Origin of the sequence: Anaerobacillus arseniciselenatis (assembly GCF_001865995.1) — a bacterium.
GTDB classification, from domain to species: domain Bacteria; phylum Bacillota; class Bacilli; order Bacillales; family Anaerobacillaceae; genus Anaerobacillus; species Anaerobacillus arseniciselenatis.
Window position 1 is genome coordinate 173,015 of record NZ_MLQQ01000040.1, and the last position, 57,671, is coordinate 230,685.

Genomic DNA, 57,671 nt, shown 5'->3' on the forward strand with positions numbered 1-57,671 from the left:
CAACTACATATAGTTACTTAATGGCGAAAATATTGAATTATGAAATTCATTAAGTAAAACTATTTTATTTTCCTGTTTCTTTAAATGTCTTAATGCGAGCAGCTATTTCATCGCGAACACGTTGGAAAAATGCCCATTTTTCTTCGTCAGTTCCTTCTGCTTTGGCTGGATCATCAAAGCCCCAATGAACTCGTTCTTTATTTTTCGGTGTCGCAGGACAAACATCGTTTGCATGCCCACAAAGTGTGACTACTAAATCTGCTTTGTTTAAAATTTCTGGATCAATTGTATCAGAAGTTTGGTTAGTTATATCAATATCTACTTCTTTCATTGCCTTGACTGCATTTGGATTTACACCATGAGCTTCAATCCCAGCAGAATACACATCCCATTCATCCCCTAAATAATAATGACCAAAACCTTCCGCCATTTGACTGCGACAAGAATTACCTGTGCATAAAAAATAAATTGTTTTTTTAGACATATAAAATATTCTCCTTTTTCTTTAAATTGCGTTTATATAAAACCTAACTTGCTTTTTGAACAAGTCAATGAATTTCATAATTGGTTATCTTCGCCACTACGATCAATATATAGTTGCGTCAAAACCATTCGCAAACTATATATTGTTTAATGTGGCTCATTTTTGGTAATTATGAAATTCTCAAGTAAGCTTAATCAAAAATTTGGGTAGGAAATTTTATTAACCTTTTTTTACTTAGCTACTTTCGGCTCTGGGAACCAATGTCTTGTGTTGTTAGCAATTTTAACTAAATAGAGCATTAGCGGTACTTCAACAAGGACACCTACGACAGTTACTAATGTTGCACCTGAGTTTAAACCGAATAACGCAATAGAAACAGCAACTGCTAATTCAAAAAAGTTACTCGTACCAATCATCGATGCTGGTGCGGCAATTTTATGTTCAAGTCGCCATTTTTTGGCCCAATAGTAAGCAATAATGAAGATAACAAACGTTTGAATAATTAATGGAATAGCAATTAGTCCAATATGGAATGGATTATTTAAAATTACCTCTCCTTGGAATGAGAAAATAATCACAAGCGTCAGCAAAAGACCAACGATTGTAAACTTACCTGCCTTTTTTAAATAAACTTGCTCAAACCACTCGATACCTTTTTTCTTTATTAATACAACCCTCGAAACGTATCCAGCAACTAATGGTACAATAATAAATAAAACGACTGATAATAAAACTGTCTCATAAGGGACGACGACATTGTTAATACGAAGTAATAACATGACAATTGGTCCGTAAGCGAAAATCAAAATGATATTATTGACCGACACTTGAATGAGCGTATAACTTGCATCTCCCCTAGTTAAATAGCTCCAAACAAATACCATTGCTGTACAAGGAGCCGCTCCTAAAAGTACAGCACCTGCTATATATTCTGTTGCTAAGTTCCCCGAAATAAATGGTGCAAAAATAACTTTAAAAAATAACCATGCAAAGAAAAACATCGTAAATGGCTTAATTAGCCAGTTTACTACTAACGTAACCACTAAACCTTTTGGCTTTTTCCCTGCATTGACAATACTCGTAAAATCAATTTGTGCCATCATTGGATAGATCATTAACCAAATAAGTATCGCAACAGGAATCGATACGTTATAATATTCAAACTGACTTAATGTTTCAGGAACAGCTGGTATCCATTGTCCTACTGCCACACCGACAATTATACAGAGCGCGACCCAAACTGTTAAATATCGTTCAAAAAAACCTATCCCTTTTCCATCTGTACTTTCATTTGTCATTTCTCCCACTCCTTTTGTTTTAATCACAAATGATCGTTTTCCCTAATTTCTCTAATTGGATTAATTTCTCTTCTTGATGCGGAACATGTTGAAGAACGGAGATGATCACAGGATAAAATTCATTGTCTTTATTTAACGAATAAAAAATCCACTGTCCTTTTCTCGACTCTTTAATAATATTGGCATCTTTTAATTTGCGGACATGTTGACTAATTGAAGGTTGACTCATATCGAGAAGCTCAACGAACTCACAAACACAACACTCTCTTTCGTTTAACAAACTTACAATCGTCAATCTTGTCTTATCTCCTAACAACTTTAATACCGTAGCTAATTTCTCTATTGGGATCTTCTCCATTCGCAGCACTCCCTATATTTTTTAATTTCTCTTATAATTATATAAGTATATGCTTATATGTCAATAAAAAATATGTTACACTAATACTAAGTTAAATCTTGACCGAGATTCAACTGTAAGGTTCCATTTCACTTAGCATCGGTCAAGAGTAAAGTTAATATAAAAAATTTTTTATGAAAAACTAAACTAAAAAGGGGTTTATGTAAATGTCGAAAAAAATTGAAATTTTTGATCCAGCTTTATGCTGTCCAACGGGAGTTTGTGGACCTGGTGTAGATCCAGAACTTACTCGTATCGCTAGAGATGTCGCAACTCTAAAAAATAAAGGCTATGACGTCGTTAGACATAATTTAGGCCAAAATGCTGAACCGTATGTATTAAACAATGAAATTAGTTTGCTAATGGAAGCTGAAGGAGTCGATGCACTGCCTGCGACTGTCGTTGACGGAAAAGTCATTAAAACACATAACTATCCAACAAAGACAGAATTAGCCTCTTGGTTAAATATTGATGTAAGTGAACTAGAAGTAAAAAAGCCTGCGAAGACGATTGATTTTAAAACGGAGTAGTTTGAGTGTTGAGTTTTGAGTTTTGAGTTATTGTGAGTTTTGTTTCGAAGGAACCTATTCATCTAGGCGTCGGGGGAAAATCGGTATGTGCTTTTCGAGCAGTATTTCCTAATTTCAAGACTCTTTTCACCATTATTTTAATGCAATTAAGAAAGGTTGTTATTACATGGAAATTTTTCACCCAAGCAAACTGTCTAACACAAAACATTTCTTTTTCACCGGTAAAGGTGGGGTTGGTAAAACATCAACTGCTTGCGCCACGGCAGTTGCTTTAGCTGATGCTGGAAAGAAAGTACTTATCGTTAGTACCGATCCTGCCTCAAATCTTGAAGATGTGTTTGAAGAGTCATTAACAAATGAACCAAAAGCCATAAAAAATGTCAACAATTTATTTGCATCTAACTTAGATCCTGAACAAGCGGCGAAAGACTATCGGGAAAGTGTCATTGGTCCCTACCGCGGAAAGCTTCCAAAAACGGCGATCGATAATATGGAGGAACAGTTATCAGGAGCTTGTACTGTAGAAATTGCTGCTTTTGATGAATTTACTAACTTACTATCTAACGAAGATTTAACAAAATCATTTGACCATATTATTTTTGATACCGCGCCTACCGGACATACGTTACGACTTTTGCAATTACCTACTGCTTGGAGTTCTTTTTTAGAAGATAACACAACAGGTGCTTCTTGCTTAGGGCCACTAAGCGGTCTTGCTGAAAAGAAAGAACTTTACGCTAAAACTGTATCAGCACTAGCAGATAGCAATGAAACAACCCTTATCTTAGTCTCTAGACCAGAGGTTTCTGCCTTAAATGAAGCTGAGCGTGCTTCCAATGAACTGCGTGAGTTAGGGATTCAAAACCAGGCACTGATTATTAACGGTGTTTTTACGGCCGCTAACAAGAGCGATCTCATTGCTAAGCAATTACAATCTCGCCAACAACAAGCATTAACTACGTTGAGCGAATCATTAAAAACTATAAAAACGTTTCATCTGCCACTCGTGCCATTTAATTTGACTGGCTTAGAAGCACTCAAAAAATTTTTTGAACCTATAGATTTGAGCAATCGACTTGAAACAAAAGATCTTGCCGCTGAAAGTATCCCAGAGTTAAAAACAATGATTGATTCTTTCTCTAAGAAAACTTCTGGCGTGATTATGACGATGGGAAAAGGTGGCGTTGGAAAAACGACGGTGGCAGCTGCCATTGCTCTAGGACTTGCTGAAAAAGGTCATAAAGTCCACTTAACAACGACGGACCCAGCCGCTCATCTATCCACGGTTTTAAAAGATACTAACCTAGATGGAAATATTTCTGTAAGTAGAATTGACCCTAAACATGAGGTTGAAGCGTACCGTGATGAAGTGTTAAATAAAGTTAGTGATACGCTTGATGAAGAAAGCTTGGAATATATTAAAGAAGATTTACGTTCACCTTGTACAGAGGAAATTGCGGTTTTTCGAGCTTTTGCGAACATCGTCGATAAAGCTGAAGATGCGTTTGTCGTCATTGATACCGCTCCTACTGGGCATACATTACTTCTTCTGGATGCGGCAGAATCTTACCATAAAGAAGTGACGCGCTCTAACGGTGACATGCCTGAATCAGTCAAAAAACTATTGCCTAGGCTTCGTGACGAAGCAGTTACTCAAGTCGTATTAGTGACATTACCAGAAGCAACACCTGTGTTTGAGGCAAGCAGACTCCAAGAAGATTTAAGAAGAGCTGAGATTTATCCGAAATGGTGGATTATTAACCAAAGCTTTCAAAGGGCAAATTCAAAAGATCCGATTCTTCAAGGAAGGGCGATTGCTGAAGAACAATGGATTAGCAAAGTGAAAAATGAACTTTCTACTAAATGCGTCATCGTCCCTTGGCAAGCTGAAGAAACGATTGGCATCGACAGCTTAAAAAAATTAATTTGAAAAGAAAGTATAAAAATCCCTTTCTAAGTTGAAAAAGGCGGACAATTTCCTTCACGAAATCATTCGCCTTTTTTTCATACAAAATCCCAACCCGGCATTACGTCACCATTTAAGATGTAAAATCAAGGGCTTTCCTTTCCAACTAACAACAAACCAACTGTCCAAGACGATTAATCGTCATGATCTATAATGTTAGACCCTCTGTTTAATATCTAATCTTTTATACAAATAAACTTTATTTCCTATATCATTATAGGTGACGTAATCAAACGAAGCTTTTGTAAATATAATTCCTCTACCACGCTCTTCAAAATTCATAAGGTCAAGCTGATTCTTTAAGCGGTTGCGCCAATCGAACCCTGCGCCTTCATCTTCAATCGTAATTAACAAATGTGTTTTTAACATTTCAAAATCGATTACAACATTTTTCGTTTGATCAAACTTATTTCCATGTTCAATGGCATTGTAAAGCATTTCTGTAAATCCAATTAGAAGGCTATTAACATCGACAGTATACGTTTGAAGCCAATCTGTCACAACGCTTACAATACACTCAACATCATTACAATCACTTTTAGAAATAAACTGTTTTTTATCAATTACTTCAAAATTCTGTTGAATAATGACATAAGTAATATCATCGTTCGGATATTGTGCATCGATAATCGGCTGAATATCTGAATTAATCACGTTTTTTAACTGTTTCGGTGGTAAGAAGTAATAATTACGGACTATTTCTTGAAAACGCTCAATACCGTACATATTACCGTTACCATTTTCAACACTTTCAACAAGACCGTCAGTCGCTATAACAAGCGTTGCGTTTTCATCAAATAAAACGGTCTCTTCTTCATAGCTCAATAATTCTATATCAATCATCCGACTAATGGGTAGACCACCAAGTGTTAACGAATAAAGTTCGCCATTTTTAATTAATGCAGGTGGAACTTGAATACCAGCATTGCTGTACGTTAACAGTTTCGTTTCAAGGTCTAAAACACAAACGTAAAAACATATATAATATTCTTCTGGAAAATTTTCTTTCAGAAATTCTTCTGCTAAAAAATTGAGCATTTCTTTCGGTGAGACTTTTTTACGTTCTACTCCTTCTTCAACATAAAGAAAACGGTTAATCTTTTGTCTAATAAAAATATTAATAAAAGCCCCGCTAATCCCACTGCCTGATACGTCTACAACGTATATAATCAGTTGATTATTGATCTTAACAAAGTTGTAATAATCACTACCAATTTTATCAGCAGGTTCATAAAATGCGTCAAGTTGAACTTCTTCCATTTCCGGAAAGCTTTTAGGGAAAAAGTGACGGTGCAGCCTTCTTGCCCTGTGAATATTTTCCTCAATAGATTCATAGGCACTTTCAAGCTCTTCACTTTTATTTTCAAGCTTTCTTGCATAACTTTTCAGATCAAGTTCTGCTTTTTTTTGCTGACTAATATCTTGGTGAATACCAACAAAATGAGTTGTTTCACTATTATTTATTTTAATCGGACTTATCGTCGCCGCTACACAATAAAGGCTACCGTCTTTTTTTCGGTTAACAAACTCACCTTTCCATGTCAATCCGGATAAGATTGTTTCCCATAAGTGTTTGTACTCATTAGCTGTTTTTTTACCAGACTTTAAAATACTTGGGGATTTCCCGATTACTTCTAGTAAAGAATAACCAGTTAACTTTGAGAACATGGGGTTCGCATACTCAATTTTATTTGTTTTAGCATCTGTAATGACGATAGATACTGGACTTTGTTCAATTGTTTGTGAAAGTTTTTGGTTTTCTATACGAACCTTTTTCAACTGTTTTTGCTCTTCCCGTGATTGTAAGGCACTGTAAACTGTATCAATGAGTCGACTGGCAGATAATTCGTCCCTTACTAAAAAATTTTCTCCACCGGCTTTCATAACTTCGACGGCTAAACTAGTTTCATTACGACTTGAAATTACAATAATCGGTATTAATATATCTTTTTCTTTAAACAGTTTAATCGTTTGTAAAATACTTAGTTGTTGAAAACTATCACATAAAATAATCGTGTCAACCTCGTTTTCTAGAAGATAAGGTGCAAGATTATTATTGTATAAAATATCGTCATCGAAACTAGTCATTGTTGAACAGACAATAGCTTTGTCCTCATTTAATAATTGAAGAAGGGGGCAACTCTCTCCTTCATCCTTACAAATAATTAATACTTTTATGTTTGCCTCCATACAAAAAGCTCCTCGGCTTGAAATGTGTTTACATATTTTCAATCTTAATGACTTTATTAAGATGGATCATTTTAAACATATTTTGAATATAGTCGTTCGTTACATTTATAATTCGTAATTCCCCACCACGTTCTTTTAACTTTTTTTGAAACAAAAGTAATTTTCCGAGTCCAGAACTATCAATACTAGTAATCTTTGAAAAGTCAATGATAATTTCATTCACTCCATCATTATATAAGTTTAATAATTCTTGTTTTAAATTTTGCGAATTAACGACATCGATTCTTCCTTCTGGAATTAATGTTACTTTACTGTTACCATTTTTGATTTGTTCCATTATCATCGCCCCTATTATTTTATTTGTTAACTATTTTTCAGTTTTATCTGTATCCGCTTCATTTTCAGTCATTTCTGTGATTTGATTAAGTTCTTCAAAAGATAGTAGTTTAAAAGGGTCTAACAACATTATAACACGGTCGTCGGTATCAACTAACCCTCGTAAATAGTTTGTTTTCATATCTTCAGCTAACTCATTATCAACAACTTTAATTTCTTCTTTTTCAAACGTTAAAATATCAGAAATTCGATCAACAATGATCCCCATCGTCTTTCCTTTAACTTCAACAACTATGACGACCGTATATTCATCATACTCTTTAGGCGGCAACTTAAATTTAATATTCATATCAATGATCGGGATAATATCCCCCCTGAAATTAATGACACCTTTAATGACAGGGGGGGTATTAAACACTCTCGTTGGTTTTTTATAACGAATAATTTCTTGAACGATCATAATTTCAATGCCATAAAACTCTTCGCCAACTTGAAAAGTTACAAATTGATTATCCCGAGAGGCATTCATAAGCTGGTGATTTAATATCGGATGAGATTGTTGGTTACTACTCATGAGTTTTGCCTCCTTTTTAAAACTTTTCAAAGTCATCTTCGTTAAAGTCAAAATCATCTTCTTGATTTGACTCTTGTTCAGAACGATGCTTTTTGCGTGTCGGTAAAGGTTCTTTATCCTTTTCTTTCACAGTATTTGTGCTCACTAACTTTTTTTGTGGTTGTATTATGGTACCTTTATCATTAGTTAGCTTAAATACCCCGATTAAGTTAGACAATTCAACAGATTCACTCATCATATTCTCACTAGAGCTAGCAATCTCTTCAACAAGTGAAGCATTTTGCTGCGTTACTTGGTTTAGCTCTTCAATGGCTGAGCGAATATCCCCTGCTGCCATCGACTGTTCTTTTAAAGAAGCGGCGATTTCACCAACAACATCTGTTGTTCGCTGCGTATTTTCAACAATTTCTTTTAAAACCTTCTCTGTTGAGGTCATAAGCTCGTTTCCTTTATCCACTCGAACGATGCTATCTTGTATTAACTTTGAAATTTCTTTTGCAGCTTCAGCACTTCTGCCTGCAAGATTACGAACTTCTGCAGCAACAACAGCAAATCCTCTTCCTTGATCACCTGCTCTTGCAGCTTCAACAGCAGCATTTAAAGCTAGTAAGTTCGTTTGGAAGGCGATATCATTTACGGTTGAAATAATTTCACTAATTTCATTACTTCCTTTTGTGATTTCTGACATTGCCTCACGTAAATCAACAACAACCGTTTCTCCAGATTGAACGATACCCATCGTTTGTTGTGAAATGTGATCAGCTTCATTGGCATTCGCTGCAGAGCCCTCTAATGAAGATGTCATTTCTTCAATTGTTGATGAAATTTCTTCTAACGACGATGCTTGCTCTTCGGTACGTTGTGATAAATCTTGGTTACCTGAAGCAATTTCTTCGGCACCATGCGAAACTGTATCCGAGGCATTCCTTACCCTATAGATCGTTTCTGATAAATTATCGATCGTTTGATTTAAATCTTTCGCCATTTGACCAACTTCATCGTTAGTATAAACGGTAGCTTTTTCTCTAAAGTCATTTTCACCTATTAAGCTAACAATCTCTTGTGTTTCTTTAATCGGCTTAGAAAGGCTTTGCGAAATAAACAATCCTACCACAGCAATAATTGGAATCGCGATTAACGCAATAATAAAAATCATATTTCTCATACTTACTAACCCAGCAAACGCTTCCTCTTGATAAACTTCAACGATCAACCCTGCTGGAGTATCACCTAAATTTAAGACGCCGATCATTCCAATTACAGGTGTTCCTTCGTAATCTAAATATTCGACTGCCTCTGTAAACGCATGATTTTCTGAGCGTATTTGCGGCCCAAGCATTCTTACTGCGTCAGTATTTATAGATTCATTTAATGCCGCATTCGAACGATACTCACCAAACATTGTATTCGTTAATAATGTTCCTTCTGCGTCGATTAAGTAAGCATCTGCCGTTTCTCCTAATGATGAAAGCCCTGCGTGAACAACAGCGTCTAATCTCGCTTGGTCTACGACGACACTTAATGTACCGGTAACATTACCAGTACGACCATTTTCACGAATTGGAGCACCAACCGCTAAAACGTTATCATTAACAACCCCTGAATGAAACAACGCTGACCAGTAACTTTCACCTTGAATCGCACGTTGAATGTAGTCACGATCGTACATGTTTTGGCCTATTAAATCGCGATAATCACTATAGATAACATTTCCTTCTACATCTGTAAAATACATTAACAAGTAATCCATCTTCTCTACGGCTGAATCAACTAATTCCGATAATACCGCTTCTCTTTCCAACCACTCTGAGCTTGTAGTGTCACCATTTTGTTCAACTAGAACTTGCAAACTTTGATAAACTCCTGGTGTTTCTGCTAACAATTCAGCATTTCTTTTTCTAAATTCAAAATACTCATCGAGTTCTGAGCTAACTAATTCTTGATACATATTATTTTTAGCTAAAATTTCTTCTCTAACGTTATTACTTGCAGCGTTATAATTTAAAAAACTAACAACGATTAGTGGAAGAATTCCAACTAATAAAAATAGGCCGATCATTTTTACTTTAAGACTTAAATTTAAAGAAAATTTCTTTTTCATATCTTCAACTCCCTAGAAAGGTTTTTCAATATATTTTCTTTTAGCTCTCTTTCTACAATGGATTATTTTTGTAATGCTTGTACGATTGCATTTGGCATTTCTTGCAAAGGAATAACTTCATCAACTGCCCCTAATTTGATCGCTTGTTTTGGCATTCCATAAACGATCGATGTTTTTTCATCTTGAGCAATTGTCCATGCCCCATTGTCGTGCATTTCTTTTAAACCGTTGGCACCGTCATTCCCCATCCCAGTTAGTATTACACCAATGCAGTTATTCTTTGCTTCTCTCGTAACAGATGAAAATAAAACATCTACAGAAGGACGATGACGGTTTACAGGTGGTGTTTCTTCAAGGCTGATAAAATAACCTTTTTGATGACTTTTCTTTAATAAAATATGTTTTCCACCTGGAGCTATGTAAGCAAACCCTTTTCGAAGCAACTCACCATTAACCGCTTCTTTTACTGTTAATCTACAAGAAGCATTTAAACTTTCGGCATACGAACTTGTGAAGCCTACTGGCATATGAAGAACGATTAATATTCCTGGTAAATTAGCTGGTAATTGCTCTAATATGGATCTAATCGCAACTGTTCCTCCAGTAGAAGCACCGATCGCAATTATTTTATCTGTGTTTGATTGTAGTAATTGAATTGTCGCAGGCGTTACTTCGTTTCTTGATGCTATCTTTTTCCTAGCTTGCTTCCTCAACTCCGTCATATTAACTTTAGCAGCACTTTTCACTTTAATAATGATCTCTTCTTCAATATCGAAAAATGAAGATTGTAACATTGCCGACGGCTTTAAAACGACATCTATAGCTCCTAATTCTAATGCTTTTAAAGAAATCTCACTTCCTTTTTCAGCACGTGAACTTATAATGATGACAGGCGTAGGTATAACCGCCATTAATTTTCTTAAAAAGGTTAAACCATCCATCCTTGGCATCTCTAAATCTAACGTAATGACATCAGGCTTAAATTCTTTTAATTTTTTTATCGCATAAATCGGGTCAACAGTTGAACCGACAACTTCAATTTCTTGATCTTTTGATAATATTCGTTTTAATAATTCACGGACAAGAGCAGAATCATCAATAATTAACACTTTAATCTTGTTGCCTATCAAAACCACCTCCTTACGAGTTTTGAGTTTTGAGTTTTGAGTAATCTCACTCAAATAAGGTTAAGTTGTTAGCTGATGTTGCTTTTTCAGCTCTTGATCGTTTCATTTGGTGTAAGTAGCTTTCTTCAGCACGGACCGCTTCAGCTAACCTTGCCTCTTGACCAATTTTCTTAATAAATACGTCAAAAGTTTCGGGGACGAAATATAACTTTCTACCGACTTTACCACCAACATCATATGAAAGAACTGGAATTTCCTCCATTTTCAAATAATTCATCGCAAAATGAATATTCGACTTAGAAACACTGTTGATCTTTGTTCCTAACACTTCCCCACCACCGAAAACCTTAGCTCTTAGTGAACTTCTTCTTGCTCCTAACTTCATCATATCATTGATCATTTTCTCCATTGCGTACATTCCGTAACGAGCATCATCACTTATAATGAATTCTTCTTTTTTCACAGAAGCAGGTAGCATGAAATGATTCATTCCAACAATGCCACTAACTTTGTCTTTCAAACAAACCGAAACACATGAACCTAGCAGTGTGGATAACATTATATTTTTCTCATCTGTGACAAAATAATCACCCGCAAAAATCTCATAAACTATTCGATTAAATTTTTTATTAAATGTTTTTTTCAATAAAAAAACCCCATAATTAAATTTTTTTGTAAATCGTTTTATGAATAAGACGCCACTTGTTCGGATGATTTGCGATTGACTCTGAGTGCCCTAAAATTAATATTCCACCGGGGGAAAGTTGCTCGTAAAAGCGATCTAATAGATATTTTTGTGTTTCTTTAGAAAAATAAATAAATACATTTCTACAAAAAATAATATCGAGCTTATTTTTTATAGGGTAACGCTCATTTCCAACCAAATTAATTCGTTGAAAGACAATTTTTTTCTGGACATTTTCTTTTATTTTAAAAAGTCCTTTATTTTCTCCTTGTCCTAATTTGAAAAAGGTTTTTAAATGATCGTAAGAAATTCCTTTCACTTCTTCATGACGATAAATTCCAGCCTTTGCTTTTTGAAGCATTTCAGTATTTACATCCGAAGCTAAAATTTTATAATCCATGTTTGTTTTTCCTAGTGCGCTTTCCAATGTCATTGCAATTGAATACGGCTCTTCCCCAGAAGAACAAGCCGCTGACCAAACTCTAACTACTTTTCCTTGCTTTGTCATAAGACTTGGAATAAATTCATTCGTTAAAAAGTGAAAATGATGGACTTCGCGAAAAAAGTTTGTCACATTCGTCGTAATTAAATTAAACAACTTTTCTTTTTCTTGTTCATTTTGTTCTACTATATTTATATATTGTGTAAAAGAATGAAGACCTTTTTTCCTAATATGTTTTGACAACCTTGAGATGACTAGAGCACGCTTTGCATCTGAAAGGTTAACTCCAATTGAGCGTAGTACGAAACTTCTAAGCTTTTGGAACTCTTCATTACTAAGGGACAAATTTTCATTTTCCATAGGCAACCTTCTCATTATTTTTAGTAGAAACATTAAATAACGTAGGAATATCAAGGATTAGAGCTACGTTACCATCTCCTAATATCGTAGCACCGGCAATCCCCTCAGTCTGTTCCATATTTTCTTTAATGCTCTTTATGACCACTTGTTCCTGACCTAAAATTTCATCAACGAGAACAGCCATTTTTCTTTCATTATTTTTTATAATAATTAAGATTCCGTCAGTTGGCTTTTTTATGTCAGTTTCAACATTTAAAATTTTATGAAGACCAGTATAAGGAACGTATTCATTACGTAAATGAATAATCGTTTCTTTTCCTTCTACTTTAAGCACTTGTTGTTCTTCGGCTTTTATAAATTCTAAAATGAAATTTAGGGGAACGATAAACCGTTCATCACCAATTCTTACCATCATTCCATCAATAATCGCCAAAGTTAATGGCAACTTAATGTTGATCGTCGTTCCTTTGTCTTTTTCGGAATATACATTGACAACACCACGTAAGTTTTTGATATTTGTCATTACGACGTCCAATCCTACACCGCGTCCTGATATATCTGTTACCGTATTTGCAGTTGAAAATCCTGGTTTGAATAGTAATAAGTTGATCTCTTCTGATGTTAATTGATCCTCAGGGGAAATCAGATTTTTTTGTAAAGCTTTTTCATAAACCGCTTCCTCATCAATCCCTTTCCCATCATCAATAATCTCAATCACTATGCTTCCTTCTTGGTGGAAAGCATTAAGCTCGATTGTACCCTCTCTCGGTTTACCTTTGGCCACTCTTTCTTCAGGGAGTTCAATTCCATGGTCAACAGCATTTCTTACTAAGTGCTTTAGGGGATCGGTAATTTGTTCAATTACTTTTTTATCTAAATCGGTTTCTTTACCGTTTAAGACAAGTTCAATTTCTTTTTCTTTTTCTAAAGCGAGATCCCGAACCATCCGTTGGAAACGCATAAACGTTGCTCCTATCGGGATCATACTCGTGTTCATCACTTCTTCTTGAACAATACGAATAATTTTATCTACTTCCTCAAAAGCATTCAATACCTCTCTTTGTTGCTCCTTTTTCCCATTTTGAACACCTGTCGTTACTAATGATTTAACTCTTGATTGGGCAATAAGGAGTTCTGCTAGATGGTTTAAAATATTTTCAAGTTTTTCCGTTTCTACGCGGATCGTATTACTAGAGTTCGATGATTTAATATTCGCTTTCGAACTCGTTTCTTTTTGAAGTGAACTATCTTTTTGTAACTGTAAAATACCGGCTTCCTCAAGCATCATACCTACGTTCTTTAACTTTTCGAATGCGCCTTCAATATATTGCGATGTAAGCGTTCCATTCGTAATTAATAGCTCTTTCGTGCCTCGATCCCCTTTAAACCATTCATGTGCTTTACTAGTAATATCATCAATTTGAATATCATTTTCGTCTAATACAAAAATAAAAACATTTTTAATTGCTTCAACACTTTCAGTAGATTTTAAGAAGACCGTCCAACTTAAATGAAATTGATGGGGGTCTAGTTCTCGTAACTCTGGAACCGTTTCAGTTTTCGAAAAAACTTGTAATAGCTCTCCAACTTCCTCAAGCTCATAAATAAGCATTAAAGGATCCGTTCCGGTTTCAAAAATATCAGGTTGGAAATTTAGTTCAAGCTTATAAAAATTATTTTTTTCAGAAGGGTTATCTGTACAATTAGTAGTACTTATAGTCTCCTTATTAATTTCAATAGATAAATCTGAAATGAGCTCTTTTAAATAGTTCATTTTTCCTTGTACTGTGCTTCCTTCTAAATCGCCGTCACTTACCATTTGCTTTAATAGATCATAGCCTCGAAACATTGCATTTGCAACTTCATCGCTATATGAACTGCTACCCTCACGAATTTGATCTAATACATTTTCTAAATGGTGGGCGATTTCACTAATCGCCTCAAAACCCATTAAACCTGCCCCACCTTTAATGGTGTGCATCGCTCTAAAAACAGAATCGACCCACTCTTTATCTTCGGGACTTTTTTCTAATTCAATAAACCCTTCTTCAAGAACTTCTAGGTTTTCCATCGTTTCTTCAAGAAAAGTTTCAATCATATCATCACTCATTACAGTCACCTCACATTAACGAACAAATTTCTTCACAACTCCAACTAATTGATCAGGCTGAAACGGCTTAACAAGCCAGCCTGCAGCTCCAGCTTGCTTTCCCTCCATTTTCTTCTTATCTTGTGATTCTGTCGTAAGTACTAAGACTGGAACGAATTTAAACTGTGGCTTCTTTTTTACTTCTTTAATAAATCCAATACCGTCTAAATTAGGCATATTAATATCGGAAATGATCATCGCCGGTCGTTTCCCTTGTTGTTGAAGTTGTTCTAGTTTTTGTAGACCATCTTGCCCATCCACAGCCGTTTCTACTACGTAACCATTTTTTTCAATGTATATTCTACGGAAGCTCTTACCGTTCTTGAGTCATCTACAATAAAAATAAATTTACTCATAAGTTAAATATTCTCCTTTATTAGTATTGTTTCTAAGCTCAATTTATTGAGTAGTGTTAAAATCGGTTCTTGCATATTGATGATTTCAAATGATAGATTATTGCTGTCACAATGTTTTTTTAGTGAAATTAGTAATTGTAGACCAGCTGTATCAAGGTCTGTTAAACGAGCTGCATCAATTTGACACTTCTCATTATCACCGACATATTGAAGAAGTTCTTCTTGAACTTCTATACAATTAAATACTGAAATTGATTCGCCAACAGCATACATCGCCTCTCCTCCTTAAAATAAGGTCAATTCTCCGCCCTCATCACCTACATCGTACTCTTCATCTTCTAAGACATTACTAGCTGCGACTCGGTCGTAATATGTAGTAAGTTGTTCAATAATTTCATTTAATTCTTTATCCGTCGTCGACCACTCTTGTAAGTTTGCTTTTTCCAAAGTTGCTAGTTTACTTTTTCCGACTTCTTCTGAAAGCTCGATTAAATCGTTAGTTATTAATTGTAAAGATGATGGTAACTCTTTTCCTTGATTCATCTTTAAAGTTAGGTAATCAACTTCCTCGATTAACTTTTTTCCAGTTTCTCCAGCTGGTTGTACAGCATCCAGGACTAACTGTTGTATCATATTTAAATTTTGTAACGACTGCTGTGCAGTATCGTACATTGTTTCAATCATATGTTCATTCGTTTTTAGCATCTCAAAAAATTGGTTTAGATCTCCTGATAACGTTGCTTTTAAATCGATCACAAACTGCTCGTTTTTATTAACATCATTAATAACTCTTTCAGAAATCCGTTCAATTTCATTGCCAAAAGCGCCTACTTCTCCATCTAATCTAGCAAGTTCAATTCTGCTCAAAATGTTTAGTCGCTGCAAGTAACCTACTTTATTTTTAATCACATTAAATTGTTGTTCAATTTGTGTCATTTCCGTATAAAAAAAATCACCAATTTCATTAAAGCTTACAAGGTCGCTTTTTAATGTATCTAATTCTCTTTTGAAATTTTGAATAAACCCTTTTACTTTAATAAAAATCTCTTCAATTGTATTGTTGTCATTGGGACGATCACCACTTAAAAATTCGGCCACTAAACTACTTTCTTCATACGTATCATCTAAGCTTGCTTTTATTGTCAAAATCGGTTCCTCTACTTTTCGGAGCGATTGTTCTATTTGATCTTGTATACTTAATAACAAATTAATAGATAGATCAATTACTTTTTCAACAAAAGTTAAAAAATTTAATTGATCTTCATACTGTTCTTCAGCCTGTAATGAAACACTATCTATTCCTTCAAATATACTATTTAAACAGTTAGTAACACTTTCTAAACTTTGTCTAATTAAGTCTTGGCTTTGAATCGCAATCATTAAGTCTTGAACAGGTTTTACCGCTAACTCAATATTATAGTTGGCTTCTCGTAACAATTGACTAACCGTCTTGAGTGAGTCAAAAACTTCATTAAATAAATTTTGAAACTCTTCTACTTTTATATTTGAGAGCTGATCACTATACTTAAGCATATGACTTAATTTTTCTGTAAACGCATCTTTCCAAGAACTTAACTTAGCTGAATGCTCGTATATGACTCCGTATTGACCTTCTATTTGGTTCGAAAAGTCTTTTATATTCTCTGAAATTACTCCGAACGCTTTTCCGCGATCACCAAGACGGGTCGAGTGTATAATCGCGTTCATCGAAACAATTTCGATATCTGTAATATGCTCCTTTATTTCTTCAATAATCTGCATTAATTGTTCAAGTCCATCTACTTCAGAAGAATCATTGTTTGTAAGAAACCTCTCGATTGTTCTACTCAGCTTCTTTTCATCAAACATATTCATTATCGAAACTGAAAAACTATCTCTCATATCATGAAGAAGTTGTGCTAATCGATAGGCATCATTTTTATTTCCCACAGTTTCTTCATCAGACATTTCATTGTAAACAAAGTAGTTTATTAATATTTCCATTTCTTCAGCATTTAGCGCAATTTCTGTTTCAATTTCTGGTAACCTCGCATATATACATCCATAAATGTCTTCTGTTTGATCGATAAATTGCTGAAGATGCTGATTAATTCCAGTTACTCTTTTTGTTAACCTATTAGCATCCAATATTTACACCTCCAAAAAAGGAAATAACTATAGCAGCATCTTTTACGATATCGCCACATGTAACTTTAAGCCAGATTTATATAAACAATTCCTTCAATGTGTAATGAGTGAATTTCATAATTACCTAAATCGAGCCATATCAAACTATATGTAATTGCGAGCGAATTAACGCAACTACATATAGATACGTAATGGCGATAATATGAATTATGAAATTCATTAAATACCAAAATATCTAGATTTAATTTCCTATTACTATATTACCATTAATTTTAAATTAGTAGGATATGTTTACACATTCGTCATAAATTTCATTTCGCGAAATATCGTAACGGTCGTTTGCGAAACTCGCCCGTGAGTAATAACTTCCACCAATATTATGTAATAATTACTTAGGATAAAATATCAAAGGCTTCTACCAATCAATTCGGTAGAAGCCTAAAAAAGATGCTATTCTTCTAATTGGATTGTAAACTCAAAACCTTGTTCTCGACATGTAATTCCATCTTTATACTTAGCTAAAAACTTATTATACTTTTCGGTAAGCTTTTCAAATTGGGCTTTATCACCTATTTCTAAAGTATAATCAACCTCTTTTTGAATACTTGATTTTTGATATTGGTAAACCGAAACCTCAATTACCATTTGTGCATATAAGGAATCAAAGATCTCTGCAGAAGGCCCACTATGGTTTTTCATTAAAGAGAGTTGCCTTAACATGTTTTTGTTGATCGCATACTTTTCCATATAAAACCCTCCTTTTCTCTTATTATAATCAATTTGTTTATTTTTTTCAACTTTCAGATTTTTTAGTTACTTTACAATACAATACCCTAATGTTACTTATCTCAAACTCATTTTCATACAAAACGTTCATGAAGATAATCGTCACCATCTAATATGTAAAAGAACGAGCAATATCCCTCTCTTCGCTGTAAACCTCTAACGAGTTTTGGAGGCTCGTTCAGAAAATCACCCTCCTTTTTTTCATATAAAAATAGGCATTAAGAAGATAAATCCTCTCAATGCCTATAGTTTTAATGTCTTATAAATAAACCATTATTTTGTTAAAGATTGTACGATGATCTTTAATGCGTTTAGTTGAGTTTCAAATGACATGCTTGGAGTATTCGGCTTGTCAATGACCATTTTTGGAGTAGCAGGGAAGTGAATAAATCCTGCTTTGATATTTAGTTTGTTTTGTTCGATATAATGTAAAATGCCATAAAAAGTGTTATTACATATATATGTCCCAGCACTGTTTGAAATTTGAGCTGGAACTCCACTGTTTTTAAGTTCATTAACAATCGTTCGAATTGGTAAAGTTGAAAAAATCCCATCTGGCCCTTCAGGAAAAATTTTTTCATCTATTGGCTTATCGCCTCGATTATCTCCTTTTAAGCCTTCACCGGCTGTGTCTTTTATATTAATACCGATCCTTTCGACGGTTACTGCTGCTCGACCGTATGCAAGACCACAGCAAATAATAAAGTCTGGGATTTCAGATACAACTTTTTTTATGAGTTGTTTTACACAATCTTCATAGACAACAGGTAATGTTGTAGTTACAATGTCTACCCCTTGAATACCTTCTTTTTGAAGAGTATTGGCCATTTTTTCAGTAGGGTTGACCGTCATTCCGCCAAAAGGCTCAAACCCTGTTACTAAAACTTTCATCGTTTTCTCTCCCTTTATTGTCTATTTCTTAGTTACTTTTATTATAAAGTACTTTTTCTAAAAAAGAAAATTACTATTTTATTCACAGAGTTTTCGATAGTTATATGATACCTTTAATTGAAGAGGTAAATGGTCCTGTAAATTAGGAGGGGGGGGTAGCGTGAAAAAAGAGAAAAAATTAACCTTCTTTGATGGATTGCGTGAGGAAGAACAACAATTATTGTTATCAAAAGGAACCGAAATTTCCGTCCAAAAAGGCACGTCTTTATTCTTAGAAGGAGACGAGCCTAACCACATATACTTAATACAGTCTGGAAAAATACGCTTAAGCAAAACATCAGCAGAAGGAAAAGTATTATTTTTTGAACTAAAAGAAAAAAGTGATTTAGTCGGTGAATTAAGCTTGTACAATAGCCTAAAAATTAGCTTTAATGCTGAAGTGATTAGTGACGCAATAATGATACGTTACGACCGCTCTACTATAGAAGAAATATGCACTGAAAACGGGGACATTGCTATAGCGTTTATGAAATGGTTTTCAGCACATAACAATTATATATTAGCCCAATTTCGCGACCTTATTTTTTGTGGAAAAACGGGAGCACTTTACTCAATATTAATTAGGTTAAGTAACAGTCATGGAAAAGTCAACAAGGACGGTATTTTTATTAATAAAAAACTAACTAATCAAGAATTAGCTAATTATGTAGGAGCTACAAGAGAAAGTGTGAGTCGAATGTTAAAAAGTCTAATTAGCGAAAATATTATATCGGTCGACTCGAAATATATTACCATCCATCAAATTGGTTATTTACAAGAACACTTACGTTGTGAATACTGCACTTTTAGTGAATGTAAATTATAAAAAAAGCCTTCTTGTTGTGACTGGGCCACAGGCGTTGTGAAAATAGCAAACCACAAGTCCATTCACAATCGAGATCGCAGACTTTAATATTGTATTTCTTTATCTTAGAGGGTGGGCAAAAGTGTCTGACACCACGCGCAAACTACTTTATATAGACAAAAAGGCTTTAATGTATGTCTATATGTAGGGGTGAAACGGTGTCTGACACTTGTTTTGTCTGTAGTTGCGTTAAATCGCTCGCAACTATATATAGTTTGATATGGCTCATTTTAGGTAATTATGAAATTCACTCAGATGCGATAAAAGAAAAATTCTTGACAATTTGTTCATTTCCATGTGAAATAAACTTATGAGTAGTAAAAGCTCCTAGGTAGATTGTTTAAAGGTGGGAAAAATGAATGAAATATAAACGCGAAGAAACGTTTCGTTATGAATTTACTGAAGAATTTAAATGCCTTTTCAAAATTATAAATATAGATGGAGTTAAGCATGATAGTAGTACTAGCGAAGGATTAATTCTTGACCTAAGCCCTAGTGGATTAAAGCTTTTCTCACCGTTAGATATACCTTCTGAAAAAAACATCATATTTCAGATTGAATTCACTTTAAATAAAAATACAATTAAGCTACCTGCATTAATTATTTGGAAGAAAGACGTTGGAAACGGATTTCATTATGGACTTCAGCATCAAAGTACAGATGAAGATACACGTTTATTAATTGATGAATTAAAATTGTATGCCAAAAATAATATATTGGAGAAACCATAGGCGAGCTTTCTCACTGCTAAATATTATTAAAAATTAATAAAAAAGACTATTTAAAAGCTCCAATGGGGGAACTTTTGAATAGTCTTTTTTGTGATAGTAAAATGTAGAGTAAATATTCTTTACCGATTTGTAGTTGCCTAGTTTGGCTATTTAATTAATTGATAGCCAATTACTTTAAAGCCGTGTCCTTTTAAAAAGCGGATACTTAAATTTTTTAAAACTGGATCGGAAGCCACAACGACAATTTCCCCTTTTGCAATTTGATTGTGATGTCGTTTCAAATAAGCGTAAGGAAGGTTATATGCTCCTTGAACTGGCTTATGTGATGCATCTTGATAATCTCTAACATCTACAACGACAACATTCTTTTCACTAGCATTATGGCAAAAATCCTCCAAACTAGGTACTTGCCATACAGGAAAATGTCTTTGATATAAATAAAACATGATAACTACTATAATAGTAAATATGAAAATATACATCGCTCTCACCTTATTGTTTAGCGTATTGTGTCATAAAGACTATTATAGTAAATTCTTATCCTTTCGCCAAGAGAAATGTTTAAATTGAATATACTTTTTTCTATAAATATTATTGGTCGAGTTTCTATTTTTTAGTGCTAAGTACCATTTGCTCGACGACTTCAGTTAAGCTTCTTTAACTTTTCACGGTTTCTTGTTCCGGTTTTGATCGATCAGCGTTGATGAAGTACGTTTGGACGATTCCAAACACACCCCCAACTACCCAATAAAGAGATAAAGCCGATGGAAAGTTGATCGCAAAAAATAAAATCATCAAAGGCATGATATTATTTAAAACCGCTAACTGATTATTTGCGCTAGATTGTACTGCCGAAACTTTCATTTGAATAAACGTAGTTACCGCAGCTAATACCGGTAATATATAAAATGGATCAGGTGCACCTAAGTCAAACCAAAGAAACGAATGCCGTGCTATTTCCTCCGTTCTCATAATTGCGTAATAAAATGCAAGCAATATCGGCATTTGAATTAAAACAGGAAGGCAACCACTACTTATCGGGTTAACTCCTTCTGCTTGAAACAAATTAATCATTTCTTCTTGCAACTTTTTTTGTGTTTTTTCATCTTTATCACTATACTTCTCTTTTAATTCATTTATTTTTGGTTGAAGCTGTTGCATCGCTTTCATATTTTTTGTCTGTTTTATCATTACTGGTAATAACATAACTCTTATCAAGATAGTAACTAATATGATTGAAAACCCGTAACTATCTCCAAATATAAGAGCAGTTTTCATTAATAGCCATGAAAACGGATATACGAGAAAATGGTTAAAGAAACCTGGGCTCTCAGCAGTAATTGGTGTCGTATTCATACTACAACCTGTTAAGAAAATGACAAAAATAATGAAAATAAAATTGCAAACCCTTTTTTTACGAAAAAACCGGCGGAGAGTATCCTCCATATTTCATTTCCTCCTCAAATGCATCACAAAATTAATATTACATCATTGCAAGTTAACGAAAGGTAGCTACATAAAAAAACGAGATGAAAAACACTGCACAAATCCCTAATATAAACAAGCTACCATTCACCCATTTTGTTGTTGCTTTAGACTTACCACTATAAAGAGCTACAACAATATAGATAACTACGGCGATTAACATTAAAAGAATTGCATCTGTAATTGGCCCAAAAACGTTTAACTCAATATTCGTTTTTCGATAAATATCAATATTTACTAGTAAAGCCACAATCCAAGCAATAAAAAGAAATCCAGCAATACTCATTGAGACTTTTCTCATTTTTGCACCTACCTTCTTGAATGTCATACTTAGTATTTTTTCCAACATCTTCAATTCCATACAAGAACATTGAAATTTACATAAAAATTCGATGTTTTCTTTCCATGTTTCTAACTTATACCTTTCCAACTATCAAAGTTTTTCCATAAAAAACCCTCATAACTGATCGCCTTCATTATCTGATATGGAAAAAGGCGAATGATTTCCTTCTCTTCGCTGTGAAGCTACTGACCTCAATCACATCATGTCACACTTCCTAGCATAGGCATCGTGCGGCTTTGCGACGAGTAACCGCAGGAGCATATTATCGCGAATCTCAGAGGCTCACTCAAGAAATCATCCGGACATTCTACATACAAAAAGCCAAATGACACATCTATTGGTCATTTGGCTCTTTTATAAAATTTTTTCAAAGGATTTTTTTAAAAAATATCTTTACTTTTTAAACAAGTAAAACTGTTTTCGAGAACAACCCCTATTTTATTATTTATGAAAATGTGATTTTTACTTTTGTACCTTCGTTTTCTTTAGAAGCAAAGGTTAGTTTAGCATTGTGTTTTCTTGTTTCATTCCTCGTTTTCCAACTTTCCATACAAAAAAAGCTTATAGAAACAAATTATTGCTTCCATAAGCTCATCTGAGTGAATTTCATAATTCCTAAATCAAGCCATATAGTTACTTAATGGCGATAATATTAATTATGAAATTCATTAATCTACTTTTGTGTTATTAGCTTTTGTACCGTCGGCCTGTTTTCTTTTCAGTAATTCCTATACTTAACTCATCAAGACATTCTTGAATGGCTACTGTTTTCGATTCTAAATCTTCTAATATTGAATTAATCTCAGCTAGACGCCCTTGCTTCATTAGTTCTATCGCCTCTTGTGATAACATTACGATATCATTATGCAACTTTTCAGCTGTCGAAAAGACGGATTGTGAGTGAATAAGCGGATCCTTTTTCATCGTATTAAACCACGTAACTAAACGACTCTCCTCGTGTAGAGAAATATCTCCGGAGCTTAAATCATGAAATTCTATCATCGTATTATATATCCACCATTTCCAAGTCTCGTATTCGGTTTTCATTACTCTTAATAAATTTTCTCCGTTAAGACGTGGAATCGATTTTAAAACTTCTTTTCTTAGTTCATTTACATTAAAACTTGCATCATAGATGTTACTGCCCGTTTCCACAGTTACCGTTTTTATTTCATCGACATGGTTTAATACTTCGTTAATTCTCGAGGTGATGTCTTGTGTTGCTGCACTTTGCTCTTCGGCAATAGCGGCAATATTAGAGGTTGCTCCACCGACGTCTTCAATTCTTGTAATTATTTGATCAAGAACATCGATGGCATCTCTTGTTTTATCGACTCTTTCTGAAAGCTGTCTAGACATACGATCTGAATTGTTATCCACTTCTTTCGCCTCATCCTGAATCGTTTGAATCGTTGAAGTAATCTTTTGTACAGATGTATTCGTTTGTTCGGATAATTTACGAACTTCATTTGCTACAACGGCAAACCCTTTGCCATGTTCGCCAGCTCGGGCTGCTTCAATAGAAGCATTTAATGCCAACAAGTTCGTTTGTTCAGATACATCACGAATAAACGAAACAACCGTCGTCACGTTTTGAATTTCTTTTAAAAGACTGTTAATTTTACCTTTTGTTTCAGAAAAATCTTCGGTCATCGAAAGAAAACCGTTTAATGATTCTTCGATGACTTTTTGACCATTATTAGCTTGGCGTATTGTTTCTTCGGCATTCTCTGACACATTAATCGCATTCGTTGCGACTTCTTCAACCGAAATCGCAAGTTCGTCTGCAGCAGCTGCGACAGCTTCTGCTTCATTGACAGTTAGATCAACAACAGCTAATAAATCCTTCATTTTATTAATCTTCGTAATAAGCTCAACAACAGAACTTATATTTGATACAACTTTAAAATCATTTCCTTCTTGATAAGACTCAAGGACAATTTGTGAATCTAACGTAATAAACTTTAATAAACTTAATAAAATGTCAGCTAATCTTTCTGGTTGCCCACCAAACTCTTTAACGATACTTGGCACTAGATACTCATAAACTCGGATATATGATCCAGTATAAAATTCAGGTGTTAACCGGATTTTACTATGAATATCTCCGATTTTCACACGACTAGCTATGTAATCTTCATCGATTTTAGCTTTTGGAATTGATTTTAAATACTCGACAAAAGTTTTGGATAACCTCTGTTTTGTACTGTGTTGATCAATAATGTTTTGTAAATTTGCAAACTTTTCGATCATACCGTAATGTCTTTCTGTGATATCGTGACAATATTTATCGATAATTGAATCAATTTTTTTCACATTGTCAAGATCACTACTCGTAAGTTGTAAATAAGTTAATTTATTTTCCATCCGTTCAGTTGATTTTATATCTGTTTTTTCGATTGAAGATATTTTCTTATCAACATCAATTTTTTTTGTAAAAAACAATGACGTTCCTCCCCTTGAACTAATTAAATTTAGTTATCTTTATTCCCCACTTACTTTCATTTTATCTTTCTAAATGAATCTTTCAAGTTATATATTACTTTCTCCCTAATAAAAATAAAAAAGTTCTTTATTTTATCATATTTATTTCACACTGTTTTCAATAATAGTTTGAATGATTAGTTCTAGAAATTGTAATATTTTTTTCACACCATTGTCAGATATCAATTCTTATTTCACTATTAAATTGCTTTAAACTAAAGATAAGCAAAAATTGCATGGGAGGTTTTTAATATGCAAATCAAACTACTAGTGACGACATGTATAAATTGTAAAATATTTGAAAAACGCTTACTCGAAGCGATTGAAACAAAAGGCATCTATGCAAATATTGAACGAATTGACTACCTTCCAGACGTATTGAAATTTGGAGTAGTTTATACTCCTGCACTTGTTGTAAATGGACAGGTTGTATCAAGCGGAAAGCTATTATCAACTGAGGATATTTGCCGACTCATACATTAAGTTGATTTTAAAAGATTACCTAGATTAATGAATTTCATAATTCAATATTATCGCCATTAAGTAACTATATGGCTCATTTGAGGTGATTATGAAATTCACTCAGATAAATTATGTTTTTCATTATTATAAATGGGAATGATACATATAGAACTTCCAACACGTTTTTTCATCTGCGGTCAATGTTAATTAAGCCAATTATTCGAAAAAGCCTTTAAAGAGGAGGTAACCTTATGGAAACAACAAATTTTAATTCCCGTGATATTGAATCTGCCACTTATGATGACATTACTCACCAGTTATATATTCGTTTCACGAATGGCGATTATTACGTTTATTATGATGTAATGCCGGTTGATTATGTAGGTTTTCTATCCGCTGATGACCATAGTAAGTACGTAAAAGATCGACTAACAATTAAATATGATAAACGTAAACTTCATTGATATGCTTGAGGTTAATCAAGAAAAGGTATTTTATTCGTAAACACCAGACGAATAAAATACCTTTTTGATTGCTCAGCTTCTGTTGTATTAAAATTGGTTTTTTGGAAACAACAAACATGACTTTTACATTTTAATATGGTAAAGCTACAACTTCATGCGGGTTATGTATAAAAAAGAAATGCTCGGTTGATTTTATTGAGTGAGCCTCTAAAATTCGTCAGAAGTTTACAGCGAAGCGAGAGAAATCGACCGAGATTTTGCATAGTAGATTGTGAAGGACCGTCAAGAGGGTTTTGTATGGAAAAGTTTTTTTATAACAACAGTGAAAATTGATTGATTACTGTATAGAAAACGATTTATACTAAGTTAGGAGAGAAAAATTTTAAATGAAAAAGAGGGATTTATAATGATTATTGGTGTACCTAAAGAGATAAAAAACAATGAAAATCGTGTTGCTATTACACCTGCTGGAGTTATGTCATTTATTAAGTCAGGTCATGAAGTTTTTATTGAGACAAACGCCGGTATTGGAAGCGGTTTCACTGATGAAGCGTTTGTAGAAGCTGGAGCGAAAATTTTAGATAGCGCTGCAGAGGTTTGGGATAAAGCGGAAATGGTCATGAAAGTAAAAGAACCACTCTCTTCTGAGTATGATCATTTTAGAGAAGGATTAATTTTATTTACATATTTACACTTAGCAGCTGAGCCTGAGCTTGCAAAAGCATTAACAAGCAAAGGCGTTATTGCGATCGCTTATGAAACAGTAGAAGTTAATCGCACACTGCCGTTACTTACTCCAATGAGTGAAGTAGCCGGTCGTATGGCTTCTCAAATCGGGGCACAGTTCTTACAAAAAAACAACGGCGGAAAAGGAATTTTATTAGGTGGTATCCCTGGCGTTAAACGTGGAAAAGTAACTGTAATTGGTGGCGGTGTCGTCGGCACCAATGCTGCTAAAATTGCAATGGGACTTGGCGCTGACGTAACAATTATTGACTTAAGTCCGGAACGTTTGCGTCAACTAGACGATATTTTTGGAAACGACATTCAAACATTAATGTCTAACCCATTAAATATTGCTCAAGCTGTAGCAGAATCAGATTTAGTCATTGGTGCAGTATTAATTCCTGGTGCAAAAGCTCCAAAACTCGTTACTGAAGAAATGATTAAGACGATGTCTCCTGGGTCAGTAGTTGTTGACGTTGCAATTGACCAAGGTGGTATTTTCGAAACAGTTGATCGCATTACAACACATAGTGATCCAACATATGACAAACACGGTGTTGTTCATTACGCTGTTGCCAATATGCCTGGTGCAGTTCCACGTACATCGACAATTGGGTTAACAAATGTAACGATTCCTTATGCACTACAGATTGCTAATAAAGGCGTATATAACGCTGTTATAGAAAATAAATCATTAGAGCTTGGAGTCAATGTTGCAAACGGCTCTATCACTTATGACGTGATCGCAAAAGACTTAGGGTACGATTACGTACCTGTTTCAGAAGCATTACATCATAGAATTTAGTTAGAAACGCATTTGTTTAAACAAATATAAGTTGGATTGAAAAAGGAACAGGCTCAAAATGGAGTTTGTTCCTTTTTTGTTGGTGTTTTGTGCAAGTACTTTCACCATCTTGAATAAAAATGTCTGTCACTTTTCATACAAAACACGCATGACGATTTAACCGTCACCATCTAATATATTTTAAAAGCAATCGCCTAAACTGCTGACAATTAATAAATTATCATGTTTAAATTCTGGTTTAAGGGGATCGATATAAATCGCTTTCATACCCTTTTGCAAGGCTGGCGCAATTTCATTAATAAAATTGTCCCCGACTGAAACAACTTGCTCTGGCTTTACTTCGTATTGCTCTACTAGCTTCTCAAAAATTTCATCGGTTTTCGATGGTTTTTTTGCCGAAGTGACAATGTGTTCAAAAATCCCGTCTAAGTTTAATTCCTTCAATAGCCTACCGACATCATCAATGTCGCTATTTGTTACAAGAACGATTTTTTTATTTTCTTTTAATTTGGCTAGTCCTTCACTTACCCCAGGAATTGGCTCTAATTTAAACGCTTCTGTCACCATATATTCTTTTGTTTCCACATAGCGAGGGTAACAATTTCCAACTCCGTGATGTTTAGCCGCTGCAAATGGCAACCACCAACCGTCACCTATGGCGATCATATTGTCAAAGTCAAATTTTAATTTCTCATGGTAAAGTTCCTCACGTTTTTCATCAGGCCAAACATCTCCGCCCCAATTTTGAACTTTTACGACGCTTAACGTTATTGGGTCTAATGTTAATATCGCATCTTGTTTTACATCATAAGCTTTTCCAATTTTGACAGGATGATCTCCTGCTTTCATCTTTTCGTAGTCAGCAAGAAACGCTTGTTTATTTTCTTCTGGTACATCTATTAAAAGCCGATTTGCATAATAATCAAAATGATCAGTTCCTTCATATAATGTTCCATCTAAATCAAATACAAATAATTCACCAGTTTTAAACATATGCTCCATTATGTACTGCCACTTCCTTTCTCTATGTATAAAAGAGTAGTATATCTTCTTTAAGAAAACAAGTAATTACACTATAGATAGAATTTTCCCACAACTTGTGATGATTTCTATACAAAACGTCCATGACGGTAACCGTCACCAAAGCTACTGACCTCAATTACATCATGAGATACATCTTAGAATTTACTTCTTGCAGCTTTGCGACGAGTAACCGCAGGAGTACCTTCCAACGAATCTCAGAGGCTCGTTCACGAAATCAGGTGCCGTCACATACAAAAAAAGGATCAACCATTATTGGCTAATCCTTTTTTATTTTATATTATATGCTTTACAGATATACAGCGCTGTTTATTTTCTTGTAAAATTCGCTCGTTTAATTGTGCTTTGTGAGCACGTTCAACTTCCGCAACAGAAAATTTCCGCTTTGAAATGGTTATGGTAAAAATAAATAAATGAACTACCATACCAAGACCTCCCTTCATAATTTCACATCATTAGGTTAAGCCTTTCACCTTTTTGTACCAAGATAATACTGGAAAACAAATCATCATCGTCATTATCAAAACCCCCTATTCATTTATTTATTAATAAATTACATTCTACCTAAATAGTTCCATACATGTTGATCCATTTGTTTTGATTTTAACTCATTGAATTGCGCTTCTAACTGATTAATATGATTGGCTTTGTTAATCTCAGCTTTTGAATATTGACGTTTAGAAACAGTGATTGTAAAAGCGAATAAATTGAATAGCATATGTTCTCACCTCCCTTGCAAAATTTAATTATATTAATGAACAGTCTAAATATGACTGACATTTCCTTTTTTCTTTCTACTCTTAGTTTAAGGTAAATAAATCCAATTTCATACAGACGCAGGATGGATGGGATTTTTATCGGTCTTAAGACTGAATATAACAAGAAAAGCGCAAGCGCCTTGGTCAGCAATGTATATTCGGTCGATTAACATGAAAAAACCACAAGGAAACTTCCCTGTGGCGAAAAACACATAAAAATATTGAAAAAGTATTCATACAGCACAAAATAAACTGCACATGCTATATAAAAAGCCACAGGTCGTTACGGACCTGTGGCTTTATAATTAGATTTAAAACTGTCTAATAAAATCTACGCTTCAGATACCGAACGAAATAAATATTTAGTTTTGTTATTTTGAATTGAGATTGTAAAAATCATTTCGTTCAGCTCCTTTCAGTTAATTTTATCTTTCATAGGAAATTATATCCAATAACTAGTTAATTGTAAACACAAATTTGAATTATTTTTATCTTTTCATAAATTGTTCACATTTTGCAAACAGCGATCATGGCGGTATCCGTCACCATCTGGAAAAGGCGGGTGCTTTCCCTCACTTCACCTTGATCTTCAAACGAATCTCAGACGTTCGTTCGCAAAAGCACCCGCCTTTTTACATACAAAATCGCAAAATTTCCTAAATCGCACGATAGGAAAATGTATACTGTGACCCATTTTTTTAAAACGATCCATTTTATTGAAAGTCAGATTTTGAAACTGAGTTTCGTCTCAAGAAAGTTAACTTTTTTATGGTCTCACGAACTTGAGTTTCTACCGCATCATCGAATGTAATGGTTTTTAAGCCTTCTTTGCCTGCCCTCATAAAAAACAGTGACATTTCGCTGGCTTTTTCACCGTAAACTTTTTCAAATGCTAATTTATACAAATAAAGTTGAGGGGTATAGTAGGTTACTAATTGATCATAATTGACTGCTTTATTTGTCTTTAAATCAATTAAATGATACTGTCCGTCTTTTTCAACGATTTTATCTATCTCGCCGATCACTATAGCTCCTTCAATTTCAACTGAAAACGCCCACTCATTGGCAACGGTTTTACCGATGTTTAGTTGCGTAAGCTGCTCATATTTTTCTACTAAATGATCCAACTCTCTTTCATACTTATGTTTGTTCAACTCGTCATCGATGATTGCTAATGCTTCTTCTTTCGCTTCATCTAACGGAAACCCATTATCGAGAAGTTCACAAGCTCGGTGAACGATTGTCCCGACCGTTGCTCCTGATAGAAGATGCTCTGAATTTTCAAAGCGGTCTTTCTCATCGTTTTCTTCTTGATCTTCCAACCAACCGTCTTCAACTTTTACAATATATTTATAGTAGTACTTCAACGGATCATTCATATATGCCATAATTTCTGAAACAGAAAAGGTAACTGGGATGTTATTGTGTTCGACAATGGTTGGTGGAGAATATAACTCGCCCTCTTCAATCCACTCATTTTGCTCCGGAATCGAACAATTCTCGTTAATATAATGATTTAATTGACCACTTTGCTCACTTGCTGTTAAAAGCATATCGTACCAGGAATTTTTTGAACGTTTATCGACCGTTGAAAGAACGAGATAATCTTTCGCCCTTGTTGTCGCCACATAAAATAACCTTTTTGCTTCTTCTACGGCTTGATCTTTCGCTACTTGTTTAATTCGTTCAAATGAGGGTGAAGATTTTTTGTCAGTTTTCAACGGATCGTTCTCTTTTTCTTTATTATATTGGACAGCAAGACGAACATCTTTGTCAAAACGAATACTTCCTGAATCACCTTTTTGTGCTTTCGCTAAGTCCGGTAAAAAAACTATCGGAAACTCTAAGCCTTTTGATGCGTGAACCGTCATAATATGAACCATATTTCCTTCAGCTAACTCTACTTCAGCTTCTCCTTCTTTGTCAGATAAAGCAGCTAATTGTTTTACTTGTTCAAGTAGTTCATCTAAGGATGCCGTTTGAAATTGAGCCAATACTTCAATTAGTTTCTCGACATTTTTCACTTGTTGCAAATTATTTCTTTGTAACAACAGTTGTTTTTTTAGTCCTGACTGTTCAAATAGATGCTGTAAATATTCACTTTTAGAAGCTTGTGGAACGTACGGGACCCAACGGTCGTAAAATTGTTTTAACTTAGTTAAGGCACCTCGAAGTTCGTCATCTATGTTTTCGTCATTTACAAATACACCTTCATAAATATAACTAGCTAAACTCACTTCTTCATCGAGACAATCATCAATCGCTAAAAAGCCTTCAATTGAAACTCCGAATAACGGACTTCTTAGTAACGATAAAATATAAAGAGATTCCCACGGACGGTTCACCCATTTTAAAAGATTCAACATGTCGCGAACTTCTTGTTTTTCGTAAAAGCCAATTCCACCGTAAACAACATAAGGAACCGCTTTATCTTTTAAAGCTTTTTCTAGCTTCGTTAGTTTCGACCTTGTTTGAATTAAAATCGCAAAGTCACTCCAAGTTGGGGCACGCCAAATTTCCTCATCACTATGTTTATCTGAAACAATCGGTTGTTGTTCTTTCATTAAACCAATCATACGATTCACAATCACTTCATACTCTGACTGATGCTCTTGTTCTTGTTGTTGTCCTTGCTCTTGTTCTTGTTCCTCATCTACTTCTGGCTCTGGGGGCACTGTAATCATTTCAACGCGACACTGTTGTTCATTTGGACCATTGCGATGACTATTAATGTTTGAATATGAAATTTTATAAGAAGGACCACTACTCGATTCGTCACTGCCCATAATTTCATTAAATGCAAAGTTAACAAATTGAATAATACTATCACAAGTTCGATAGTTTGTACTCATATTTATAAATTCTCCGGTTAGCTCTTGCTTAGATCGTTCAACTAGCTCCTTCATTAAGCTAACATCTGCGCCACGAAAGCGATAAATCGATTGCTTTCCATCACCAACGACAAACTGATATTGCGGTTTAATATATGTCAACATGTTCATTTGTAGTTGATTTGTATCTTGAAATTCATCGACCATCATATGTCGATATTTTTTTCGACAATCATTTTGAACTTCAGGTCGTTCTAATAAACTAATCGCTCTTTGTTGTAAATCGGAAAAATCCATCGCCGCCCGTTCTCTTTTTACCTGGTCATACTTTTCATGAAAGACAGCTAGCATATGAACAAAAAGTTTGATTATTTGTTTCAATTCTTCGATTTCTTCAGGAGATGGACCCGTTAAAGTTTTCCAAGTTTCTTTTAACGGCTTAAACAACTGTTCATAAAGCTCATAAAGTGGTGGGTTACTTTCTTGCCAGCTATTTGATATTCTTTTTGGCATCGACTCCTTTAACTCTTCGTACAAACTAGTCGGATTTTCAAAAGAGTTATCAGATATAAAAGAGAAATGATCGACAATTTTCTTTTGTGCTTTTTGACTATCATCCAATTCCATGACATATGGACGTGCCGATTGATAAAACTGGTAAAGTACTTCTTTTTGAGATTGTTCGATGGCTTTTAATTGCATTTCGATAATCGTCTCACAGTCAAAAAATTGTTCAACTGATGAAACGGAAGTAATGATTTCTTTCATTTGCCCATAAACAGTTTTGATCGATTCTTTTAATTGATCACGAGTATAATAACGATACAAAGGATGCCACTCGCGATGATATTCTGGTGAGTCAAACATCCCCTCAAAAATATCTATCTGCATTAACTTCGCTTGAACGTCATCTAGCACTTGAAAACTCGGAGGGATGTCCGCTTCAAAAGCATATTCATGTAATAATTTATGACAAAAGCTATGAAAGGTTGTAATTAAGGCTGAATCTAATGCTTCCTTTTGCTCCTGCCAAAACTTCACGGCAATTTCTTGATCTTTTTTGGCGTATAGTGTTTCAACGTTATTCCGAATTTCTTCAACACGGCCACGAATTCGATCTTTCATCTCACGAGCCGCTTTTTCAGTGAACGTAATCGCTACGATCTCTTCTACTGCTGCTCCAATCGTTGTAGTTGCTTCTTTTTGAAGATATTGTTGTAATTTTTTTTCACACAAATAAACGTAACGCTCTGTTAATACACGAGTCTTCCCTGAACCGGCACCAGCAGAGATAACAACTAATGGTTTTTCACTATATATCGCCGCTTCTTGCTCTTTATTAAAATTCATTTCCACTCCCCCTCTCCTTGTTCGATCTGTTCTTGTGTTACCCGACACACTGATTTATACACACAGTTATTCATGCATTTAAGTGGTTTTACCGAAAAGTCGTTGCTACTTCCTTCCCAAAGATCTTTTAACCGTTTTTTCAGCTCGTATTTAGCGAGCAGTGCTTCAGCTTCTAGTGTTTCTTCTTTCGTCGCGCTCGAATGTATACCAAATGCATTTTTCGATCCGAAATGTTCTTCGCGCCAAACACTGTTCCCGGCTCGTTTTGCAGGCTCACGTAATGAAATATAAGAGGCGCCGTGGGCAGTAATATCAGTAGGCATCTCAGCAAAAAGGTTTGATAAATCAATTTCGTAGTGTCCGTTTTCTAAACGGTTTTGCATCGCAACTAAATAAAGTGGTAATTGTAACTTCAAGCCTGGTCGAACTTCTTTTTGAAAGTTTAAAGAAGCAAAACCAGATTTATAGTCATAGATGACAAAACCGTGCTCGTCTATATCGATGCGATCAATTTTTCCAGACAATGTTACAGTTGTGTCTTCATCAATTTTAATGTCAAGCTCAACTTTCTCTTCTAAACGAAATAAATGCATTTCTTTGAGTTTGCGATTTTCCCAAAAATGCTTTCTCTCAGCAAACCACCACTTTTTAAGCTTTTTCAACCATTCTTCTTTTTCAATCGAAAGTTGTAGCTTCGAAAAATCTAAGTGATTGGCTTCAACTTTTGCCCATTCTTCTTCAAAAATATCGATTAATATCGATTCCGCAGTTTCTTTCAGCTCTTCTGTGAAAGTTGCAAAAGGTTTCCCGACTAAGTTTTGCTGTTTATAAAACTTTTCGATGATCGTATGGAGCATTGAACCAACATCACGAAAGTCCAAATTCGTTTGTTTTTCCGTTGGTTCTTTCACATTTAAAACTCGCTCAAGTGCATACTTAAATGGACAAGCCGCATAACTCTCCAACATCGTTACTGGGAATCTATCTTTCCTTAATTTCTCTTCCCAAGTTGTTGAAACAAATTCTTCACCTTTTTCGAGTTTTTTAATAACTTTTGCTATCCTTTTTAGATGATCAGGAAAATGTTGTACATCCTTACCAATTCCGTGATGATAGGCGATTTTTTCTTCATATTCCTGTAAAGACGCACTTGTTTTCGATGCAAAACGTTCCGTTGCGCTATACTTTCGCATTTCAATTATCGGCTTCCATTGTTCTAAGTAAACGGAAGGAAGTAATGGATTATGAGGATCGACGCCAACTACATAAGAAAAAGACAAATGACTTGCTACACTAAATAGTTGCATGAAAAATGCATCATCTTTTTCTCGGAAAAGCCGCCTTGACGGGCTAGCAAACGGAATCGGTAAATTATTCAAATCACTTTCTTGGAAATATCCACTTAACTTATGCCCTTTCGGAAACTTACCTTCATTCATTCCTAAAACATATAATGACGCTCCTTGAAATAAGGCGACATCTCGAAATGAATGAAGTGCAATACCGTTGACCGGTTCCCTCTCTATGTATAAACTTGATGACTCGAGTCCTTCATACAACCACTCAACGAAAATGTGATAGTGAACGTTCAAATCATCGAGTCCTTGGTTTTCTAACATTGTTATCTTTGTCGTCATAAAAGAATTAAATTGCTCATAAGCCTTCCATTCTAAGCGAATTTGCTGTAACTTTTCTGTATTTGTTTCTACCGCGAATCTCTCTTTCCAAATGGCTGTGAAATAGTTCGTTTCTAAAAGCTCTTGCAGTGATTTTAAATAATCGACTAAGCTTGCTTTTTTCGGAACAGACTTTCGATAAGTAATCATTTCTTCTACTTTTTCGGTACATTCATCAGGCAAGGCACCTGTTTCAATATACGCTTTTTTAAAATTCATATAGTCAACACTTTCTAAAAATTGTAACCGAAGTAAGGTATCAATTAAATCAATTCGGTCCCAACGGTTTAAAAATCTTCCGTTATGCTTCAATAATGATTGATAAATGAATTGAAAAAAGAGCGTGTCTTTTAATCGCTTTTTTTGTGGTAGCTTTAAAGGAATGTTTTTATCATTGGCCGTCTTTTTAAGTTTTTCTAAATATGACCGTTCATCAACGATTAAAATTCCTACTTCTGAAAATGGTACTTGGTGATTATTTATGACGATTTCTTCTAATACTCCGTTAATTTCCTCATCGATCGTTGTTGCAGACTTTAGTTCAATGTGAGGTTTTTCAGTGTCAGGTTCAACGGTAACGGCATCACTCATGATCGTAAAACCTAACTTCTTTAACTCATTTTCTGTTTCTGTAACGATCATTACACCTTTTATTTGTGGGAGATATATAGTAATGTCAAACCCAAGCGATACGAAGTAAGAGATGACCATATATTGCAATGTACTAAAATCTAAATATCCATCAATGACAATTCCACCAAGTTCAATATCTTCAAGGTTCGTTAAAGAAACAGCTTCATGGATACGGTTTTCCGGGTCAAGAAGACGTCGTATTTTTACCCAATTCAATTCATATTCTTTGAAAACTGCTTCCATTTGCTGAAAATGGGCTGGGAGTTCATCTACTTTTAAACCCATCCGTTTTAGCTGTCCGTATGTTTCAGCGTATGCTTTCGCCTTATGACGAAGTTCCTCCGCATTTTGTAAAAATCGATTTTGCTCATTTGACATGAGCTCTTGAAAAAACAATGTTCTCTCACTTTCAGAAGCTGGAAAATAATTGATATTTGCTTTCTTTAAAATCAAATCGGCTAAATCATCAAATGTCTTAAAAGCGATCCCCGCTTTTCGTTTCCTAGCCGCTTGTAAGTATTTATTTGAAGGTAATATGTAATAAACTGGCTTACCGATATCTTTTTGCTTTTGAAAACAGTCGTTTAATCTATCAACATTTGCTACGGCTTGCAGTGGTGATGGTTTTACAATGAGCATTCAATCACTCCTTAGTTATACTTAAGTCAATTATACTAGAATTATCCATATAACGAAATAGCAAAAGGGAATATATGTTCTATTAATTATACCATTATCTCGTTTACAATCAAGATAAGTTGTAAAAGGAGGGCAATTTCCTTCTCTTCGCTGTATAACTCTATCCAACAAAAAAAGACCTTCAAACATAGGAAGATCTTTGTAGACTTCAAACTAATTATCAAGATCAATTTTTAACCCCTTACTAGCTAATAGCACTTCTCCAGTAAAAATTGACCTCGCTTCATCTACCAATTGCTTTTGATCACCGAAATGAGGCAAATGAGTAAGCATTAATGTTTTCACATTTGCTTCTTTGGCAATGGTTGCCGCATCAATACTATTCATATGACCGTACGGTTTTCCGTCTTGACCACTATAAAAGCTTGTTTCGCAAATAAATACATCAGCATCTTTTGCAAATTGATGAAACTCTTTCATATAGCTACTATCGGCAGTATAGACAAGCACCTTTCCGCCAACTTCAAAGCGCATCGCAAAACACTTAACTTTATGATCAGTTTCCATAAATGTAATTCGAAACGGGCCAACACTTGAATAATTGTTCTCATTATAAATAAATGACAGAACATGTGGGGGTTTTGCTAATTTCTGAAATTCAGCTTGGTCATAAGGATGCCCGTAAATATGAAGTGACTGCTCTGTCTTTTTTAATTGTTGATCGATCAGGCGACTGTATTGCAAACAACCAATATCTGCAATATGATCATGGTGGTAATGCGAAATAATTACCGCATCAATTTCTGCCAAACTGCAATAATTTTGCAATTGCGATAACGCACCACTACCACAATCAACTAACAATGTAAAACCTTCGTGCTCTAATAAATAACATGAAGTTGCCTCATTCGCTTCAGGGTAGGCACCCCACTGACCAACTACCGTTAGTTTCAAAAAAATCACTCCTTTTTATAAGGGTTTAAGTTGTTGTCAGAAGGGTCACAACCTATCTACAACTACTCCTCTACCCTATTCCACGTTTTTCCGTCAGTACTATTTCTCGTTATTTTATCATCTTTATTTCTTTTGCGAAATGCTTGTTTATCTAGTTCTCCTGGGATAACACCGAATTCTGTATCTGTGACGTCTTGAATAATCGCTGGATTATCCGTTTCTTTTAAAATTGAATTAATTTGCTTTTTTAATAAATCTTTGTACGATTTTTTCATAAATATGTCCTCCTTCTTTAATTTCCTTTCATTTTTATTTTCAATAAACTTTACGCAACTTATTCATGCTAAGGAGAATATTAACGTTAAAGTAGCAAATTATAACCTATAGATAATTCGCCAAAAGGAGAATTGATGATGGAGAATAAAATTGAAGTTAAAAATTTAACGAAAATTTTCGGGTCCAACCCGAAAGAAGGCTTAAAACGCTTAAAAGAAGGGCAAAGTAAAGAAAAAATCCTTGATGAAACAGGCTTAACAGTCGGTGTAAATCAAGCGAGTTTTAAAATCGAAGAAGGCGAATTTTTTGTCATTATGGGGTTATCAGGAAGTGGTAAATCAACATTAATTCGCTTAATTAATCGCTTAATTGAACCAACTGCTGGTGAAATTTTAATCGACGGGCAAAATATAACGACGATGAATAAAACTGAACTAATGAATACTCGCCGAAAAAAGTTAGGCATGGTATTCCAAAAGTTCGCTCTTTTTCCTCATCGTACAGTTACTACTAATGTTGAATATGGTTTAGAAATTCAAGATGTTCCAAAAGAGGATCGCAACAAAAGAGCATTAAAGTCTATTGTAGATGTTGGTTTGAAAGGGTATGAAGACAGCTATCCTGATGAGTTGAGTGGTGGGATGCAACAGAGAGTTGGACTAGCTCGAGCCTTGGCTAATGATACCGATATTTTACTAATGGATGAGGCTTTTAGCGCACTAGATCCACTTATTAGAAAAGAAATGCAAGATGAATTATTAACCTTACAAAGTAAATTAGGAAAAACGATAATATTTATTACACATGACCTTGATGAGGCCCTTAAATTAGGCGATCGAATTGCGATTATGAAAAACGGACATATTGTCCAAATTGGTACTCCAGAAGAAATCTTAGAAAATCCAGCGAACCAATATGTTTCAAGCTTTGTTGAGGATGTTGATCGTTCGAAAGTATTAGTAGCATCAAACATTATGAAAAAACCTGATGTTATCACAACTTGGAAAGAAGGCGCAAGAGCTGCAATTAAAAAAATGGAAGATGCAGGCCTATCAAGTATTTTTGTTGTTGATAAACAGAAAAACCTAAAAGGATTATTAACGATCGATGATGCGATTAAAGCCTATAAAAATAATTCTTGGGTAGAAGATGTACTCATCCATGACTACCATACAACATCACCGGATACACCGTTAAATGATTTGATTCAAATTGCTACAGAAACAAAGTACCCAATCGCTGTGGTAGAAGACGAAAAACTTAAAGGAATTATCGTTCGAGTGTCAATCTTATCCGGATTAACTTTCGGTAAAGTCAAGGAAGAGGTGACTGACTAATGAATTACTTCCATCTACCTTTAGAAGAATGGACGAATCGTTTTGTTAATGAATGGTTAATCCCTGTATTAGGTGGGTTCTTTGACTCGATTAGTAATATTGTTGGAACATTTATTTCTTGGGTTACAAACTTATTACTGTTTCTCCCAGCTGAGCTTATGGCATTAATATTAATTTTTTTAGCTTGGCGCTACGCAGGAGTTGGGATTGCTGTTTTCACTTTTATTGGATCACTATTTTTAGGCTCTGTTGAACTATGGGATGCTGCAATGCAAACTTTAGCCATCGTTATTGTAGCAACACTTTTTTCCATCGTCATCGGAATTCCAATTGGGATATGGAGTGCGAAGTCCCCGATTGTAAATAGTATAGTAAGGCCTATATTAGATTTTATGCAAACATTACCAAGCTTTGTTTATTTAATTCCAGCGATTTTATTGTTTGGTTTAGGCGGTGTACCAGCTGTAATTTCAACGTTTGTATTCGCGACCCCCCCTGCAGTTAGGATGACAACATTAGGAATAAAACAAGTGCCTACGGATGTCGTGGAAGCTGCTCGAGCATTCGGATCAACGTATTGGCAAATGCTCACAAAAGTACAATTACCAATGGCAATACCAACAATTATGGCCGGTATTAACCAAACGATCATGTTAGCTCTTTCGATGGCTGTTATTGCTTCAATGATCGGTGCACCAGGTTTAGGTTCTGTCGTGTTAGCTGGTATTTCAAGGGTCAATGTCGGTTTAGGTTTAACAGGTGGTTTAGGTATTGTTGTACTAGCCATTGTTTTAGATAGAATTACACAAGGTATTGGTGAAAAAACGAAGTAGTTAGTTTAAAAAAACGCCTATTGTTGAAAAATAATTTTGTAAGATTATCGTAAATCATGAAAGACTTAAATTTAGGTATCAACATTTATTTTTAAGAAAAAACGAGGAGGATTTAATTATGAAACAGTTGAAATGTATGTTGCTCACGTTTGTTGCATTTTTATTAATCGTTGGTTGTGCACCAGCAGAAACACCAGAGGAAACACCTGGAGACGATACAGCACCTGCTGAAGATGTAGGAGATCAATCAATTACTTTTGGAGTAACACCTTGGACAAGTACAATACCACCTACAACGATTGCAATGTTAATCCTTGAAGACATGGGATATGAAGTTAACCAAATCGAAGCAGATGCTGGTGGGGTTTATACAGGGTTATCTCGTGGAGATATTGATGCTTTTATGGATGCATGGTTACCGGATATGCACGAAAGTTATATGGAACAGTTTGGAGATAACATTGATAGTACCTCGGTAAGTTACCCTGATGGTGAATTAGGTTGGGTAATTCCTACTTATGTAGAAGAGGTTAATTCTATTGAAGATCTTAAAGGAAATGAAGATCTTTTTGACGGTGAGATATACGGCATTGAAGAAGGCGCCGGCATGACGTTAACATCTAGAGAAATGATCGAAGAATTTGATTTAGATTTAGACTATGTAGCTTCAAGTGAAGGTGGTATGCTTGCACAAGCGGCTAGAAACATTGGTGGGGATAGACCAGTATTATTCCTTGGGTGGAGACCACATCCAATGTTCGTTGACTATGACTTAAAAGTGTTAGAAGGTCAGGAAGAACATTTTGCAACTTCAGAAGTTCACGTTTTAACAAATATTGAATTTCAAGAACGTGTTCCAGAAGCATATGAATTTTTAAGTAATTGGAGCATTGATGTTGGAGACATTGAGCAAATGATCGTTGAAATTGATGACGGACGCTCTGCAGAAGAAGTTGCTCGCGAATGGATTGATAACAACCAAGATAAAGTTGCTGAAATGAAAGGTGAATAGCTGATTCTGAGGTAACTGTAAATAAAGTTGTGTTTAGCGCCCGGTTATGTTGTTGCATAGCCGGGTTTTTAGTTGTAGTGTAGGGGTTGAGCGCTTCATTATGCACGTATTTTACAGTTAATTCCTTTTTCGTGCATATTGAGCGTCTCAATGTGTACGTATTTTACAGTTAGTTCCTTTTTGTGCATATTGAACGCCTCACGCGCACGTTTTTTACAGTTTTATGCATGTTGAACACCTCAATACGCACCAATTTTACAGTTAATTCCTTTTCCGTGAGCATTGAGCGCTTCATTGTGCATGAATTTTACAGTTAGTTCCTTTTTCATACGCATTGAACACTTCATTAATACACGCTTTTTATATTTACAATATCAAAAAAGCCCTAACCAATTGGTTAGGACTTTTTTTAGCTATTAAGCTTCTTGTGCTACTGGGTATACACTTACTTGCTTTCTGTCACGACCAACGCGCTCAAACTTAACAACGCCGTCTACTTTAGCGAATAAAGTGTCGTCTCCACCTTTACCTACGTTTACACCTGGGTAAATACGTGTACCACGTTGACGAACTAAGATTGATCCGCCAGTTACAGCTTGACCGTCAGCACGTTTCGTACCAAGACGCTTCGAGATTGAGTCACGACCGTTCTTTGTACTACCTACCCCTTTTTTCGATGCGAAAAATTGAAGGTTCATTTTTAACATGAGAATTCACCTCCTAGGTTTCCCTAATTTTAATATGTTTACCGTACTGTTCACTAATTGAAGTAAGTGAGACAACCATTGCTTCTAAAAGAAGCTGCACTTTCTCATAAGTTTGCACGTTCAAATCGGTTGGAACTGTGCAGCGGAGAAAGCCACCGTCGTCTTCCATATCTACTTCTAGTTGAACATTACATAATTTATCGATTGCATTGACTGCTCCGAAAGAAACGGCTGAAACACCTGCACAAACAATATCTTGTCCATGCGGACCAGCTTCGGCATGGCCTTTCATTTCAAACGACGCAATTTTGTTGTCTAACTCGCGAACAACTTTTACCGTAATCATGCCGATACCTTATGCGTTGATCTTTTCGATAACAACTTTAGTGTAAGGTTGACGATGACCTTGCTTACGACGGTAGTTTTTCTTTGCTTTGTACTTGTATACTAACATTTTCTTAGCGCGACCAACTTTTTCTACTTTCGCAGTAACAGTTGCTCCTTCTACGAATGGAGCTCCTACCTTTACAGCGTCGCCACCAACCATTAATACGTTGTCAAAGCTTACCGTTTCACCAACTTCAGCATCTAACTTTTCAATATAGATCTCTTGACCTTCTTGAACTTTAACTTGCTTACCACCAGTTTCAATAATTGCGTACATTAACGTGCACCTCCTTATAATACTCAGACTCGCCACTAAAGGTGCTTTTGCCTAGGCAAAATCTTAAAACCCATTTGTGAGCGGTTATAGCTCTTTGGAGGTTATCCAAATAACTAACAAAAAATATCATACCATAAGCAAGGATGGGGAGTCAATAATGTTTTAGTTTTGAGTGTTGAGTTTTGAATTTTGAGTTGTGCGTTGTGTTGGTTTTGCTTCGTAGCTTTGCTTTCAATTAACTCAACACTCTTCACTCTTCACTCAAAACTCTAAATCCTCGAGCACTTCGGTAGCTTCGCTCACACAATTTTTAATTTTGAATTGTAAATTTTAAATTCTAGATTTAACTTCCTCCTCGCTCCCTATAAAGCGGATCGCAAAGTCGTTTTGGTTGAGCCAGGGATTGGCTTTGACGAAAATTTGATAGTGAAGAGTCTCTTGCAAACGATTGATATGTACGTCTTTCTCCCCTTTTAAAATAGGGGCGACACTTGGAGGTACTTCAACGAGAAGTGCTTCACTATCCATTCCTTTATATTCCCACAGTGCACGTTCTATTTTATGAGCAACAGCTTCGTTTGAAAGAACTTTTCCTTTTCCAATACAGGTTGGACATGTAGTTGAAACGCTATCTTGTAAATTTTGACGGGCTTTTTTTCGAGTCATCTCTAATAAACCTAATCCTGTAAATCCTAAAACATTTGTTTTTGTACGATCGTTCCTTAATGCTTTATGAAAGGATGCTAGGACTGTTTGTTTATCTTTATCTTGCTTCATATCAATAAAGTCTATTACGATAATTCCGCCTATATCTCTCAATCGCAATTGTTTGGCGATTTCTTTCGCTGCTTCGATATTTGTTTTTACAATCGTATCATGTAAATCTTGCTTTCCAGTGAACTTCCCAGTATTAACATCAATAACCGTTAACGCTTCTGTTTGATCAATGACTAAATACGCACCGGTTTTCAACCAAACTTGACGACGGAGCGCTTTATCAAGCTCTGCTTCGATATTATAATGTGAGAAAACCCCTTCACGTTGCTGATAAAAATTTAGCTTTTTTAACAAACTCGGATACGGCTTAAATAACTCTTTTAAAAGCATGTAGTCTTTCATAGAGTCAATAATAATTTCATCAACATCTTCAAAATTAAAATCTCTAACGACTTTCTCGATGATCGAACTGTCTTCATGAATGAGGACTGGAGGTTTTAAATTTTTTCCTTCTTTCCAGACGTCTTCCCATAGCTTTCGTAAAAAATGTAATTCTTGAGCGACTTTTTCTTCGGTTAACTCTTCGGTCGCTGTACGAATGATCATTCCTTCGTCATCTTGGCATAAAGATAATCCGATTTTTCGCCACTGCTCACGTACATCTTCTGTTTGCATACGCTTTGAGACACCGACGTAACCACCGTTAGGCATGTATACCATATATTTACCTGGGAATGAAACGACTTCCGTAAGTCTCGGCCCTTTTTTACCAAATCCCTCTTTCGTTACTTGAACTAAAATTTCCTGTCCTACAGTGACAAATTCCGAAATAGAACGCTCTTTTTTCAGCTCATCTTCTTCATCTAGTTGTTGAAAGCTGACAAGTTCATCTCGATATAAAAAACCATTCTTCTCTTGTCCAATATCAACAAACGCTGCTTGCATTCCCGGCAAAACGTTAACTACTTTTCCTTTATAAACATTTCCAACAATTTTATTAACCTCAGGTCGTTCAATAAAAAATTCTACTACCTTTTTATTTTCGAGAATTGCTAGTCTTCGTTCATTTGTTAGCATATTAAAAATAAATGTTTTCAATTTTGTACCCCTTTTTTAATAAAAATGCAAGCACCCGCCTTTATACTTTATCCTTAGTAAGCAAGAAAAGCGCAAGCGCCTTGGTCAGCCCTGAAAAGCGGTGGAGAGCCAGCGACGATTTATCTCCTCTTGATTTATCATCTTCGATTAGATAAATATCGATGGATCGAAGCGCTCGAAGGGCTACCAAGCTGCTCCTGCGCCACTACGTTTGCTCGTCGCAAGGCAGCAAAGAAGTTTATTCAAGAAGTTGCCTCGCTGAAGCTAGACACCTTTCGTGTTAGGATGTTATCAACAAATCATTTGTATTTATAATTTCCTAGACGATTAAAAAGACTAACCGTTAGGCTAGCCTTTGAATATTTTAAAATTATATCATTTTTCCGCCTAAACACCAAAAGATCGTCATGGTGGTGATAGTTTAGCGATCGGTTCGGTTGCTTTTTTTTGTTCAAAAAACGCCTTCAAAACTACTTTTTCTTGAATAATTCTTTTAGGAGCCACCGATGGGTCCTTTAAAATCACTTTATGCCTTACTCCTCGTCGAAAACATTTTAACACTTGTTGAACAGTTAATTTTTCAGAAACAAACACTGGAACTGTTTCAATAAAAGGTTCAGCCTGTCGATAATACCTTTCCATTAAAAAACGCATATACGCAAAGCTACGTTTGCGCCAATCAAAATAATGAGTAAAAAATATAAAGGAAAGAACGATCCACAGATTTAAATGAAATGGAAACAAGTACATACTTGTCAATGTAAAAATACATAGTAATATGAATGAAGTCTTCAATGTAACTTCTAAACTTTTTTGAAAAGGCATTTTTATTGAATAAAATAAATATAATAACTTTCCGCCATCTAAAGGCCAGATAGGTAATAAGTTAAAAGTAAGCACCATTAAATTATGCATTATAAACATTTGATGATCAGCGACTGTCCAAAATTGATAAGGAAGTAATAAAAAGGAAAGACCTATTAACCACACGTGCTGTAATGGTCCTGCAATAATGACGATAAACTCCTCTTTTAAAGGACGATTTCCATATTCTTCAACTTCGGCAACTCCACCAAATGGCAAAAGCTCTATTTTACGTATTCGCCATTTAAAGTATTGAGCAGCCACACTATGTCCAAGTTCATGTATCAATACGATGCTAAACATCATAATTATTTCTTTAAAGTGACCAGTGATTACGCCTGCCCCGATGACAAACCAAAATAAAGGATTAATTTTTATTTTTTTCACTAATTCTAGCACGCTAATCAAAGGAGATCACTTCAAGAGGATTAATAAATGTTTCACCTTCTTTTAACGCAAAATAATAGTAACCTTTGTTTTCTTGTATCGATGCAGTTCCAATCGTACTTCCTGCTTCAACGTAATCATATAAACTCACTTCAACATTGTCTAACATTGCATACCACGCCTCTCCTCCGTCATGATGTGCAATAATTACCGTCTTACCTAAATTCTCTTCTTCGGCAACAAACCTTACCATTCCACCTTTAGCCGCTTCGACATTGGAGTTAGAAGTCGTCTCAACAATCACTCCTTTTCCATCTTGTTCAAAGCTTCTTGCAATTGTACCCGTTGCAGGAACTGCATAAGCTACATTAATATTCTCATTTTCATAATCATCCAATGCGATATTTGTATTAGTCGGTAACAGAGCTAACGGCTGTCCAAATTGGTCTTCATACCAAACAGCTACAGTATCAAATTGAAACTCTTTTTCAAATGAATTTTGAACAAATTGCCTCGCTCCTTCAAACTGTGGCGCACCTGTTTTAAACATGATTCCAACGACAAGAAATAAACAAATAGCCACTAAAGTTTGCATAATAAAAACATCTTTACGGAAAAGCTTTTCTTCTGGCTGCACACTCCCTTTTGCATCTGTAGGAAAATAATAGTCAGGCTCGTCTCTAAATTCGCTATGACTAGGATAATACTGAGGTTGAGACCGTTCCTTCTTTTCTACCGTGTGATTAAACTTCTTCCTTCTTGCTTCAATTTTGCGACGAATTTTATCTAATCTGTCCGCCATCTATTTCATCCCCTTTTTAAGTGTAGAGTTTTAGTTTTAGTTTTAGTTTTGAATTTTGAGTGTTGAGTTTTAAGTTTGTGTGGGTAGATTCGTAGAGGTTAATTTACAATTTACAATGTAAAATTTACAATTGTTTAAGCTTCTCGAGGGACCTTTTTGTAATTTATAATGTAAAATGTAAAATTTACAATTTAAAATTCGTTTAACTGGTTGAGGAAGTTTTAATTATTCACTATGTAAAATTCAAACTTTAACTGTTTTATCACCTTTGAGAAGCTAAAATAATTCTAAATTTTGAATTTTAAATTCTTAATTAAACATATGACTTGTCCTCTGTGGATATACCTTTTAATTTTCATACAAAACCATCATGGCGGCATTCCCGTCACCATCTAACATGAAAAGTCGGGCGAGGATCCAAACCAACTAACCACTAACCAACAAACCAACTAAAAAAAGAGAAAAGCCACAGGGCTAATCTCTTTTTTATAAAATATGAAATTAAACGATCTTTTTACGGATATAAGCACTTAAGTAGTCGATAATCGTTACGACGACGATGATGATAATTAACATCATCCCAACTTGTTCCCATGCACGTTGGTTTGAAGCAAGGATGATCGGTGCACCGATACCACCGGCACCAACGATTCCAAGCACTGTTGAAGCACGTACGTCAATTTCAAAACGGTAAATGGCGTAAGATGAAAACTCAGGTATAACTTGTGGAATAACGCCGAACCACATCGCTTGAAGGCGACTTGCTCCACTAGCTTTTAACGCTTCGACAACAGTCATATCAATTGATTCAATTACTTCTGAGTATAGTTTTCCTAACATACCGATCGAGTTAATCCCAATCGCTAATACCCCAGCATACGGTCCCATACCTACAGAAGCTACGAAAATAACCGCAAATAAAATCTCTGGGAAAGCGCGAATACCGTTTAAAATCCCTTTACCAATGCTCGAAAAGTGACCACTCATGTTTTTCGCTGCTAAAAACCCAATCGGTATCGCTAAAATGGCACCAATCATTGTACCGGCAAATGCTATCGCTAATGTTTCAAACATATAGCCAATATATTGAGGAATTCTTTCATGTACGACTGGATCAAAAAATGTATCGAAAAACAGCCTTTTAAACATATCAAAAGCCGATAAACTTGAACCACTGTAACTTAAATCTGTTGTTGTGAAGGCGATCGTATAGAGAGTCGCTAAAATAAATGTAATAAAGCCGAATTTCATCCAATATTTTGTACGGTCTGGTCTTTGAATGTTATATTGTTTATCTAAATTCATTATACTAATCTCTCCCTTATACGGGTACTGATCATATCAATAATCGTGACGGCAATGAACGTCATAATAATAATTGTTGCTACATTATCAAACCTGAACAAGTTTAATTGTTGACGTAAAATTTGACCGATACCACCAGCACCTACAAAGCCTAATACTACCGATGCACGAACATTGATTTCTAGAACGTACAATGAATAAGAAGTAAAATGAGGTAAGATTTGAGGCATTGCACCGTACCTAATTACTTGAAAAACATTTCCGCCACTAGCACGAATTGCTTCTAATGGTCCTTTATCAATCGATTCGATAGACTCACTTAATAACTTAGCTAAAATTCCTAATGAAAATAGAAATAATGCCCCAACCCCTGAAAGTGGACCTAGTCCTACAACCGCTACTAAAATTAGAGCTAAAATTAATTCTGGAATGGTACGAAGTACGTTCATCCCAAAACGAACTATTGAATATACATATTTGTTTGTATTAATATTTGACGCCATTAAAAAGGCAAACGGCAAACAAAATAATGTTGCTAAAGTGGTACTAAGTAAAGCCATATTCCACGTTTCTAATAGTCTAGTAGAAACGGTTTTATAGTAACTCCAGTTTGGTGGAAATAAATCGTCTTTCACAAAATCTATTACGTGCGGAAATCCAGTGATAATTCTATTTGGGTATGCTTTTGTAAAAAAAGCAGCAATTGCATATAGAAGTACAACGACAAGCACGATGATCGTCATTCTTGTTTTCGTCTGACGAGGGATAATAGGAATGCGACCATTATTATTTTTTTGTGGCTTTGTAACTGGTTGCATTACTTTTCATCTCCTCCAAGAACGTCATCTTCTTTAATTTTACGTCCATAAATCTCTTCAAACGTTTTTTCAGTTACAGAACTTGCTGGACCATCAAAAACAACTTCCCCTGCTCTCATTCCGATAATACGATCAGCGTATTCCATAGCCATATCAATAAAGTGAAGGTTGACCAATGTAGTAATATTGTCCTCACGATTGATTTTCTTTAAATCTTTCATTACTATATGCGAAGTTGGCGGATCAAGACTAGCCACTGGCTCGTCTGCCAAAATTACTTTCGGTTTTTGTGTTAATGCTCTAGCAATACTTACACGTTGTTGTTGTCCACCGCTTAGTTGATCTGCACGAATGTAAGCTTTCTCAACGATTCCAACACGATCTAAACTTTCTAACGCTAATTTTACGTCTTCTTGCGGGTATAAACCTAATAAACTACGGATTGTACCAGTATGGCCTAATCTTCCTGATAATACATTTTTTAAAACAGAAGTTCTTTTTACTAGATTGTAATTTTGGAAAATCATTCCAATCTTTGTTCTTAATTGGCGAAGCTGTTTTTCTTTAAAATTTAACGTATTTTCACCGTCAATAATTAATTCACCTTCTGTAGGCTTTACTAGCTGATTGATACTACGAATTAAAGTAGATTTACCAGCACCTGAAAGACCTACTACAACGATGAATTCACCATCATTTAATTTTAAATTAACATTTTTTAATCCTTGATGCCCATTTGGATAAGTAAGTGACACATTTTTGAATTCAATCATTTTAGCTAATCCCTCATCTTTTCTTTTAAAATTCTTTTAATATCGTTGTTTTCGGAATAGTTTTCTGTTACATACCAATAATTACCTCTTGACTTTAGACATCAGACAACTAAAAGCGAAACATTTACGAAAACAGCCTTTAAAAAAGGGAGAAGCTTATTGGCGTCTCCCTTTGATTTTTAAAAATATTATTGAGATAATTGATCTTCAAATATTGCAAATACATCACGTACTACATCGTACTCTTCAGATGTAGCGGCTTCGATTGCATCCCAAGTATAAACTTCGTTCATAATTTGGATCATTTCCTCATCATCATTGAATGCTAAGAAAGCATTTGTAATCGCTTCTTTTAACTCTTCTGGTAAACCAGCACGTAATGAAATCGTATCGTTAGGAATTTCATTAGTGTAGCCAATGACACGGATCTCATCCATAATTTCTGGTCTTTCAGCTTCAAAACGGTCACGAGCATCTTCAAACGTAGTCGCAAATGCATTTACATCGTCTAAAATTGCACCAATTGCACTATCGTGTCCACCAACAACTACTTGATTAAAATGAGCATCTAAGTTTTCAACTCCGATGTCCATTAAGTGTGCTGCTGGGAATAAGAAACCAGATGTTGATAATGTATCTGGATAGTACCAAGCTAAACCTTCTGCTTCTAATAGATCTTCAATTGTATGAATGTCAGAGTCTGCATTTACTGAGAATTGGGCACGGTATGAAGCAGAACCATTACGAACTGATTTTAAAATCACTTCAACATCAGCACGATTTTCAGCTTGTACAAATCCAAACGGATTTAAGAAACCAATGTCAATATGTCCTGTTCTCATACCTTCTACAAGGCCTACAAAGTCGACCATAACTCGAGCTTCAACTTCAATTCCAAGAACTTCGCTTAACTTTGCTTCAAGTGGTTTTACAGTGTCAGCAATTCTGTCTGCTTCTTGAGACGGAATAAAGCCCATCGTTAATTTGTCAGGCATTTCTACAGTAGCTTCAGAACCTGTTTGTTCTGTATCTTTACTAGCTTCTTCTGAACTTCCACATGCGGCAACAACTAACATCAACATTGCAGTTAAAACTAAAAGTAAATACTTTTTCAAGATCATGACCCTCACTTTATGTTTTTTTTCTTTCACAATAGACATAGTAGCACAATGCTCTACAATTTAGTGTTTGGTTTACACTATCTTTACAAACTTTTAAACTTTTATTAATAGAGTGAATTTCATAATTACCAAAAATGAGCCACATCACGCAACTATATATTGATCTTAGTGGCGGAATAATGAATTATGAAATTTATTAAATAATATGAGTTTTAAAATATACGTATATTTTCAGTAACAAATGTCGACAATGTTCACCAAAAACTCACATTTACTACTATACATCATTTGATTTTGTTTTGTCTCTATAAAATTACTAAAAAATAAAAGATTTTTATATTTAGAAAATAAAGAAAAGTGTTTCTCAAGAATAATACTTTTAATATATACTATTAAAGGAAAATATTATATAAAAAGGTGGTTAGAGGGCATTTTTTTGGCCCTTCACATAAACTGCGAAGAGCCAAAAAATTAGTTAAAATACTGTCTTATTTCCGATGCTAAACCAGGTCTTGAGAATAACGTTGTAGACGTATTTGTCATATTAATCTCATTTCCCATTAATGTTGTCGCTTCGCCACCTAATTCTTTGATTAGGATGATCCCGGCGCCAATGTCCCACGGTGAGAGACGAAAGTCAATATAGGCGTCAATTCTACCTACTGCAATCCAAGCAATTTCTAATGCGGCTGAGCCTATGTATCTAACTCCTCTTGCATTTTCAATAATTGGATATAACTTCTTCTCGTCAACTTTTTCATTTGGAATTGTCCATAAACTATTTACGCTAATCATTGCTTCTGCCATTGTTACTTCTTGTAAAGGGCTAATTTTTTCATCGTTAAGATACGTCCCTTTTCCTTTTAAAGCATGAAATAGTTCGTCTTTGATAGGGTCGTAAATGATCCCCATAACTGGTTCACCTTTGTCGTAAAAAGCTACTGAAATCGCAAAATTCATTTTTTGATTGACGAAGTTCGTCGTTCCATCAATTGGATCAATCACCCAAACTTTTTCTTCAGCAAAGTTATATTCTTGATTTTGAACCGTTCCTTCTTCACCTAAAATAAAGTGGTCAGGATAGTGCTGGTTTATTTTTGTAGCATAATATTGTTCGATTTCTCGATCTTTTTTTGTCACAAGATCTGAAGCTGATGTTTTAAACTCGACCTCGATCGTTTCTTGAACGCTTTTTCGCAGGTTTTCGCCTGCTTCCTTTGTCCATGTTTTTGCTAATTCATATAAAGATTCATAATTCATGTTTATCACCTCAAAAACTAATTTTTCATAGAAAACCATCATGACGATATTCCGTCACCATTTAACATGTAAAAGAACGATCAACTTCCTTCTCTTCGCGGTAAACTTCTATCGAATTTTAGAGGCTTGTTCAGGAAATCGCTCGTTCTTTTTTCATAGAAAATCCTCATGGCGGCAGGCATGCCGCCATCATCTAACATGAAAAGTCAGGCGGGGGTCCTAACCAACTAACCACTATCCACTAACCACTAACCAACCTAATTTATTGTTTTCAAATTTTAAAAAGCTAGCAAGAATTTACTTGCTAACTTTGGGACAATATTCTTTATCATACTATAATAACGTTAAAACGACAATTATGATCTAATTCCAAAAAATTTCTTCACCTTCGTAAATACCCCTGTATCTTCCTCTAATGACATTAAAGGAACTGTTTCACCTAAGATTCTTCTTGCAATATTTCGATAGGCGATTGAAGCACGGGTATTCGGTTGAAACGCAATTGGTTCTCCTTTATTTGATGCTTTAATCACTTCATCATCATCAGCGACGATCCCTAATAATTCGATCGCTAAAATGGAGACGATTTCATCGACGTCTAACATATCACCACTTTTCATCATATGACCACGAATACGGTTTACGATCAGTCGTGGTGACTCCATGTCTTCCTGCTCTAATAAACCAATAATTCGATCCGCATCACGTACAGCTGATGTTTCTGGTGTCGTCACAACGACAGCTTTATCTGCCCCAGCGACGGCATTTTTAAAACCTTGTTCAATTCCTGCAGGACAGTCAATAATGACATAATCATACTCTTCTTTTAATTCTTTAACGATCACTTTCATTTGTTCTGGATTTACAGCAGCTTTATCCTTTGTTTGCGCTGCTGGTAAAAGCATTAAACATTCAAAACGCTTGTCTTTTATTAGTGCTTGCTGAAGACGACAACGCTCCTCGACGACGTCAACAATATCATAAATAATACGATTTTCTAAACCCATGACAACATCAAGATTACGTAGGCCAATATCTGTATCTACTAAACAAACCTTTTTTCCTGAAAGTGCAAGCGCAGTTCCAATATTTGCAGATGTAGTTGTTTTTCCAACCCCACCTTTACCAGAAGTAATTACAATCGCCTCTCCCATGCGAAATTCCCCTTTCTAAGTTCAATGTAAAATTTAAAATGAAAAATTTATAATTATTTGAGAGTAGCGCTACGAAGCATTACGTTCATCAATTTTAAATTATAAATTGTTAAATTATACATTGTTAAACGTTTGTTATTTTCGGACGCAATTTCCCCATATGTTGGACACGTTCGATCGCAATCTTATTGTCTTTACCGATATAAGCGCATTCCATTTCATGAACTTCGTTATCTTTTGTATCTGGTGAGCGATTGACAACTTCAGCAATTCGCAACTGTGACGGTTCCATTTTCGACGCTGTGATCACTGAATCTTCATTCCCATCACACCCTGCATGGGCAATGCCACGCAAAACTCCCATTACATAAATATTTCCGGTTGCCATCACGGTTCCACCTGGGTTTACGTCACCTAACAGAAGAAGGTCCCCTTGTATTTGTAACACTTGTCCTGATCGAATTACTTTAACAACCGTTGATGTTTGCGCCTCTTTCCTTAAGCTTTCCGCATCTTCTTTGGTAATTACATTTGAATCAATGGTATTGATCACCAAATTTTTCCTATCGTTAATCACGGTTTTAATTTGCTCTGTTTGCTCCTCAGTTAAATAACGATTGCCGACTGATACTTTTACTTCAACGGCCGGTCCTTCTCGTGTTTGAGAATATTTCGATGAAAGCTTTTCTTCAAGCTCATTAACTAATTCAGGAAACGAACACTCGTCGTTTAGATATAAAATTAGGCCTTCTTTGGTTCCTCTAACCGTAACATAGTTTGTTTTTTGCATGATCCAAAGTTCACCTCAACTTTCTTATATTCAACGTTGCCACCTAAAATCCTTTTTTCTTTTGTTTATTTTTTCTTCAACATCGTCATTTTTTTGCAAAAATAATAAAAACTTTCGTAGTGGAAAGGCAATAATAATCATAAATACACTATTTACAACTAAACTTGGTAAAAGTCGTTCATATAAAAATTGTTCATGAGCAAGGTTCGTTATTCCGACCATAAAATGAATTCCGTACACGAGATAGTCAAGAACAAGCGTTCCAAAAACTGCGGTTATAATTAATAAGTATAAATTTTTTTGAAAGATTTTATATGTAAATCCTAGCAAATATGCTGTAAAAAACATACTAAAAATATAAATACCAAGCACATGTGTATAAATTACATCTTGAAATAAACCTAAAACAATTGCATAAATACCTCCAGTTGTTCTACCTAAAAAAATCGTAATTACGATAACAAATATAAAGGCAAAGCGTGGAATAATGATTGCTTCAGACCCAAAGCGGTCTGGTGAGAAGACTTGGAAAACGGTTCCTTCTATGATAAAAAGAAGGAATATAAAAAAGGGAAGGAGACAGCGAATCATATTAATCCCCCTCCCCGTCATTTAACATAATAGCTTCAATCGTAGGAGCACCGCGCTTTACGATTAGTACATAATCTAAATTATGAAAACTAGCTGACGGCTCAATATATGCGTTTTTCGTTAAACCATATTCATCAGCTTCGACACTCATTACTTCCCCTATAAGCAAGCCTTTAGGGAATATGCCTCCTAACCCTGACGTAATGACTGTTTGTCCTACTTCGATTTTGGCGTCTGCTTCAATTTTCCTTAGCATTAGCGCCCCCGTTTGCTCATCATACCCTTCAATAAAACCGTATACTTCAGTGTCTTCAGCATCGACCATAGCTGATATTCTGTTTGTACGATCATGATCAGTAAGAAGCTGTACAGTAGATGTAAACTGTGACACATTGTTTACTTTTCCTACTAAACCTTTGGAGGTTATGACTGCCATATCAACTTCAACGCCATGTTGTTCTCCTTTGTTCACACCAATAAACTCGTTCCAACGATCAGGGGAACGATGAATAACTAAGGCAGGCTTTAACTCATGGTCAAAAAGACTTTCTTCTATATCTAACGCTTCTTTTAATTGATCATTTTGTCGTCGAAGAACATTTACTTCTACGGCAATTTGTGCATAGTCGTCTAAATGTGCTTTTAAGATTCTGTTTTCTTCATACAAGTTTCGCATCTCATCAAGATTCTCAAATAAACCCGCTACGTAATGAGCGGGTTTATTAAATGTGGACTGGACCCAGCCCACTGAGTCTTTCATGAACTGCTCAGGCCATGTTAAACTTCGTCGATCACTCATGGAATAGCCAATTAATGCCACCAACAGAATAATACTAACGAGAAGCACTATTAGTCTTTTATTTGAGAAAAATTGGGGCATTGAACACACCTACTTACTTCCGATTTGAACGTACTGTAATTCCAGCCTTCGAACGGAATAAATGAAGATTTTCTAACGCTCTTCCCGTTCCTAGGGCTACACAATCTAATGGATTTTCCGCTACTAATACAGGCATATGTGTCTCATCACTTAAAACACGATCCAAATTACGTAATAATCCACCACCACCAGTTAAAACAATTCCGCGATCCATAATATCAGCCGCTAATTCAGGTGGTGACTTTTCTAATGTATTTTTCACTGATTCAATAATTGTGTTAACTGTATCAGCAAGCGCCTCAGCAATTTCTGTTGCCGTAATTGTAATTGTTTTCGGTAAACCAGTCACTAAGTCTCGACCACGAATGTCCATATCTTCAATTCCATCAGGGGTACCTGCTGAACCAATCTCAAATTTAATTGCTTCTGCTGTGCGCTCACCGATCATTAAATTATAAACTTTCTTAATGTACTGAATAATCGAGTCATCCATTTCATCCCCAGCTACGCGAATCGACTGACTCGTCACAATTCCTCCAAGAGAAATAATTGCCACCTCTGTTGTACCACCACCGATGTCAACAACCATACTACCCGTTGGCTCCCACACAGGAAGGTCAGCACCAATTGCTGCAGCAAACGGCTCTTCAATCGTATATGCTTCTCTTGCTCCGGCTTGTTTTGTTGCATCTTCTACCGCACGCTTTTCAACGGCTGTAATTCCTGAAGGAACACAAACCATTACATTCGGTTTACGCGTAAAAATAGATCTATTTTTCTGAGCTTGTCTAATGAAATATTTCATCATTGTCGCCGTTGTATCAAAGTCAGCAATAACTCCATCTTTCATCGGACGAACCGCAACAATATTGCCTGGCGTACGTCCAATCATATTTTTTGCATCATTACCAACAGCTTCTATTGTACCTGTATCTGTGCGAATCGCAACTACAGAAGGTTCACGGACAATCACACCTTTTCCCTTCACGTATACGAGTGTATTTGCAGTACCTAAATCGATTCCTAAATCTTTTGAAAAACCACCAAACATCTATGTATCTCCCTTCAATGGAAAGCGTAAATCGCTATTTATGTAATTTCATGAGGTATTATTAAATCCATAACCTTTATTATACTAAAAATAAATTAAAAAGGATAGAGATTTCAAAACGAAATGTAAATGTAAATTTACTGACAATTATTTTGAATGTACAATTTAAAATTAAAAATTAAAAATTCTTGTGGGTAGTGCTTTGGTGTACCAGTTTTGAGTTTTGAGTTGTTGATTGTAATGCTTCGAAGCTACAATTTACAATTCTTGTGTGTAATTCTACGAAGCTTTTTGTAGTGAAGCTCCGTAGCTAATGTACAATTTAGAATGTTTATAAGCAATGCTTCGATGTGCCTAATTTGGATTCCAATTTTTAACTATCAGTTTTGAGTTTTGAGTGTTGAGTGTTGAGTGTTGAGTTGATGGAATGTAATGCTTCGAAACGTGTACAATTTACAACTAAAACTTTAGAAATTTTGTACGTAGCACTTCGAAGCACCAATAAATCATTTGCAATTTTGTAGTTGATAATTAATGCATTGTAAGTTTTGAGTGTTAAGTTGGTGGAAGTTGAGCTTCGAAGCTACACCCACAAAAACTCAACACTCTTAACTCAAAACTCAAACATAACCTTTCTCTTTTAAGCTCACAAATTTTTGATCACCGATAATGATGTGGTCTAAAAGTTCTATTCCAACCACTTTTCCGCTCTCGGCAAGGCGTTTTGTCACCTCAATGTCTTCTCTACTTGGCGCAGGGTCTCCACTGGGGTGATTATGAAGACATATGATCGATGCGGCCGAATAACGAAAAGCTTCTTTAAAAACTTCCCTTGGGTGAACGATCGAGGCATTCAAGCTTCCGATAAAAATTGTTTTTTTGTGAATGACATGATTTTTCGTATTTAAATACAGAGAGACGAAATGCTCTTGCGTCAAAAAGCGCATATCTTCCATCACATAATTAGATACATCTTCAGGTGAACGAATGATGATGCGATCTTCCATTTGCAACTTATGAACTCTACTTCCTAGTTCAATAGCCGCAAGAAGCTGTACCGCCTTCGTATCACCTATTCCTTTAATTTTTTTTAACTCTTCAACCGTTGATTCTTTTAAAAATTTTAAGCCGTTGAAATGGTGCAATATCCGTTGTGATAACTGCAACACCGATTCTTGCTTCGTTCCTGTCCCTAAAAGAATAGCAATTAACTCTTGATTTGATAAAGCTTTCGACCCTTCTTTTAAAAGGCGTTCCCTCGGCCTTTCACCATGCGGAAAATCACGGATCATTAATGGTTTCACTTGCATACATACTCCTCCCTTTTTTTCGGGAGAGCGATTTCAATCGAGTAAAACAAGGAGGTTATTTGCTACTCCCGATGACGAATTAAGTGTTGAAAGTTTTTTAACTCTCTCACTGTCCTCGCTAACGGTAAGCCGACAACATTAAAATAACAACCATCGATTTTATTGACGAATAGTGCACCTAACCCTTGAATTCCATAAGATCCTGCCTTATCAAAAGGCTCGCCACTTCCAATATAGCTTTCAATATCACTCTCTTCTAACGGCAGAAATGAAACAATCGTTCTTTCATGAAAACTGACCGTTTTTTCATCGGATATGATTGCTACACCTGTATACACTTCATGATTTTTTCCCGAAAGAAGGCAGAGCATTTCTTTTGCTTCTTCTTCATTATTAGGCTTTCCCAAAATCTCGCCATTTATAGAAACAATTGTATCTGCTCCAATAATAATACAGTCTTCGTGACGCAAAAAAACATCACGTGCTTTTCTTTTTGCAAGTTGTTCAACTACTTGATCTGGAGTTTCGGTTTGGTTAAAAGATTCGTCAACTGAGCTAGTGGAAATAGAAAATTCGAGCTGCGCTTGCTCGAGCAGCTGCTTACGACGAGGTGAGCCAGAGGCTAAAATGAGTTTTTTCACGGAGATTCTCCTTTGCAAAATAGATTTTTTTAATAGCTCGTCACTCGGCACACTTTACTATCCAGGCAACGATTTTTCACTCGCAATGCGAAGAACTATTTGTACAAAGGAAACTACTTTTAGAATACCAAATTGTACAAATATTTCAATTACTTTTATGTAAAATTTTCGACTCAATTTTCTAATTTTCAACTT

The 57,671-nt window shown here is 35.2% G+C and carries 55 protein-coding genes and 1 other annotated feature; of the genes, 10 read left to right on the plus strand and 45 right to left on the minus strand.

The features are described 5' to 3' along the window. Positions 1–64: 64 nt before the first annotated feature. From arsC to BKP35_RS14065, 3 genes are all read right to left on the minus strand, one after another. Positions 65–484 carry an arsenate reductase (thioredoxin) gene (gene arsC / locus BKP35_RS14055; protein WP_071313991.1) on the minus strand — a complete coding sequence of 140 codons (420 nt, stop codon included), beginning with the start codon at positions 482–484 and terminating at the stop codon, positions 65–67. A gap of 230 nt (positions 485–714) precedes the next feature. After that, positions 715–1,782 (minus strand): ACR3 family arsenite efflux transporter, encoded by a 1,068-nt coding sequence (arsB, locus tag BKP35_RS14060; RefSeq protein ID WP_071313992.1) that lies wholly within the window; start codon positions 1,780–1,782, stop codon positions 715–717. 19 nt (positions 1,783–1,801) lie between these two features. Continuing rightward, entirely contained in the window at positions 1,802–2,140 is a 339-nt protein-coding gene (locus BKP35_RS14065; RefSeq protein ID WP_420534834.1) for an ArsR/SmtB family transcription factor, read from the minus strand. 206 nt (positions 2,141–2,346) lie between these two features. Between BKP35_RS14065 and arsD the strand changes: the two genes are divergently transcribed. Then, entirely contained in the window at positions 2,347–2,709 is a 363-nt protein-coding gene (gene arsD, locus BKP35_RS14070) for an arsenite efflux transporter metallochaperone ArsD (RefSeq protein ID WP_071313993.1), read from the plus strand. Between the two features lie 166 nt (positions 2,710–2,875). Further along, positions 2,876–4,639: an arsenical pump-driving ATPase gene (gene arsA / locus BKP35_RS14075; protein WP_071313994.1), complete on the plus strand. Its 1,764-nt coding sequence runs from the start codon at positions 2,876–2,878 to the stop codon at positions 4,637–4,639. 192 nt (positions 4,640–4,831) lie between these two features. Here arsA and BKP35_RS14080 read toward each other — a convergent pair whose 3' ends face one another. From BKP35_RS14080 to pcp, 13 genes are all read right to left on the minus strand, one after another. Continuing rightward, positions 4,832–6,865: a SpoIIE family protein phosphatase gene (locus BKP35_RS14080; RefSeq protein ID WP_071313995.1), complete on the minus strand. Its 2,034-nt coding sequence runs from the start codon at positions 6,863–6,865 to the stop codon at positions 4,832–4,834. 28 nt (positions 6,866–6,893) lie between these two features. Beyond that, positions 6,894–7,202 (minus strand): STAS domain-containing protein, encoded by a 309-nt coding sequence (locus BKP35_RS14085; RefSeq protein WP_211274632.1) that lies wholly within the window; start codon positions 7,200–7,202, stop codon positions 6,894–6,896. A 30-nt stretch (positions 7,203–7,232) separates the two neighbouring features. Beyond that, positions 7,233–7,775, minus strand: coding sequence for a chemotaxis protein CheW (locus BKP35_RS14090; RefSeq protein WP_071313997.1), 543 nt, complete (start codon positions 7,773–7,775; stop codon positions 7,233–7,235). Positions 7,776–7,791: 16 nt separating this feature from the next. Then, positions 7,792–9,876, minus strand: a complete 2,085-nt coding sequence (locus tag BKP35_RS14095) for a methyl-accepting chemotaxis protein (RefSeq protein ID WP_071313998.1) — start codon at positions 9,874–9,876, stop codon at positions 7,792–7,794. 62 nt (positions 9,877–9,938) lie between these two features. Continuing rightward, on the minus strand, positions 9,939–11,006 hold the full coding sequence (locus BKP35_RS14100) for a protein-glutamate methylesterase/protein-glutamine glutaminase (protein WP_245741973.1): 1,068 nt from the start codon (positions 11,004–11,006) through the stop codon (positions 9,939–9,941). Positions 11,007–11,049: 43 nt separating this feature from the next. After that, positions 11,050–11,649 carry a hypothetical protein gene (locus BKP35_RS14105; protein ID WP_071313999.1) on the minus strand — a complete coding sequence of 200 codons (600 nt, stop codon included), beginning with the start codon at positions 11,647–11,649 and terminating at the stop codon, positions 11,050–11,052. A gap of 16 nt (positions 11,650–11,665) precedes the next feature. Next, entirely contained in the window at positions 11,666–12,490 is an 825-nt protein-coding gene (locus BKP35_RS14110) for a CheR family methyltransferase (RefSeq protein ID WP_169819234.1), read from the minus strand. Next, on the minus strand, positions 12,480–14,600 hold the full coding sequence (locus BKP35_RS14115) for a chemotaxis protein CheA (RefSeq protein ID WP_071314000.1): 2,121 nt from the start codon (positions 14,598–14,600) through the stop codon (positions 12,480–12,482). Before BKP35_RS14115 ends, BKP35_RS14110 begins: the two co-directional genes overlap by 11 nt. 15 nt (positions 14,601–14,615) lie before the next feature. Next, on the minus strand, positions 14,616–14,939 hold the full coding sequence (locus BKP35_RS14120) for a response regulator (RefSeq protein WP_337959650.1): 324 nt from the start codon (positions 14,937–14,939) through the stop codon (positions 14,616–14,618). Between the two features lie 59 nt (positions 14,940–14,998). Beyond that, complete coding sequence (locus tag BKP35_RS14125) at positions 14,999–15,268, minus strand: STAS domain-containing protein (protein ID WP_071314001.1); 270 nt, start codon at positions 15,266–15,268, stop codon at positions 14,999–15,001. Positions 15,269–15,280: 12 nt separating this feature from the next. Then, entirely contained in the window at positions 15,281–17,122 is a 1,842-nt protein-coding gene (locus BKP35_RS14130) for a hypothetical protein (protein ID WP_071314002.1), read from the minus strand. A 450-nt stretch (positions 17,123–17,572) separates the two neighbouring features. Then, positions 17,573–17,869, minus strand: a complete 297-nt coding sequence (locus BKP35_RS14135; protein WP_071314003.1) for an IDEAL domain-containing protein — start codon at positions 17,867–17,869, stop codon at positions 17,573–17,575. Positions 17,870–18,181: 312 nt separating this feature from the next. Further along, entirely contained in the window at positions 18,182–18,799 is a 618-nt protein-coding gene (pcp, locus tag BKP35_RS14140) for a pyroglutamyl-peptidase I (protein ID WP_071314004.1), read from the minus strand. A gap of 160 nt (positions 18,800–18,959) precedes the next feature. Between pcp and BKP35_RS14145 the strand changes: the two genes are divergently transcribed. Both BKP35_RS14145 and BKP35_RS14150 read left to right on the plus strand, forming a co-directional pair. Beyond that, entirely contained in the window at positions 18,960–19,664 is a 705-nt protein-coding gene (locus tag BKP35_RS14145; protein WP_071314005.1) for a Crp/Fnr family transcriptional regulator, read from the plus strand. 398 nt (positions 19,665–20,062) lie between these two features. Further along, positions 20,063–20,434 (plus strand): PilZ domain-containing protein, encoded by a 372-nt coding sequence (locus tag BKP35_RS14150; RefSeq protein ID WP_071314006.1) that lies wholly within the window; start codon positions 20,063–20,065, stop codon positions 20,432–20,434. Between the two features lie 146 nt (positions 20,435–20,580). Here BKP35_RS14150 and BKP35_RS14155 read toward each other — a convergent pair whose 3' ends face one another. The 4 genes from BKP35_RS14155 to BKP35_RS14170 form a co-directional block, all read right to left on the minus strand. After that, positions 20,581–20,916, minus strand: a complete 336-nt coding sequence (locus BKP35_RS14155) for a rhodanese-like domain-containing protein (protein WP_084031670.1) — start codon at positions 20,914–20,916, stop codon at positions 20,581–20,583. 175 nt (positions 20,917–21,091) lie between these two features. Next, positions 21,092–21,880: a membrane protein insertase YidC gene (yidC, locus tag BKP35_RS14160; RefSeq protein WP_084031671.1), complete on the minus strand. Its 789-nt coding sequence runs from the start codon at positions 21,878–21,880 to the stop codon at positions 21,092–21,094. A 52-nt stretch (positions 21,881–21,932) separates the two neighbouring features. Beyond that, positions 21,933–22,247 (minus strand): hypothetical protein, encoded by a 315-nt coding sequence (locus BKP35_RS14165; RefSeq protein WP_169819235.1) that lies wholly within the window; start codon positions 22,245–22,247, stop codon positions 21,933–21,935. A 702-nt stretch (positions 22,248–22,949) separates the two neighbouring features. Further along, positions 22,950–24,707 carry a globin-coupled sensor protein gene (locus BKP35_RS14170; RefSeq protein ID WP_084031672.1) on the minus strand — a complete coding sequence of 586 codons (1,758 nt, stop codon included), beginning with the start codon at positions 24,705–24,707 and terminating at the stop codon, positions 22,950–22,952. Positions 24,708–24,998: 291 nt separating this feature from the next. Here BKP35_RS14170 and BKP35_RS14175 point away from each other — a divergent pair, with 291 nt between their 5' ends. The 3 genes from BKP35_RS14175 (at position 24,999) to ald (ending at position 27,203) form a co-directional block, all read left to right on the plus strand. Beyond that, positions 24,999–25,229, plus strand: coding sequence for a thioredoxin family protein (locus BKP35_RS14175; RefSeq protein ID WP_071314008.1), 231 nt, complete (start codon positions 24,999–25,001; stop codon positions 25,227–25,229). Between the two features lie 230 nt (positions 25,230–25,459). Further along, positions 25,460–25,672 carry a KTSC domain-containing protein gene (locus BKP35_RS14180; protein ID WP_071314009.1) on the plus strand — a complete coding sequence of 71 codons (213 nt, stop codon included), beginning with the start codon at positions 25,460–25,462 and terminating at the stop codon, positions 25,670–25,672. A 406-nt stretch (positions 25,673–26,078) separates the two neighbouring features. After that, complete coding sequence (gene ald, locus BKP35_RS14185) at positions 26,079–27,203, plus strand: alanine dehydrogenase (protein ID WP_071314010.1); 1,125 nt, start codon at positions 26,079–26,081, stop codon at positions 27,201–27,203. 180 nt (positions 27,204–27,383) lie between these two features. On the opposite strand, the gene BKP35_RS14190 is transcribed toward ald, so the two are convergent. The 7 genes from BKP35_RS14190 to BKP35_RS14210 form a co-directional block, all read right to left on the minus strand. After that, positions 27,384–28,205 (minus strand): HAD family hydrolase, encoded by an 822-nt coding sequence (locus tag BKP35_RS14190; RefSeq protein ID WP_071314011.1) that lies wholly within the window; start codon positions 28,203–28,205, stop codon positions 27,384–27,386. Between the two features lie 314 nt (positions 28,206–28,519). Further along, a complete protein-coding gene (locus BKP35_RS19005; RefSeq protein WP_169819236.1) occupies positions 28,520–28,669 on the minus strand; it encodes a YrzI family small protein in 150 nt (49 codons plus the stop codon). A gap of 128 nt (positions 28,670–28,797) precedes the next feature. Next, a complete protein-coding gene (locus tag BKP35_RS19010) occupies positions 28,798–28,962 on the minus strand; it encodes a YrzI family small protein (protein WP_084031674.1) in 165 nt (54 codons plus the stop codon). Between the two features lie 753 nt (positions 28,963–29,715). Then, positions 29,716–33,183: a UvrD-helicase domain-containing protein gene (locus tag BKP35_RS14195; protein ID WP_071314012.1), complete on the minus strand. Its 3,468-nt coding sequence runs from the start codon at positions 33,181–33,183 to the stop codon at positions 29,716–29,718. Then, positions 33,180–36,131: a PD-(D/E)XK nuclease family protein gene (locus tag BKP35_RS14200; RefSeq protein ID WP_071314013.1), complete on the minus strand. Its 2,952-nt coding sequence runs from the start codon at positions 36,129–36,131 to the stop codon at positions 33,180–33,182. Before BKP35_RS14200 ends, BKP35_RS14195 begins: the two co-directional genes overlap by 4 nt. 213 nt (positions 36,132–36,344) lie before the next feature. Beyond that, positions 36,345–37,085 carry an MBL fold metallo-hydrolase gene (locus tag BKP35_RS14205; protein WP_071314014.1) on the minus strand — a complete coding sequence of 247 codons (741 nt, stop codon included), beginning with the start codon at positions 37,083–37,085 and terminating at the stop codon, positions 36,345–36,347. A 62-nt stretch (positions 37,086–37,147) separates the two neighbouring features. Next, a complete protein-coding gene (locus BKP35_RS14210) occupies positions 37,148–37,360 on the minus strand; it encodes a hypothetical protein (RefSeq protein ID WP_071314015.1) in 213 nt (70 codons plus the stop codon). Between the two features lie 138 nt (positions 37,361–37,498). Between BKP35_RS14210 and BKP35_RS14215 the strand changes: the two genes are divergently transcribed. The 3 genes from BKP35_RS14215 (at position 37,499) to BKP35_RS14225 (ending at position 40,543) form a co-directional block, all read left to right on the plus strand. Further along, positions 37,499–38,698 carry a quaternary amine ABC transporter ATP-binding protein gene (locus tag BKP35_RS14215; RefSeq protein WP_071314016.1) on the plus strand — a complete coding sequence of 400 codons (1,200 nt, stop codon included), beginning with the start codon at positions 37,499–37,501 and terminating at the stop codon, positions 38,696–38,698. Beyond that, positions 38,698–39,531: an ABC transporter permease gene (locus BKP35_RS14220; protein ID WP_071314017.1), complete on the plus strand. Its 834-nt coding sequence runs from the start codon at positions 38,698–38,700 to the stop codon at positions 39,529–39,531. Before BKP35_RS14215 ends, BKP35_RS14220 begins: the two co-directional genes overlap by 1 nt. A gap of 118 nt (positions 39,532–39,649) precedes the next feature. After that, complete coding sequence (locus tag BKP35_RS14225) at positions 39,650–40,543, plus strand: glycine betaine ABC transporter substrate-binding protein (RefSeq protein WP_071314018.1); 894 nt, start codon at positions 39,650–39,652, stop codon at positions 40,541–40,543. Between the two features lie 416 nt (positions 40,544–40,959). Here the strand turns inward: BKP35_RS14225 and rpmA are convergent, their stop codons facing one another. The 18 genes from rpmA to BKP35_RS14315 all read right to left on the minus strand — a co-directional run bounded on the left by rpmA (position 40,960) and on the right by BKP35_RS14315 (position 57,476). Beyond that, the gene (gene rpmA, locus BKP35_RS14230; RefSeq protein WP_071314019.1) at positions 40,960–41,250 is read right to left on the minus strand and encodes a 50S ribosomal protein L27; all 291 of its coding nucleotides are present in this window, start codon (positions 41,248–41,250) and stop codon (positions 40,960–40,962) included. A gap of 13 nt (positions 41,251–41,263) precedes the next feature. After that, positions 41,264–41,596: a ribosomal-processing cysteine protease Prp gene (locus tag BKP35_RS14235; RefSeq protein WP_071314020.1), complete on the minus strand. Its 333-nt coding sequence runs from the start codon at positions 41,594–41,596 to the stop codon at positions 41,264–41,266. Between the two features lie 9 nt (positions 41,597–41,605). Beyond that, on the minus strand, positions 41,606–41,914 hold the full coding sequence (gene rplU / locus BKP35_RS14240) for a 50S ribosomal protein L21 (RefSeq protein ID WP_071314021.1): 309 nt from the start codon (positions 41,912–41,914) through the stop codon (positions 41,606–41,608). Positions 41,915–41,929: 15 nt separating this feature from the next. Next, positions 41,930–42,010, minus strand: a sequence feature (ribosomal protein L21 leader region). A gap of 234 nt (positions 42,011–42,244) precedes the next feature. Beyond that, entirely contained in the window at positions 42,245–43,729 is a 1,485-nt protein-coding gene (locus BKP35_RS14245; RefSeq protein WP_071314022.1) for an Rne/Rng family ribonuclease, read from the minus strand. Between the two features lie 405 nt (positions 43,730–44,134). Next, a complete protein-coding gene (locus tag BKP35_RS14250) occupies positions 44,135–44,992 on the minus strand; it encodes a M50 family metallopeptidase (protein WP_245741978.1) in 858 nt (285 codons plus the stop codon). Position 44,993: 1 nt separating this feature from the next. After that, complete coding sequence (locus BKP35_RS14255) at positions 44,994–45,782, minus strand: M23 family metallopeptidase (RefSeq protein WP_071314024.1); 789 nt, start codon at positions 45,780–45,782, stop codon at positions 44,994–44,996. Between the two features lie 501 nt (positions 45,783–46,283). Beyond that, a complete protein-coding gene (phnE, locus tag BKP35_RS14260) occupies positions 46,284–47,087 on the minus strand; it encodes a phosphonate ABC transporter, permease protein PhnE (RefSeq protein ID WP_071314025.1) in 804 nt (267 codons plus the stop codon). Further along, positions 47,087–47,905, minus strand: a complete 819-nt coding sequence (phnE, locus tag BKP35_RS14265; protein ID WP_071314026.1) for a phosphonate ABC transporter, permease protein PhnE — start codon at positions 47,903–47,905, stop codon at positions 47,087–47,089. Before phnE (BKP35_RS14265) ends, phnE (BKP35_RS14260) begins: the two co-directional genes overlap by 1 nt. Continuing rightward, complete coding sequence (gene phnC / locus BKP35_RS14270) at positions 47,905–48,678, minus strand: phosphonate ABC transporter ATP-binding protein (protein WP_071314027.1); 774 nt, start codon at positions 48,676–48,678, stop codon at positions 47,905–47,907. The genes phnE (BKP35_RS14265) and phnC overlap by 1 nt, the downstream gene beginning before the upstream one ends. A 188-nt stretch (positions 48,679–48,866) precedes the next feature. Next, complete coding sequence (locus tag BKP35_RS14275) at positions 48,867–49,829, minus strand: phosphate/phosphite/phosphonate ABC transporter substrate-binding protein (RefSeq protein ID WP_337959649.1); 963 nt, start codon at positions 49,827–49,829, stop codon at positions 48,867–48,869. Positions 49,830–50,270: 441 nt separating this feature from the next. Continuing rightward, entirely contained in the window at positions 50,271–51,059 is a 789-nt protein-coding gene (locus tag BKP35_RS14280) for an inositol monophosphatase family protein (protein WP_071314126.1), read from the minus strand. A gap of 356 nt (positions 51,060–51,415) precedes the next feature. After that, positions 51,416–52,213, minus strand: coding sequence for a septum site-determining protein MinD (minD, locus tag BKP35_RS14285; protein ID WP_071314028.1), 798 nt, complete (start codon positions 52,211–52,213; stop codon positions 51,416–51,418). 124 nt (positions 52,214–52,337) lie between these two features. Further along, the gene (minC, locus tag BKP35_RS14290; protein ID WP_071314029.1) at positions 52,338–53,003 is read right to left on the minus strand and encodes a septum site-determining protein MinC; all 666 of its coding nucleotides are present in this window, start codon (positions 53,001–53,003) and stop codon (positions 52,338–52,340) included. A 30-nt stretch (positions 53,004–53,033) separates the two neighbouring features. After that, positions 53,034–53,594: a rod shape-determining protein MreD gene (mreD, locus tag BKP35_RS14295; protein WP_071314030.1), complete on the minus strand. Its 561-nt coding sequence runs from the start codon at positions 53,592–53,594 to the stop codon at positions 53,034–53,036. Position 53,595: 1 nt separating this feature from the next. Next, entirely contained in the window at positions 53,596–54,474 is an 879-nt protein-coding gene (mreC, locus tag BKP35_RS14300) for a rod shape-determining protein MreC (RefSeq protein ID WP_071314031.1), read from the minus strand. Positions 54,475–54,487: 13 nt separating this feature from the next. Next, positions 54,488–55,525 (minus strand): rod shape-determining protein, encoded by a 1,038-nt coding sequence (locus BKP35_RS14305; protein WP_071314032.1) that lies wholly within the window; start codon positions 55,523–55,525, stop codon positions 54,488–54,490. A gap of 620 nt (positions 55,526–56,145) precedes the next feature. Next, positions 56,146–56,835, minus strand: coding sequence for a RadC family protein (gene radC / locus BKP35_RS14310; protein WP_071314033.1), 690 nt, complete (start codon positions 56,833–56,835; stop codon positions 56,146–56,148). Between the two features lie 62 nt (positions 56,836–56,897). After that, positions 56,898–57,476, minus strand: coding sequence for a Maf family protein (locus BKP35_RS14315; protein ID WP_071314034.1), 579 nt, complete (start codon positions 57,474–57,476; stop codon positions 56,898–56,900). Positions 57,477–57,671: the final 195 nt, after the last annotated feature.

Excerpts from the sequence above, each read along its gene's own strand:
- arsC (WP_071313991.1), bottom strand. The coding sequence starts at position 484 with ATGTCTAAAAAAACAATTTATTTTTTATGCACAGGTAATTCTTGTCGC.
- arsB (WP_071313992.1), bottom strand. The coding sequence starts at position 1,782 with ATGACAAATGAAAGTACAGATGGAAAAGGGATAGGTTTTTTTGAACGA.
- BKP35_RS14065 (WP_420534834.1), bottom strand. The coding sequence starts at position 2,140 with ATGGAGAAGATCCCAATAGAGAAATTAGCTACGGTATTAAAGTTGTTA.
- arsD (WP_071313993.1), top strand. The coding sequence starts at position 2,347 with ATGTCGAAAAAAATTGAAATTTTTGATCCAGCTTTATGCTGTCCAACG.
- arsA (WP_071313994.1), top strand. The coding sequence starts at position 2,876 with ATGGAAATTTTTCACCCAAGCAAACTGTCTAACACAAAACATTTCTTT.
- BKP35_RS14080 (WP_071313995.1), bottom strand. The coding sequence starts at position 6,865 with ATGGAGGCAAACATAAAAGTATTAATTATTTGTAAGGATGAAGGAGAG.
- BKP35_RS14085 (WP_211274632.1), bottom strand. The coding sequence starts at position 7,202 with ATGGAACAAATCAAAAATGGTAACAGTAAAGTAACATTAATTCCAGAA.
- BKP35_RS14090 (WP_071313997.1), bottom strand. The coding sequence starts at position 7,775 with ATGAGTAGTAACCAACAATCTCATCCGATATTAAATCACCAGCTTATG.
- BKP35_RS14095 (WP_071313998.1), bottom strand. The coding sequence starts at position 9,876 with ATGAAAAAGAAATTTTCTTTAAATTTAAGTCTTAAAGTAAAAATGATC.
- BKP35_RS14110 (WP_169819234.1), bottom strand. The coding sequence starts at position 12,490 with ATGGAAAATGAAAATTTGTCCCTTAGTAATGAAGAGTTCCAAAAGCTT.
- BKP35_RS14115 (WP_071314000.1), bottom strand. The coding sequence starts at position 14,600 with ATGAGTGATGATATGATTGAAACTTTTCTTGAAGAAACGATGGAAAAC.
- BKP35_RS14125 (WP_071314001.1), bottom strand. The coding sequence starts at position 15,268 with ATGTATGCTGTTGGCGAATCAATTTCAGTATTTAATTGTATAGAAGTT.
- BKP35_RS14135 (WP_071314003.1), bottom strand. The coding sequence starts at position 17,869 with ATGGAAAAGTATGCGATCAACAAAAACATGTTAAGGCAACTCTCTTTA.
- pcp (WP_071314004.1), bottom strand. The coding sequence starts at position 18,799 with ATGAAAGTTTTAGTAACAGGGTTTGAGCCTTTTGGCGGAATGACGGTC.
- BKP35_RS14150 (WP_071314006.1), top strand. The coding sequence starts at position 20,063 with ATGAAATATAAACGCGAAGAAACGTTTCGTTATGAATTTACTGAAGAA.
- BKP35_RS14155 (WP_084031670.1), bottom strand. The coding sequence starts at position 20,916 with ATGTATATTTTCATATTTACTATTATAGTAGTTATCATGTTTTATTTA.
- yidC (WP_084031671.1), bottom strand. The coding sequence starts at position 21,880 with ATGGAGGATACTCTCCGCCGGTTTTTTCGTAAAAAAAGGGTTTGCAAT.
- BKP35_RS14165 (WP_169819235.1), bottom strand. The coding sequence starts at position 22,247 with ATGACATTCAAGAAGGTAGGTGCAAAAATGAGAAAAGTCTCAATGAGT.
- BKP35_RS14175 (WP_071314008.1), top strand. The coding sequence starts at position 24,999 with ATGCAAATCAAACTACTAGTGACGACATGTATAAATTGTAAAATATTT.
- BKP35_RS14180 (WP_071314009.1), top strand. The coding sequence starts at position 25,460 with ATGGAAACAACAAATTTTAATTCCCGTGATATTGAATCTGCCACTTAT.
- ald (WP_071314010.1), top strand. The coding sequence starts at position 26,079 with ATGATTATTGGTGTACCTAAAGAGATAAAAAACAATGAAAATCGTGTT.
- BKP35_RS14190 (WP_071314011.1), bottom strand. The coding sequence starts at position 28,205 with ATGGAGCATATGTTTAAAACTGGTGAATTATTTGTATTTGATTTAGAT.
- BKP35_RS19005 (WP_169819236.1), bottom strand. The coding sequence starts at position 28,669 with ATGGTAGTTCATTTATTTATTTTTACCATAACCATTTCAAAGCGGAAA.
- BKP35_RS19010 (WP_084031674.1), bottom strand. The coding sequence starts at position 28,962 with ATGCTATTCAATTTATTCGCTTTTACAATCACTGTTTCTAAACGTCAA.
- BKP35_RS14195 (WP_071314012.1), bottom strand. The coding sequence starts at position 33,183 with ATGAATTTTAATAAAGAGCAAGAAGCGGCGATATATAGTGAAAAACCA.
- BKP35_RS14200 (WP_071314013.1), bottom strand. The coding sequence starts at position 36,131 with ATGCTCATTGTAAAACCATCACCACTGCAAGCCGTAGCAAATGTTGAT.
- BKP35_RS14210 (WP_071314015.1), bottom strand. The coding sequence starts at position 37,360 with ATGAAAAAATCGTACAAAGATTTATTAAAAAAGCAAATTAATTCAATT.
- BKP35_RS14215 (WP_071314016.1), top strand. The coding sequence starts at position 37,499 with ATGGAGAATAAAATTGAAGTTAAAAATTTAACGAAAATTTTCGGGTCC.
- BKP35_RS14220 (WP_071314017.1), top strand. The coding sequence starts at position 38,698 with ATGAATTACTTCCATCTACCTTTAGAAGAATGGACGAATCGTTTTGTT.
- BKP35_RS14225 (WP_071314018.1), top strand. The coding sequence starts at position 39,650 with ATGAAACAGTTGAAATGTATGTTGCTCACGTTTGTTGCATTTTTATTA.
- rpmA (WP_071314019.1), bottom strand. The coding sequence starts at position 41,250 with ATGTTAAAAATGAACCTTCAATTTTTCGCATCGAAAAAAGGGGTAGGT.
- BKP35_RS14235 (WP_071314020.1), bottom strand. The coding sequence starts at position 41,596 with ATGATTACGGTAAAAGTTGTTCGCGAGTTAGACAACAAAATTGCGTCG.
- rplU (WP_071314021.1), bottom strand. The coding sequence starts at position 41,914 with ATGTACGCAATTATTGAAACTGGTGGTAAGCAAGTTAAAGTTCAAGAA.
- BKP35_RS14255 (WP_071314024.1), bottom strand. The coding sequence starts at position 45,782 with ATGGCGGACAGATTAGATAAAATTCGTCGCAAAATTGAAGCAAGAAGG.
- phnE (WP_071314025.1), bottom strand. The coding sequence starts at position 47,087 with ATGAATTTAGATAAACAATATAACATTCAAAGACCAGACCGTACAAAA.
- phnE (WP_071314026.1), bottom strand. The coding sequence starts at position 47,905 with ATGCAACCAGTTACAAAGCCACAAAAAAATAATAATGGTCGCATTCCT.
- phnC (WP_071314027.1), bottom strand. The coding sequence starts at position 48,678 with ATGATTGAATTCAAAAATGTGTCACTTACTTATCCAAATGGGCATCAA.
- BKP35_RS14280 (WP_071314126.1), bottom strand. The coding sequence starts at position 51,059 with ATGAATTATGAATCTTTATATGAATTAGCAAAAACATGGACAAAGGAA.
- minD (WP_071314028.1), bottom strand. The coding sequence starts at position 52,213 with ATGGGAGAGGCGATTGTAATTACTTCTGGTAAAGGTGGGGTTGGAAAA.
- minC (WP_071314029.1), bottom strand. The coding sequence starts at position 53,003 with ATGCAAAAAACAAACTATGTTACGGTTAGAGGAACCAAAGAAGGCCTA.
- mreD (WP_071314030.1), bottom strand. The coding sequence starts at position 53,594 with ATGATTCGCTGTCTCCTTCCCTTTTTTATATTCCTTCTTTTTATCATA.
- mreC (WP_071314031.1), bottom strand. The coding sequence starts at position 54,474 with ATGCCCCAATTTTTCTCAAATAAAAGACTAATAGTGCTTCTCGTTAGT.
- BKP35_RS14305 (WP_071314032.1), bottom strand. The coding sequence starts at position 55,525 with ATGTTTGGTGGTTTTTCAAAAGATTTAGGAATCGATTTAGGTACTGCA.
- radC (WP_071314033.1), bottom strand. The coding sequence starts at position 56,835 with ATGCAAGTGAAACCATTAATGATCCGTGATTTTCCGCATGGTGAAAGG.